General features: G+C 69.3%; 48 protein-coding genes, 1 tRNA gene and 7 pseudogenes. 21 read left to right on the top strand and 35 right to left on the bottom strand.

Annotation, left to right across the window (positions count from 1 at the left end; all coding sequences use genetic code 11):
* Nucleotides 1-142: 142 nt before the first annotated feature.
* The 4 genes and pseudogenes from ACFW3D_RS32020 to ACFW3D_RS32005 all read left to right on the top strand — a co-directional run.
* Nucleotides 143-694, top strand: a pseudogene (locus ACFW3D_RS32020) (transposase); the annotation flags it as partial.
* A 48-nt stretch (nt 695-742) separates the two neighbouring features.
* Complete coding sequence (locus tag ACFW3D_RS32015; protein WP_500510146.1) at nt 743-1,414, top strand: HAD family hydrolase; 672 nt, start codon at nt 743-745, stop codon at nt 1,412-1,414.
* 54 nt (nt 1,415-1,468) lie between these two features.
* Nucleotides 1,469-2,124 (top strand): annotated as a pseudogene (locus ACFW3D_RS32010) (HemK2/MTQ2 family protein methyltransferase).
* A complete protein-coding gene (locus ACFW3D_RS32005) occupies nt 2,105-2,461 on the top strand; it encodes a CDGSH iron-sulfur domain-containing protein (RefSeq protein WP_500510143.1) in 357 nt (118 codons plus the stop codon). Before ACFW3D_RS32010 ends, ACFW3D_RS32005 begins: the two are co-directional and overlap by 20 nt.
* Here the strand turns inward: ACFW3D_RS32005 and ACFW3D_RS32000 are convergent.
* Nucleotides 2,364-3,257: an RNA polymerase sigma factor SigF gene (locus ACFW3D_RS32000; RefSeq protein ID WP_500510141.1), complete on the bottom strand. Its 894-nt coding sequence runs from the start codon at nt 3,255-3,257 to the stop codon at nt 2,364-2,366. The genes ACFW3D_RS32005 and ACFW3D_RS32000 overlap by 98 nt on opposite strands.
* Before the next feature lie 397 nt (nt 3,258-3,654).
* Nucleotides 3,655-4,146, bottom strand: a complete 492-nt coding sequence (locus ACFW3D_RS31995; protein ID WP_500510139.1) for a DUF6328 family protein — start codon at nt 4,144-4,146, stop codon at nt 3,655-3,657.
* Nucleotides 4,147-4,409: 263 nt separating this feature from the next.
* Between ACFW3D_RS31995 and ACFW3D_RS31990 the strand changes: the two genes are divergently transcribed.
* Nucleotides 4,410-5,015 carry a flavodoxin family protein gene (locus ACFW3D_RS31990; protein ID WP_500510136.1) on the top strand — a complete coding sequence of 202 codons (606 nt, stop codon included), beginning with the start codon at nt 4,410-4,412 and terminating at the stop codon, nt 5,013-5,015.
* A gap of 10 nt (nt 5,016-5,025) precedes the next feature.
* Here ACFW3D_RS31990 and ACFW3D_RS31985 read toward each other — a convergent pair whose 3' ends face one another.
* The 3 genes from ACFW3D_RS31985 to ACFW3D_RS31975 form a co-directional block, all read right to left on the bottom strand.
* The gene (locus ACFW3D_RS31985; RefSeq protein WP_500510133.1) at nt 5,026-6,216 is read right to left on the bottom strand and encodes a zinc-dependent alcohol dehydrogenase; all 1,191 of its coding nucleotides are present in this window, start codon (nt 6,214-6,216) and stop codon (nt 5,026-5,028) included.
* A 425-nt stretch (nt 6,217-6,641) separates the two neighbouring features.
* Nucleotides 6,642-6,884 (bottom strand): acyl carrier protein, encoded by a 243-nt coding sequence (locus ACFW3D_RS31980; protein ID WP_089228957.1) that lies wholly within the window; start codon nt 6,882-6,884, stop codon nt 6,642-6,644.
* A 290-nt stretch (nt 6,885-7,174) separates the two neighbouring features.
* Nucleotides 7,175-7,630 carry an HD domain-containing protein gene (locus ACFW3D_RS31975; RefSeq protein WP_500510130.1) on the bottom strand — a complete coding sequence of 152 codons (456 nt, stop codon included), beginning with the start codon at nt 7,628-7,630 and terminating at the stop codon, nt 7,175-7,177.
* 726 nt (nt 7,631-8,356) lie between these two features.
* Here ACFW3D_RS31975 and ACFW3D_RS31970 point away from each other — a divergent pair.
* Nucleotides 8,357-8,608, top strand: a pseudogene (locus ACFW3D_RS31970) (transposase); the annotation flags it as partial.
* Here the strand turns inward: ACFW3D_RS31970 and ACFW3D_RS31965 are convergent.
* The 4 genes from ACFW3D_RS31965 to ACFW3D_RS31950 all read right to left on the bottom strand — a co-directional run bounded on the left by ACFW3D_RS31965 (nt 8,550) and on the right by ACFW3D_RS31950 (nt 12,229).
* Nucleotides 8,550-9,089 (bottom strand): 2'-5' RNA ligase family protein, encoded by a 540-nt coding sequence (locus ACFW3D_RS31965; RefSeq protein ID WP_500510128.1) that lies wholly within the window; start codon nt 9,087-9,089, stop codon nt 8,550-8,552. The pseudogene ACFW3D_RS31970 and the gene ACFW3D_RS31965 sit on opposite strands and share 59 nt — an antisense overlap.
* Before the next feature lie 524 nt (nt 9,090-9,613).
* Nucleotides 9,614-10,507 carry a hypothetical protein gene (locus ACFW3D_RS31960; protein ID WP_500510126.1) on the bottom strand — a complete coding sequence of 298 codons (894 nt, stop codon included), beginning with the start codon at nt 10,505-10,507 and terminating at the stop codon, nt 9,614-9,616.
* 493 nt (nt 10,508-11,000) lie between these two features.
* Complete coding sequence (locus ACFW3D_RS31955; protein WP_500510124.1) at nt 11,001-11,747, bottom strand: hypothetical protein; 747 nt, start codon at nt 11,745-11,747, stop codon at nt 11,001-11,003.
* A gap of 95 nt (nt 11,748-11,842) precedes the next feature.
* The gene (locus ACFW3D_RS31950; protein ID WP_500510121.1) at nt 11,843-12,229 is read right to left on the bottom strand and encodes a hypothetical protein; all 387 of its coding nucleotides are present in this window, start codon (nt 12,227-12,229) and stop codon (nt 11,843-11,845) included.
* A 616-nt stretch (nt 12,230-12,845) separates the two neighbouring features.
* Between ACFW3D_RS31950 and ACFW3D_RS31945 the strand changes: the two genes are divergently transcribed.
* Nucleotides 12,846-13,481, top strand: coding sequence for a hypothetical protein (locus ACFW3D_RS31945; protein WP_500510119.1), 636 nt, complete (start codon nt 12,846-12,848; stop codon nt 13,479-13,481).
* 414 nt (nt 13,482-13,895) lie between these two features.
* On the opposite strand, the gene ACFW3D_RS31940 is transcribed toward ACFW3D_RS31945, so the two are convergent.
* From ACFW3D_RS31940 to ACFW3D_RS31920, 5 genes are all read right to left on the bottom strand, one after another.
* A complete protein-coding gene (locus ACFW3D_RS31940; RefSeq protein ID WP_500510117.1) occupies nt 13,896-14,306 on the bottom strand; it encodes a hypothetical protein in 411 nt (136 codons plus the stop codon).
* Nucleotides 14,307-14,675: 369 nt separating this feature from the next.
* Nucleotides 14,676-14,870 carry a hypothetical protein gene (locus ACFW3D_RS31935; protein ID WP_500510154.1) on the bottom strand — a complete coding sequence of 65 codons (195 nt, stop codon included), beginning with the start codon at nt 14,868-14,870 and terminating at the stop codon, nt 14,676-14,678.
* A 582-nt stretch (nt 14,871-15,452) separates the two neighbouring features.
* On the bottom strand, nt 15,453-16,559 hold the full coding sequence (locus ACFW3D_RS31930; RefSeq protein WP_500510115.1) for a Gfo/Idh/MocA family protein: 1,107 nt from the start codon (nt 16,557-16,559) through the stop codon (nt 15,453-15,455).
* A 146-nt stretch (nt 16,560-16,705) separates the two neighbouring features.
* A complete protein-coding gene (locus tag ACFW3D_RS31925) occupies nt 16,706-17,905 on the bottom strand; it encodes a cysteine desulfurase-like protein (protein ID WP_500510113.1) in 1,200 nt (399 codons plus the stop codon).
* 113 nt (nt 17,906-18,018) lie between these two features.
* On the bottom strand, nt 18,019-18,435 hold the full coding sequence (locus ACFW3D_RS31920; RefSeq protein ID WP_500510110.1) for a hypothetical protein: 417 nt from the start codon (nt 18,433-18,435) through the stop codon (nt 18,019-18,021).
* Between the two features lie 46 nt (nt 18,436-18,481).
* On the opposite strand from ACFW3D_RS31920, the pseudogene ACFW3D_RS31915 reads away from it, so the two are divergent.
* Nucleotides 18,482-18,562, top strand: a pseudogene (locus tag ACFW3D_RS31915) (transposase); the annotation flags it as partial.
* A gap of 12 nt (nt 18,563-18,574) precedes the next feature.
* Here ACFW3D_RS31915 and ACFW3D_RS31910 read toward each other — a convergent pair.
* Nucleotides 18,575-19,726: a hypothetical protein gene (locus ACFW3D_RS31910; protein WP_500510108.1), complete on the bottom strand. Its 1,152-nt coding sequence runs from the start codon at nt 19,724-19,726 to the stop codon at nt 18,575-18,577.
* A gap of 453 nt (nt 19,727-20,179) precedes the next feature.
* Here ACFW3D_RS31910 and ACFW3D_RS31905 point away from each other — a divergent pair, with 453 nt between their 5' ends.
* The 4 genes from ACFW3D_RS31905 to ACFW3D_RS31890 all read left to right on the top strand — a co-directional run bounded on the left by ACFW3D_RS31905 (nt 20,180) and on the right by ACFW3D_RS31890 (nt 23,479).
* Entirely contained in the window at nt 20,180-21,118 is a 939-nt protein-coding gene (locus ACFW3D_RS31905; RefSeq protein WP_500510105.1) for a hypothetical protein, read from the top strand.
* Nucleotides 21,119-21,232: 114 nt separating this feature from the next.
* Nucleotides 21,233-21,679: a peptidase inhibitor family I36 protein gene (locus ACFW3D_RS31900; protein WP_500510102.1), complete on the top strand. Its 447-nt coding sequence runs from the start codon at nt 21,233-21,235 to the stop codon at nt 21,677-21,679.
* Nucleotides 21,680-22,211: 532 nt separating this feature from the next.
* Nucleotides 22,212-22,628, top strand: a complete 417-nt coding sequence (locus ACFW3D_RS31895; RefSeq protein ID WP_500510100.1) for a hypothetical protein — start codon at nt 22,212-22,214, stop codon at nt 22,626-22,628.
* Entirely contained in the window at nt 22,595-23,479 is an 885-nt protein-coding gene (locus ACFW3D_RS31890; RefSeq protein WP_500510098.1) for a C40 family peptidase, read from the top strand. The genes ACFW3D_RS31895 and ACFW3D_RS31890 overlap by 34 nt, the downstream gene beginning before the upstream one ends.
* Before the next feature lie 226 nt (nt 23,480-23,705).
* Here ACFW3D_RS31890 and ACFW3D_RS31885 read toward each other — a convergent pair whose 3' ends face one another.
* Nucleotides 23,706-24,599 carry an NADP-dependent oxidoreductase gene (locus ACFW3D_RS31885; RefSeq protein WP_500510151.1) on the bottom strand — a complete coding sequence of 298 codons (894 nt, stop codon included), beginning with the start codon at nt 24,597-24,599 and terminating at the stop codon, nt 23,706-23,708.
* 348 nt (nt 24,600-24,947) lie between these two features.
* On the opposite strand from ACFW3D_RS31885, the gene ACFW3D_RS31880 reads away from it, so the two are divergent.
* The gene (locus ACFW3D_RS31880; protein WP_500510096.1) at nt 24,948-25,298 is read left to right on the top strand and encodes a winged helix-turn-helix transcriptional regulator; all 351 of its coding nucleotides are present in this window, start codon (nt 24,948-24,950) and stop codon (nt 25,296-25,298) included.
* Nucleotides 25,299-25,678: 380 nt separating this feature from the next.
* Nucleotides 25,679-26,047 (top strand): profilin, encoded by a 369-nt coding sequence (locus tag ACFW3D_RS31875; RefSeq protein ID WP_500510094.1) that lies wholly within the window; start codon nt 25,679-25,681, stop codon nt 26,045-26,047.
* Nucleotides 26,048-26,192: 145 nt separating this feature from the next.
* Here ACFW3D_RS31875 and ACFW3D_RS31870 read toward each other — a convergent pair whose 3' ends face one another.
* The 8 genes from ACFW3D_RS31870 to ACFW3D_RS31835 all read right to left on the bottom strand — a co-directional run bounded on the left by ACFW3D_RS31870 (nt 26,193) and on the right by ACFW3D_RS31835 (nt 36,004).
* Nucleotides 26,193-28,562 carry a discoidin domain-containing protein gene (locus tag ACFW3D_RS31870; protein ID WP_500510091.1) on the bottom strand — a complete coding sequence of 790 codons (2,370 nt, stop codon included), beginning with the start codon at nt 28,560-28,562 and terminating at the stop codon, nt 26,193-26,195.
* Nucleotides 28,559-29,719: a peptidyl-prolyl cis-trans isomerase gene (locus tag ACFW3D_RS31865; protein ID WP_500510089.1), complete on the bottom strand. Its 1,161-nt coding sequence runs from the start codon at nt 29,717-29,719 to the stop codon at nt 28,559-28,561. Before ACFW3D_RS31865 ends, ACFW3D_RS31870 begins: the two co-directional genes overlap by 4 nt.
* Nucleotides 29,716-31,140 carry an alpha-L-fucosidase gene (locus tag ACFW3D_RS31860; protein WP_500510086.1) on the bottom strand — a complete coding sequence of 475 codons (1,425 nt, stop codon included), beginning with the start codon at nt 31,138-31,140 and terminating at the stop codon, nt 29,716-29,718. The genes ACFW3D_RS31865 and ACFW3D_RS31860 overlap by 4 nt, the downstream gene beginning before the upstream one ends.
* Nucleotides 31,137-31,316 (bottom strand): DUF6903 family protein, encoded by a 180-nt coding sequence (locus ACFW3D_RS31855; RefSeq protein ID WP_500510084.1) that lies wholly within the window; start codon nt 31,314-31,316, stop codon nt 31,137-31,139. The genes ACFW3D_RS31860 and ACFW3D_RS31855 overlap by 4 nt, the downstream gene beginning before the upstream one ends.
* Nucleotides 31,317-31,356: 40 nt before the next feature.
* Nucleotides 31,357-32,280, bottom strand: coding sequence for a carbohydrate ABC transporter permease (locus ACFW3D_RS31850; protein ID WP_500510082.1), 924 nt, complete (start codon nt 32,278-32,280; stop codon nt 31,357-31,359).
* Nucleotides 32,281-32,296: 16 nt separating this feature from the next.
* Complete coding sequence (locus ACFW3D_RS31845) at nt 32,297-33,283, bottom strand: carbohydrate ABC transporter permease (RefSeq protein WP_500510079.1); 987 nt, start codon at nt 33,281-33,283, stop codon at nt 32,297-32,299.
* Between the two features lie 107 nt (nt 33,284-33,390).
* Nucleotides 33,391-34,716 (bottom strand): carbohydrate ABC transporter substrate-binding protein, encoded by a 1,326-nt coding sequence (locus ACFW3D_RS31840; RefSeq protein WP_500510076.1) that lies wholly within the window; start codon nt 34,714-34,716, stop codon nt 33,391-33,393.
* Nucleotides 34,717-34,981: 265 nt separating this feature from the next.
* Complete coding sequence (locus ACFW3D_RS31835) at nt 34,982-36,004, bottom strand: LacI family DNA-binding transcriptional regulator (RefSeq protein WP_500510074.1); 1,023 nt, start codon at nt 36,002-36,004, stop codon at nt 34,982-34,984.
* Between the two features lie 50 nt (nt 36,005-36,054).
* Between ACFW3D_RS31835 and ACFW3D_RS31830 the strand changes: the two genes are divergently transcribed.
* Complete coding sequence (locus tag ACFW3D_RS31830; RefSeq protein ID WP_500510071.1) at nt 36,055-38,004, top strand: glycoside hydrolase family 35 protein; 1,950 nt, start codon at nt 36,055-36,057, stop codon at nt 38,002-38,004.
* Between the two features lie 174 nt (nt 38,005-38,178).
* Here the strand turns inward: ACFW3D_RS31830 and ACFW3D_RS31825 are convergent.
* From ACFW3D_RS31825 to ACFW3D_RS31795, 7 genes and pseudogenes are all read right to left on the bottom strand, one after another.
* A pseudogene (locus tag ACFW3D_RS31825) lies at nt 38,179-38,998 on the bottom strand (IS5 family transposase); the annotation flags it as partial.
* Nucleotides 38,999-39,052: 54 nt separating this feature from the next.
* Nucleotides 39,053-39,637 (bottom strand): DinB family protein, encoded by a 585-nt coding sequence (locus tag ACFW3D_RS31820; protein ID WP_500510068.1) that lies wholly within the window; start codon nt 39,635-39,637, stop codon nt 39,053-39,055.
* A gap of 160 nt (nt 39,638-39,797) precedes the next feature.
* Complete coding sequence (locus ACFW3D_RS31815; protein WP_500510066.1) at nt 39,798-40,070, bottom strand: hypothetical protein; 273 nt, start codon at nt 40,068-40,070, stop codon at nt 39,798-39,800.
* Between the two features lie 461 nt (nt 40,071-40,531).
* Complete coding sequence (locus tag ACFW3D_RS31810) at nt 40,532-41,470, bottom strand: PQQ-binding-like beta-propeller repeat protein (RefSeq protein WP_500510149.1); 939 nt, start codon at nt 41,468-41,470, stop codon at nt 40,532-40,534.
* Nucleotides 41,456-41,614 (bottom strand): annotated as a pseudogene (locus ACFW3D_RS31805) (hypothetical protein); the annotation flags it as partial. The pseudogene ACFW3D_RS31805 and the gene ACFW3D_RS31810, both read right to left, overlap by 15 nt.
* A gap of 432 nt (nt 41,615-42,046) precedes the next feature.
* On the bottom strand, nt 42,047-42,709 hold the full coding sequence (locus tag ACFW3D_RS31800) for a Type 1 glutamine amidotransferase-like domain-containing protein (RefSeq protein ID WP_500510063.1): 663 nt from the start codon (nt 42,707-42,709) through the stop codon (nt 42,047-42,049).
* Between the two features lie 85 nt (nt 42,710-42,794).
* On the bottom strand, nt 42,795-43,802 hold the full coding sequence (locus tag ACFW3D_RS31795) for a helix-turn-helix transcriptional regulator (protein ID WP_500510060.1): 1,008 nt from the start codon (nt 43,800-43,802) through the stop codon (nt 42,795-42,797).
* Nucleotides 43,803-43,896: 94 nt separating this feature from the next.
* On the opposite strand from ACFW3D_RS31795, the gene ACFW3D_RS31790 reads away from it, so the two are divergent.
* The gene (locus ACFW3D_RS31790) at nt 43,897-44,295 is read left to right on the top strand and encodes a VOC family protein (protein WP_500510058.1); all 399 of its coding nucleotides are present in this window, start codon (nt 43,897-43,899) and stop codon (nt 44,293-44,295) included.
* 894 nt (nt 44,296-45,189) lie between these two features.
* Here the strand turns inward: ACFW3D_RS31790 and ACFW3D_RS31785 are convergent.
* The 3 genes from ACFW3D_RS31785 to ACFW3D_RS31775 form a co-directional block, all read right to left on the bottom strand.
* Nucleotides 45,190-45,540 (bottom strand): hypothetical protein, encoded by a 351-nt coding sequence (locus tag ACFW3D_RS31785; RefSeq protein ID WP_500510056.1) that lies wholly within the window; start codon nt 45,538-45,540, stop codon nt 45,190-45,192.
* A gap of 196 nt (nt 45,541-45,736) precedes the next feature.
* Nucleotides 45,737-50,383: a family 78 glycoside hydrolase catalytic domain gene (locus ACFW3D_RS31780; protein ID WP_500510054.1), complete on the bottom strand. Its 4,647-nt coding sequence runs from the start codon at nt 50,381-50,383 to the stop codon at nt 45,737-45,739.
* A gap of 373 nt (nt 50,384-50,756) precedes the next feature.
* Nucleotides 50,757-51,335, bottom strand: a complete 579-nt coding sequence (locus ACFW3D_RS31775) for a restriction endonuclease (RefSeq protein WP_500510051.1) — start codon at nt 51,333-51,335, stop codon at nt 50,757-50,759.
* Nucleotides 51,336-51,785: 450 nt separating this feature from the next.
* On the opposite strand from ACFW3D_RS31775, the gene ACFW3D_RS31770 reads away from it, so the two are divergent.
* Nucleotides 51,786-52,154 (top strand): hypothetical protein, encoded by a 369-nt coding sequence (locus ACFW3D_RS31770; protein WP_500510048.1) that lies wholly within the window; start codon nt 51,786-51,788, stop codon nt 52,152-52,154.
* Nucleotides 52,151-52,378 (top strand): annotated as a pseudogene (locus ACFW3D_RS31765) (nucleotidyl transferase AbiEii/AbiGii toxin family protein); the annotation flags it as partial. The gene ACFW3D_RS31770 and the pseudogene ACFW3D_RS31765, both read left to right, overlap by 4 nt.
* 164 nt (nt 52,379-52,542) lie before the next feature.
* On the opposite strand, the gene ACFW3D_RS31760 reads toward ACFW3D_RS31765, so the two are convergent.
* Nucleotides 52,543-53,409, bottom strand: coding sequence for a helix-turn-helix transcriptional regulator (locus ACFW3D_RS31760; RefSeq protein WP_500510045.1), 867 nt, complete (start codon nt 53,407-53,409; stop codon nt 52,543-52,545).
* Nucleotides 53,410-53,835: 426 nt separating this feature from the next.
* Here ACFW3D_RS31760 and ACFW3D_RS31755 point away from each other — a divergent pair, with 426 nt between their 5' ends.
* The 3 genes from ACFW3D_RS31755 (at nt 53,836) to ACFW3D_RS31745 (ending at nt 56,200) form a co-directional block, all read left to right on the top strand.
* Complete coding sequence (locus tag ACFW3D_RS31755) at nt 53,836-54,309, top strand: VOC family protein (RefSeq protein ID WP_500510042.1); 474 nt, start codon at nt 53,836-53,838, stop codon at nt 54,307-54,309.
* A gap of 125 nt (nt 54,310-54,434) precedes the next feature.
* Complete coding sequence (locus ACFW3D_RS31750) at nt 54,435-55,865, top strand: dihydrolipoyl dehydrogenase family protein (RefSeq protein ID WP_500510040.1); 1,431 nt, start codon at nt 54,435-54,437, stop codon at nt 55,863-55,865.
* A gap of 257 nt (nt 55,866-56,122) precedes the next feature.
* Nucleotides 56,123-56,200: transfer RNA gene (locus tag ACFW3D_RS31745), tRNA-Met, on the top strand.
* The last annotated feature ends 27 nt before the right edge of the window (nt 56,201-56,227 follow it).

Here is a 56,227-nt window from a genome sequence, read left to right as displayed (position 1 = left end):
GAACTGCTGCAGCATTACCTCACACGGTCACAGGGTCCCGCTGCCTCGACCAGCGCGTCACCAGCGCAACACAGCACAGACCGTGCACATCCACCCGGTATGACGCCGCGTCATCGCTTCACGAAAATCTTGACTGAGCCTCTCGATGACGCCGCCCACCCGCCGCACCTGGTCCCGCAAAGGCCACACGCCCGTCATCCGCGTCCGCGGACGCTCCCAGCGCCGGTTCTCCGTCGCCGCGCTGGCCTGCTACAAACCAGGAGAACGCTCCCGCCTGATCTACCGGCCCAAACGGCACGAGGACCACAAACGCGGCGGCCGGCGCAGCTTCACCTGGACCGACTACCGCGACCTGCTGATCACAGCACACCAGAAGCTCGGCGGCCCGATCGTCCTCATCTGGGACAACCTCAACGTGCACAAGGACGCCCGGATGCGCGCCTTCATCGACAGCCAGGACTGGCTCACCGCCCACTACCTGCCGCCCTACGCACCCGACCTGAACCCGGTCGAGGGCATCTGGTCACTGCTGCGACGCAGCTGCCGGGCCAACACCGCTTTCGCCGACCCCGAGCACCTCATCCGCGCACTCCGCCGCGGCCTCCGAAAGATCCAGTACCGCAGTGACCTCATCGACGGATGCCTCACCGAAACCGGACTCACCCCAACGACACCACGCCTACAAGCTCAGTAGCCGCCTTGACTGAACCACTCCGGTAGCCGAGCGGAAGGAGCGGCCATCATGAGGGACGAGGTCGAGCGCGCCGCGCTCTTCGACATGGACGGCACCCTCGTCGACACCAACTACCTCCACGCGGTCACGTGGTGGGAGGCGTTCCGGCAGGCCGGACACACAGTGTCGATGGCGGACATCCACCGCTGCATCGGTATGGGTTCCGACCATCTCCTGGAGCGCCTGTTGGGCAAGGAGCGCGATCGCAGCGAGGCTGCACCGATCAGCGATGCCCACAAGGCCCTGTACGGCGCCTACGGTCCCGCTCTCGCCCCTCTGGACGGTGCCGCCGACCTGCTGCGCGCGGTGGCGTCCTGTGGCTTCCGGGTTGTCTTGGCCACCTCGGCCGACGGCAAGGAGCTCGCCGTGATGCGGGCCGCCCTCGACGCCGACGACGTCATCGCGGACGCCACCAGCAAGGACGACGTCTCCGCGAGCAAACCGGCGCCCGACCTGGTCGCTCAGGCGCTGGAACGGGCGGGCGTGCCTGCGGACCGGGCGGTCTTGCTGGGAGACACGGTGTGGGACATCGAGGCCGCCGGGAAGGCGGGGGTGCCCTGCGTGGCGCTTCTCTCCGGTGGTATCAGCCGTAGCGAACTGGAGGAGGCGGGCGCCGCCGCCGTGCACCGCGATCCCCGCGACATGCTGGCTTCCCTCGACAGCAGTCCCATGTGGCGATAGTTCGCTCGCGACGTGCCGCCCGTTTGATCGCGGACACGCGGGTAGCCACACGATATGTGGTTTTTGTGCCCCCCGGGGGTGTACAGCCCGCACGTCGACACCTGCCTGCTCGAGGACGCGATGCAGCGGGAACCTCTCGCCGCCGCCGATGTCCTCGATCTTGGGACGGGAAGCGGCGCGCTGGCGCTCGCCGCCGCCGAACGCGGCGCGGCGCAGGTGACTGCCGTGGACGCTTCCGTGAGCGCGGTGTGCACCACGTGGTTCAACGCCCGCCTCAACGGATTGCGGGTCAGGGTGCTGCGCGGCGATCTCACCGGGCCCGTGGCAGGTCGTCGCTTCGACCTGATCGTGGCCAATCCGCCATACGTGCCGTCTCCGCGAGCAGATCTCCCGGCCGGGGGGCGGGCCCGGGCGTGGGATGCGGGGTCCGACGGCCGCGCTCTGCTCGACCGGGTCTGTGCGGACGCGCCGCCGCTGCTCACCCCGGGAGGAGTCCTGCTCCTGGTCCACTCGGCCATCTGCGGTGTCGAGCGCACCCTGAGCGGGCTCCGTCATGCCGGACTGCGGGCCGCGGTCGTCGAGCGCCGGTACATCCCGTTCGGTCCCCTGTGCTGCGTGACCGGGCGGCGTGGCTGGAGGCACGGGGACTGATTGCTCCGGGGGAGGAGAAGGAGGAACTGGTGGTGATCCGTGCCGAACGTGAACGATGAACTGTCGCCGACGCGCGTGACGCTCACCCGTGACGGTCCCATCCTGATCGACGGCCCCGTCGAGGTGGTCCTGGACGATGGCCGGGTGATGCGTTCGGATCGCGTCGTCGTGGCCGTCTGCGCCTGCCGCCGCAGCCGCACGTACCCGTGGTGCGACACCAGCCATCGTCGGCGCACCCGGACTGCCCCAGGCACCACGGATTGGGTGCCGGAGCGGCGGCCGCCAGGCTCACGGCCGGTCAGGGCCGCACGCCCTCCGCTCGCTCCGCGTCGTCGAGCCGGCTCCGCAGACGGGCCAGGACCCGGGCCAACAGGCGGGACACGTGCATCTGGCTGACCCCGAGAACGGCGCCTATCTGGGCCTGCGTCAGCTCCTGACCGAATCGCATCTCCAGCAGGCGCCGGTCCCGTTCGCTGAGCACGGCGATCAGTGGCCGGAGGGCGACCAGGTTCTCCACCGACTCCAAGGCGGGGTCCACGGCGCCGAAGCAGTCAGCGTAGGTGCCGTTCTCCTCGTCGTCGGGGTCGAGGGCGAGGTCCAGGGATCCCGCCGTGTAGCTGTTGGAGGCGACGATGGCCTGACGGACCTCTCGCGCGTCTACCCCCAGGTGCGCCGCGAGCTCAGCGGCTGTCGGGCCCCGGCCGAGGGACTGCGTCAGCGTATCGACAGCCTTGGCCAGCTCTATCCGCAACTCCTGCAGACGACGCGGCACATGAACGGCCCAGCTCGTATCGCGGAAATACCGCCTGATCTCGCCGAGGATGCAGGGGATGGCGAAGGTGGTGAACTCCACTCCCCGAATGAGATCAAAGCGGTCGATGGCTTTGATCAACCCGATCGTCCCGACCTGGACGATGTCTTCCATCTCCTCCCCGCGGCTGCTGAACCTAGAGGCAACAAAGCGCACCAACGACAGGTTGAGCTCGATCAGTGTGTTTCTGACGTACTGGTACTCGCGAGTCCCTTCCTCCAGCCCGCCCAGCCTGGCGAAGAACTCTTTCGACAACTTCTTGGCGTTTCTTGGAGCCACCCTCGTCGCGTCGTCCAGAGTTGGAAGGCCATCCTCCCAGCGGCGCGGGGCTTGCGCTACGGCTCGCGGGGCCGTTCGGGTCCTCCGGACGAATGTCGCCATGTGCCCCGCCCTCCCTGCCGGTCTGCCCAACGGACGCCTTCCGGCTACCCCGGGGCGCCTGCCCCAAGCCGGCGCCCGCGGTCAACGGCGATTGTCGGCCGCGCTTCGCCTGGGCACATCCGTTGCGGCTGGCTTTGATGGCAGGCCCGCGCCAGGGGGCCCGAAGGTGAGCAGCCCGCGGGTGCCCAGTTCCCGCACGACGAGGAGCAGCACGTTGCTGAAGTCAAGGTCGTGTCCCCATGCCACCTGCGGGACTGGGGCGATTTCTACGGGGGACACGTCCCGTGGTCGCGGGACGCGCGGAGTCGGCCGATCGGATTCCTTATCGCACTCTCGCGATATCGGCACCGAGCAGTTTGTCTTGATACGGCAACCGGGTGGTGCGGCCCGAAACCGATCAGTCCTGGGTGAAGCGGGATCGGGCCCACAGGGGCAGTACGAACCAGCACAGCAGGCACCAGGCGAGGACCAGCGTCACCAGGTAGGGCACGAACGGGTCGTGGCTGGCCACTCGCAGGACCAGCAGCAGGGCGGAGGTCATGGTGGCGAGCAGCAGGACGAGCCCAGCGAAGGTGAGGCGCGAGGCCCAATGCACGGTCTCGGGTTTGATGCGGCGGCCGGCGACGATGCGGTGGAAGGAGACCGGACCGACCAGTGCCCCGGTGGCTGAGGCGCCCAGCACGACCGTGAGGATGTAGATGATCTGGTCGGTCTGCTCGAGTTGCGGGTAGCGCGGGGTGAAGACCACGGTCAGCAGGAAACCGAAGAGGATCTGGACGCCCGTCTGGGCGACCCGCACCTCCTGGAGGAGTTCGCCCCACTGACGGTCGGCGCGCTCTTCCCGGGTCTCGTCACGGCCCTCCCGGCGACCGTCGCCGTCCGCAGGCATGCCGTCCTCCCGTCGATCCGTGGTCCGGTTCCCCCTCGTGTACCCCGACGGAGTGCACGCCTCCCCGCTTGCGGCCGACAGGCGCCGGAACAGCGGTGTGCTTCCACCAGGCCACGGTGGGCAGCCGAACCCTTGCTGGCGAACCGCAGCCGGCCAGCTGGTAGGCCGCGCGGGCGGTTCGGTGCACGGCCGGCACTGACCGGGAGAGTGAGTCGTCCGCCTTCGCGGGGATGCCCAGCCGCATCGGAGGTAGGTAGAGTCGCATGAAAGCGCTCGTCATCAACTGCACGCTCAAGCGGTCTCCGCAGCCGTCCAACGCCTACGCCTTGGCGAAGGTGGTGGCGGACCAGCTCGCGGCGTACGGCGTGGACATCGAGTGCGTGCGTGCGGTGGATCTCGACATCAAGCCCGGCGTGACCAGCGATGAGGGCGCCGGAGACGCGTGGCCCGGGATTCACGAGAAGTTGCTGTCCTCGGAGATCCTCATCGTTGCCTCCCCCACGTGGCTGGGCAGGCCCTCGTCGGTCGCCCAGCGCGTGCTGGAGCGTATGGACGCCCTGATGTCCGAGACGGACGGCAGTGGCCGCCCGGTCGTTTACAACCGGGTGGCCGGGGTGGTGGTGACGGGCAACGAGGACGGCGCACACCACGTCATCAGCGAGCTCTCGGGGGCGTTGGCCGACCTGGGGTACACCATCCCGGGCCAGGCCTGGACGTACTGGCACCTCGACCCGGGGGCCGGCCCCGACTACCTCGACGACGAGCGTGGCCACGACTGGTCCCACAAGACGGGTCGCGCCATGGCCGCGAACCTGTACGGCGTGGCCCGGGCCCTGGCGGCCACACCGCTCGACGCGCCGCCAGGGTGATCGCCGGGCGTCACGGAATCATGAGGACCTTGATGGCGCCGTCGGCCTTCTTCTGGAACATGTCGTAAGCCTGGGGTGCCTGCTCCAGGGGGACGTGGTGCGTGGCGAAGCTGTCCACGCCGAGGGGGTCCTCGTCGGTCAGGAGCGGGAGGATCTCGTCGCTCCAGCGCCGGACGTTCGCCTGGCCCATGCGTAGCTGGATCTGCTTGTCGAACAGGGTCAGCATGGGCATCGGGTCGGTCATGCCGCCGTACACGCCGCTCACCGAGATCGTGCCGCCGCGGCGGACCATCTCGATGGCCAGGTGCAGGGCCCCGAGGCGGTCGACGCCGGCGGTCTGCATGAGCTTGGCGGCCCAGGCGCGGGGGAGCAGGCCGGCGGACTGCTGGACCAGCTTGCCGATGGTGCTGCCGTGGGCCTCGGTCCCCACGGCGTCGATGACGGCGTCCGGGCCGCGGCCGTCGGTGGCGTCCCGGACGGCCTTCACGAGATCGTCCTGGTCCTCGTACTCGTCCAGGCTGAACACGTGGGCGCCGTCACGGCGCGCCCGGGTCAGCCGCTCCGCTACATGGTCGACGCCGATGACCTTGCCCGCGCCCAGGTGGCGGGCGACGCGGCAGCACATGTCGCCGATCGGCCCCAGACCCAGGACGGCCAGGCTGCCGCCCTGCGGGACTTCGGCGTACTTCACCGCCTGCCAGGCCGTGGGCAGGACGTCGGACAGGTAGACGTACCGGTCGTCGGGCGGCCCGTCCGGAACCTTGATCGGGCCGACCTGCGCCTGCGGCACGCGCAGGTACTCGGCCTGCGCGCCGGGGACACGCCCGTAGAGCTTGGTGTAGCCGAAGAGCTCCGCGCCGCTTCGGTACTCGGTGACCTGGGTCGTCTCGCACTGCGTCGGCAGCCCCTCGCGGCACATGTAGCAGGTACCGCAGGCGATCTGGAACGGCACCACGACCCGGTCCCCGGGCGCGAGGTTGTCCACTTCCGCGCCGACCTCCTCAACGATGCCCATGGGCTCGTGGCCGAGGATGTCGCCGGGCGTCATGAACGGAGCGAGGACCTCGTACAGGTGCAGGTCCGAGCCGCACAGGCCGGTGGACGTCATGCGCACCACCGCGTCGGTCGGCTCCTCGATCCGGGGGTCGGGCACGGTGTCGACCCGTACGTCGTGCTTGCCGTGCCACACGGTCGCCCGCATGATCGATCACTTCCTCGCGGTTGTCCTTCGCCGCAGGACCATCGGGTACCCGCGGATATGCCGATGAACCGCTGGTGCGCGTCGCATTCAAATCCATAACCGACCCAAACGGACGCCTCTTGGATGGGGCCAGGACTGCTGGTGGGGCTGGGGGTCGTGAGTGGCTGGCCTGGACGGTCAGCCTCGGCATCTCCACTCTCCGTGGTTACCAACTCGGCGTGCGGTCTCTGCGGCCAGCGGATGTGAAGCCCCGCCGTGGCGGCGAGGACAACCATCTCTTCGAGCGACGCGAGCACCGGGAGGCGCCACAGCTCGAGGGCCGTCGCTGGTGCCGACCGTCGGTTGCTCCTCCCGGGATGTGGCGGAGGGATCGGCCCCCACAACATCGTGGCGGCCGATCCCGGAACCTGTCCTGACCTGTTCGATCAGGAGGCGGCTGGCCCGATGTCGCCCTTCTCTGCCAGTTCCGTGAGGAAATCGTGACAGCGTGCAGCACGCTCGGAGTCCTCGCGCATCACGTCTTGGAAGAAGTCCGCGATCTCGGTCTCTCCGGCGTTCTTGGCGTCCCGGACGTACTGTCCGTAGTCGTGTCCGGCCTTCAGTGAGTGGTACTGGACCGACACCAGGTCGTACGCGACGTCCTTGAATCCTGTCTCACCTGTCGCCATGGTTCTCCTCCGTTGTCGTGAGGACGTCCCACACGCCTGCCCATGCAACAACGGGACAAACAGCCCAGAAGGTCGTCAGCCAGCTGACATGCTGGGCGGCAACCAGAGGCTCGGCGGCCTTGCAGAACTCCGCTTCCAGGGTCTCCAGGGGCCTGCCGCAACTGGGCCTGGACGGCGTCGCTACCGGGTTGCTCGAAGCCCGCCCGAAGGAGCGTGACCACCCACTCAGCTGTACGGCATGATCGAACGGTTCGCGCCGGAGGCGGCGGAGTGAGGCGCCCTCGTTGGAGTTATACGTCGCCCGCTGCCAGGCCGAGCAGCCGCCTCAGTCTCGCGTACTTCTCTTTGAGCTCGCGCCGAGTGGGTTCCTCGAGCAGGGCGAGCCGGTCAGGGTCAGCGTTATGCGCCAGGTCGGCTTCCTTGATGAGGCGAGCGCCCGGCACGGCGAGGATCCGCCGCACATATGACTCGTCGCTTTCCCCCGGTCGCTTGGTCATGGCGTCGACCAAGTCCTTCACATACTGGGGAAGCTCCGCGGAGACAAGCCACTCGCTTGAGAGCTTCTCATCTTCGATCGTGTCATGCAGCCAAGCGGCGGCAATCTGCTCCTCGGAGCCGCCCCGCTCCCTCACTCCATCAACCACGGCATGGACGTGCTCCACATAGGGCCGTCCCGACTTGTCCAGTTGGTGCGCGTGGGCTGCGCGGGCGATCCCCTCGATTTGCGCGAGCGTAAGGTTCGCCATACATACAACTCTACGAGCACCGGGCGAGGGGTGCCCGAAGGAGAACTGCCCCGTCCGATCTCCCGCACAATGAGCGCGTGGACTTGAAACGCGTCGAGGGACCGGGGCGGACTGCACCGCGGCGAGGGGACTGCACCGCTGGCGGCGTAGCGTGGAAGGTGTCCGTCCGGCTGGTTGTGTGAGTGAACCACGAGGCGCGGGGCCCAGCCAAGCCGGGACCGACCGATGTCACGCTCGCCGGCGCCGATTCAGCAACCCATGTCCGGCTGCACTTCGAGGTCACCGGCCAAAACTGACCCGAACCGAGTCGGACTGAGCTGAACCAGTCAAAGCCGCCGGTGGACGGGGCCGTGATCACGGCCCCGCCCACCGGCGCTTTTCCGTACTGCCCCGCGGGCGCGGGCGCGGCGCACGGGCAACGCGGGCACGGGCCGGCGGCCCGGGCCGCGTCCAGCGGCCACAAGGAGGCCCACAGCCCCTTCTCGGCGCCGTCCCGGCAGCGCCGGGCAAGCCCCCCGACTGGACGGCCACGGCCCTGGACGGCCCCAGGACGGCCCACCGTATGACCGCGCCGTCAGGGCATTCCGGGACCTTCCGGGGTCGGCTGGGCGGAGTGGCGGGTACGGGCGGCGGCCCAGGTGGTCCCGCGGGCCACCGTCAGGACTGCGGGTAGGCCGAAGTCGACGACGGCGATGCCGGGCAGGGCCGCGATATGCTCTGCGGTGCCAGATCCGCGCAACCGATCTGCCCCATCTGCACTCCTTCGCCCGGAATCTGGCGCGAGACCGGGACGCGGTGATCACCGCACTCACGCTTCCATACAGCAACAGCCCCACCGAGAGCATCAACACGAAACCCAAGCGGATCGCACGCTCGAAGCGGTGCGCGTTGCAGCGGACCAGACAGGCTCACGGCCCGTTCATTCAAGGAGCGCGAACGACGCTCGCTCCTGCCACCTCGCGCCGTCATGCACGATGAGATCAACGGACGCAACATGCGACGTAAAGGGAAGTCTGCCGAGCAGGTCGGCCTCGATTTCATCCAGAACTGCATCGTCCTGACCGTCAGCAACGGTCAGATGGGGCAGGATCTCGGTGAACTGGCCTCCATAGGGAGGGGTTTCGGGCCAACGGTCAGCGATCGCCTCAGTGAGCCGCCGCAACTGCGTGTCCGGCTCAGGAGCGAGATACAGGACTCCCGGAAACCGCCCACAGCTCCCAAACCACAGGTCAAAGGCATGGTGACTGCCGAACATGTCAGACAGAGCCGAGCAGACACGCGCATCTATCCGGCTCTCGTCGAGGAACGGAAAAAGCACCGTGACGTGCGCCGGCACTCCCGCCCGCGCTGAGGGATCGAACTGCTCACGCCATGCACGTACGGCCCGCTCCGCATCCGGGATCCTGACGATCAGTCCCGTCCGGCCCGCCCGAAACCCGCTCGTGCTGTCATCTGCCACGACACAGCATCCTGCCACCTCACAGGCCAACAGCAGCACCCATCACGCGCCCGTGATCACGACCGATCCACCGCACAGGACCAACGGGTCAAGCCGACGGCGCCGGAGTCCCACCGCCGTCAGTTCCCATGCAGACATCCCGACAACCTCGTACCTGTCTTCGGTACCGCCATACCCAAAGCAGGGAGAGGTCCGTGTCTGGCACGGGGCCACGGTCCGCGTTCTGAGGGGAGCCCGCCGCCTTGCTCCGGCCAGAGACTGGGCCGACGGGCTCCCGCACCACGGACCTGACCTGCCGTGCCGCCGTCGAGGAACGATGGCCCCGTGCCAGCCAGCCGTGGGCTGGTGGCTCGCTGGTGGTCTGGCACAAGGATTTGTTACCGGTGTGGGAGGTTCGCGACCCAGGTGAAGGCGACGTTCCTGGAAGGTGCCGGCTTCCTCGCCGTGACTGCCCCACCGGGGAAACCTGATCCATCGCGCAGCGAGCGGGGGCCGGGGTAGCGGGCCCCCGCTGACAGGTCCGATCAGAACTTGTTGTTGCCCAGGACGTCGCCGCCCGAACTGTAGACGGTTACCAAGCCGTTCTTGCTGGACTTGCCCCGGCTTTCCTGCCAGTCGGCGAAGGCGGAGGCGATGAGCTTGGCCTTCGGCATGTTCGAGAAGTCGCCCGAGAAGTCCGTGTAGACATCGGCGGTGTCAAGGACGTTGTTGATGTCGTCGCCGCCTTGGATCTTCGTAACGTGCTTTGCCATGGCAGCCTCGTTCACGCTGCCGTGCTCGGCGACATAGTCCCTGAAGCGGTCGACCGTGGTCCGGCGCTTGGGCGCGACCGGATTCTTCGGAGCACCCTTGCCGGTCGGACCGCAGAAGGTGGCCTTGACGGCAGAGACGATCTGAGCGACCTGCTTCTTGCTCAGAGTGGAGACAGTGCCACCCTCGAACCGGTCCTCGGCGTTGGAGGCGACTTTGTCGTTGCTCTGGCCGTTGAGGATGTCGAGGCACACGTTCCGCGACCGCGAGACAGCGCGGTCTTCCTTGGCTGCCAGGCCGGGCTCGATGTTGTACAAGGTGGCGATCAGAGCTTTCGCCTGAGCGGTGTTCGGCTTCGGAACCGAGGGGACAGAAGGCGCCTCAGGGGACTTCGGCACGGCGGCCTTGGAGGTCGGCTTCACGGCGGCGGGCTTGTCCGGCTTCGCCGAAGAGGTGTCCTCACTGTTGTTGGACGCAATGGCCCCGAGGATCACGAAGCCGGCGATGCCTCCGGCTATCCACTTACCCTTACCGCCCTTCTTCGGGGCGGGAGGGACCGGGGGCTGCACGCCCCAACCGGGCTGCTGCCCCGGCACCTGCTGCGGACCCCAAGCGGGCTGCTGCCCCGGGACCTGCTGCTGAGGGCCCCAAGCGGGAGTGTTGCTCATTCTGTGTCTCTCTCCTGTGTGTGGTGATAGCGATGGACAGGTCTGGTATTCGCTGCATCGGGGCAACCTGGGCGGCGGGCCCCTGAGCGTTCCGCGAAGGCGCTCCCCCGGCTCGGCCGGGTGAGGGTCGGTCCGTCGGTCCGGCGAGCGGTGTGGCAGCCAAACGCCCTTTGTCCGACGGGTGCAGGGGCGTGGGCGTCGCATGTTCGCGGCTGGTCCCGCTGTGCCGTGACGGTCTCTGTGTCCACCGGCCGGTGGGGAAATCTGCGCCTCCAGGTCTGCAGCTCAGCTCCACCCGCGGCATACCAGCCGCCCGGGGTGAGCGAGCAGATCGAAGCGGCGAGACCGTCCCCTGCGGGGGTGGGAAGCGGGCCGGCGGTAGCAGCCAGTGGCTTAGCTGGTCGGACCGCTCCCTATGGGTGTTCGCGTGGGGCAGCCTTCATTGCCCGTGGGGGGCGGCACTTTTCAAAGACGCGGCAGGACCGTAGCGGCGCTAGCGCAGTGGCACTTCCCATGGACCTGGGTTGCCGGCCTCGTCGCCGTTGATCGGGCACCCGTCGGCCCAGGAGCCGCGGCCAGCGGGATCCTGGCCTTCTGTTGACCATCCCGCGTGGGTGAACTTCGACAGATCGGCGTCCCAGCCGGTCGAGACGCGGACATGCAGGGGAAGCCGGACAGAGACCGTGCGTCCATGAACGGCGAGTCGGGCATGCACGGTTCCGCCGACGACAGTGGCCGGACCGTTCACGAACACCGTCCACTCCCCGTTCAGGTACTCCATGCTCACCGAAGGCTCGTCCACGCTGCCGATACCGTCGCCCAGCCATGTCCAGTAGGTGGCGTTCGGTATCTCCGAATCGCGGTCGGGGGCATCACCGGCGAGTGTGTAGCTGATCGTCACACCTGTGCTGTCCCGCACCACGCTTGCCTTCTTGATCTGCAGATACGCCGGGCGCGGCACTTTCGGCTCCGTGACGGTGCGGCCACCCGAGGCAAGGGTCAGATTCCGGGCTTTGCCCGTGCAAGTGGCGGATTTCGTCCGCGTCTTCGGGAGGGCAGTCGTCGCTGTGGGGCTCGCCGCCAAAGAGGGCGCGGCGTGAGGCGGCGCTGACTCAGCGGTTGCCGGTTCTTCGCTTGCGGCTACACCGATGGCCATCGCACCGGCGCTCACACAGATCGCGGCAAACAATGTGGTCAGGCGACGTAGACGCGGCCTGGACAGGAAGGTCGGGGCGACCACGAGAGCTCCAGAAGAACGAACAGATCAGGGCACCAAGCCGCTGAATCATTGAACGCACGCCGGAGAGGCGTGCGCGTGGGGCCTGTTGAGGAGGTTCACTCAGCCAGGAGCGCACTGTCCGATGAAGACTGTCCGTCCTTCGCGACGAAGGCGGTTGCCTCGCCGTTGCCGCGTTCACCGTTTGGGCGACCGGGCACGAACAAGCCGACGGCACCGGAAGCGAGCGAGAACAGGAGCGCCACCAGGGCCGTTCCCCAGCCCTTCGTCAGGACAACGACGGGCGCCGCAAGGGCCAGCGCCGCGAGAACCGCCGTCGCCCACGTCTCACGCTGCCTCGACGGGGCGAAGGAACGCGCTTCCCCCCATGCCCACACGATCCCGTAGGCCAGAGCGGGAACCACAGCGGCGTATCCGAGGAACCACGTCCATCGCCAGTCGGCGACAGCCCACGTCACTGCAGTCCACAGCAGCCAGCAGACCACAGCCACAGCGCAAAGGCCGGCACAGCCTGCTGCCGCCCCCGCCGTGTCACTGCCCCGGGCGCCAGATCCAGCCATTTTTCCTCTTGTTCAAGACAACGTTGCCACTCCCGGTGGCGATGTGCACGAAGTATATGCATGCGGTGAAGGCCTGTGAAGGGATGGTGATCATGCAGTTGCTGGACGGCGACGATCCGCAAAACGTGACGTCACCACCTGTCTCGGGACGCCGGCCTTCGCCATCGGCAAGGAGGGCATGAGCTTCTGGGACCGCCCATCAGCGGCAGAATCACTTCGCCCCGGCTGGCATCCATGCCTGCCAGGCCGCGTTCGCGACCACCACTCGGTCAGTCATCCGCCTGTCCGCTGGTGACCGACAGCGAAGGGGTGGGCGAAATGCGCGGGCTTCGACGACGGGGTGACGGTTAGGTTGTCGCAGTGCACCCCATCCGGTTCGAGGCCGTCCCGCGCCACAGCATCCACGTCTTCCACTACCTCCCGGGCGACGAGGTGGCTGTGTCCAGGCACTGGCCAGGGCTGTTCGGAGAATGGCCGGAGGGAAAGACACCGTTCTACGAGTGGGCGGTGAACAACAACATGGAAGGAAGTCGCCGTCTACGTGGGTCTGGTCTGGCGCCTCACAGCCGGGCTGGCCCGCCACGCGATTCCGGCGTACTACCGCGACGACGCCGCACGGACGCTGGGACGTGAGCCGATGCTGGTGGACTGGGAGTACGACGTCGACGCCGAACAACTTGCCGCCCAGTCACGGGACAACGGCTTCGTTCCCGGGCGCTCCGCGCTCGCGATCCGCCCCCGGCCCTCCGCGTGGGAGGTGGAGAACGCCCGTCGCGCGGGCCTGTTCCCGCTGGCGACCCCGCGGGACCTGGTGTCCGCGCTGCACGCCGTGATCTTCGACGCCTCCTCGGAGATCAGCGTGTTCGCCGTTCCCCCAGGCGCCGCACGCCTCGAGCGCCTCACCGCGGCGTTGCGGGGCCCGGTACGTCCGGCACTGGGCGACGTCCTCGAAGACGACGGGATCTTCCTCGACCTCGCGATCGGTTCCGATCTGGGCAACTACGACTCGGTGATCGTCGCATCGTGTACGGATCTGCTGAGTTCGCTGGCCGAACTTGCTGCGGACTGCGGGCAGCGTGTCGAGTCATACGAGCAGCGGCTGGATGAACTGCGCGGTGTCTCTGATTTCCTGCGGGCCATGCCCGATCTCGCGGGTGTGGATCTGGACGCTTCCTGAGCACGACGGTCTCGCGGCGGCGGGCGCTGGGCCGTCCGCCCCGCCGCAGGAGCTGACCCTCCCCCGTGCATTGGCCCCGAGTGTTGTCGACGCGGATGGTATATCCGATCGACGAGGCACGGTCAGGGCGGACTCCCTGGCACGAGGCCACCACTCGATCGAGTGGCATCCACGCTCTGCGCGAGCGCGGATGCCGGACCTGCCTGCGCCCCGGCACCGCACGGTGCCGGGGCGCAGGTTCCGCCTTCGCAGGCAGCGGCGAGCCGGTGGGCCGGCTGCCTTGAGGATCAAGGGGTGCTGTCGGCACAAGGACGCGCCCCGTTGGCCATGGGGAAGGTCGGCAGGCCGACTCAGGCGTGGAGGAACCCGCGCCAGGTCGTATGGCAGCAGGCTTCACACGGCGCGCTGCCGGATCTAGGGACAGGACGTGGACGACTGGTACGTGATCTTGGCGTACCCCCAGTTCTCGACCTTGACATACGCCGCCGAGGTACCGCGACGGTCGTACACCACGTCCCACGTCTTGCCCGGCACCAGCAGATGCAGCTTGTAGCACCAGCCCGCATCGATGCGGACCACATCCCAGTCCTGCCCGTCGGGTGTGTGCGTCCCGTAGCCAGACAGGCCGTACGGGTCACCCCCGACACAGCCGGTACTCCACGAGCCGGTCGTCCCCCACTCGCACGTCCAGCTCTTGAACGCGGTCGCATAGGTGGAGGTGTAGTTCCAGGACTGCGAACACCCCACGATGGTGCAGCCCCCCGCGCTCGCTTGCGGTGCCGGTGCCAGCACCACCAGCCCCAAGGTGGCCGCCAGCAACGCCACAACTCGAGCCCACCACTGTCTCTTGCGCATCAAGCCCCCACTCAAGAAGCGTCAACCGGAACCCTCCGGCCGCTGAAGTATCACCACCGCACAACAACCGCACAAGACACCGGACTTGGACAGGCCTACGCAGCATGAACTCCGGCCGGCTCCTGGCCGCCGACGCGCAAGAAGGGAAACGCTCCCAGCGCGCGACACCACCGAGGACTGGCCTGCGGGCCTTCGCTCACCCACAAGTGTTCCGCGGCGTGGACGTGGACGGGCGCCATGTCAGCGCCGAGGCCGGCGTGAACAGTGAACACTGACGCCGATGGTCGTCGACCGCCGGTCATACGCGGGCGACGCGCAATCCGCCGGACAGGACCTGGCCTAATCCCCGTCGTCGCCCGCCCCGCTCATACTCCGGCGCCGGCTCCGCTCCGAATGACGGAGCAACTCACCCGCAGCAAGCGTCACGGTCGCAACCACGCGGACCCAGCGGGGCCCGCCGCGCTCCGCCCACACCACGCATACGCACCCGCCGACGACGAACACCAGCACGCCGAGCAACACCAGAACGAACATGATCTCCATCCCCGCAAACACAGGGCCCCACCGACCCGTCATCTGGCGGACGCACCCAAGGAGCCGTCGGTTCCCGATCGCGCTCCCGGCCCCCAACGTGCCGCCCCGGCAGGGAGCCTGGTCAGGTCACGGACCGCCTGGCGCGACGGCTGCCGCCCGGTGCCAAGGTCCGCCACGGCATGCGGCATGCCTCGACTCCCGCTCGACACAGTCCAGCGATCTCGGCGTGGGACTCCTATCGCATGCTGCTCGGCAAGGGCCCTCACGCGGGAACGCACACGTGCCCTGGACCATCCAGACCACCGGACCAGCTCGTGCCGCATCAGGCAAAGCTCCCCCGGTGCGATACGCGAGACGCCGACATCCACGGGACCCTTATGCGCCGACGCCATCCTGCGTGCTGTGAAGAACGCGTTCCCCGCACACCCGAGCCGTGCGCCCGGCCGAACTACTCGTCCCCCAAGGCATCGAGAGGGCGGCCGGCCAGTGCTTCCGTGACATTGACATGCCGGAGATCGCCGAGGATGAGCCGCTCCCGCTCGCCGCGGGCGGGCACGAAGGGAGCCGGGGCGGCCGGCGGGATCAGCGGGCCGCCCACGCCTCCACGGCGGTCGTCACCGGCACCCCCGTAAGCGCCGACTCGTCGATGGCCAGCGCCAGCAGATGGTCCTGGCAGGCCTCGGCCAGCGGATACGGTTCCGGGCCGGCGTCCCGGACCCATGCGCCCGTACGGCACAGCAGGTCCACCACGGCGAGGTCGTCCTCGGACAGGCTCGCGCCCAGATATTCGTTGCGCCACACAACCCGTCCGTCGAACGAGATGTGGTGCACCTCCGCCCCTTCGAGGTTGAGGTCGGTGCCGGTACGGCGACGCACCAGCGGGGACTCCACCGGCGTGCGCGGATCGGCCATCCGCACCACCGTGTCGTCCACGATCTCGCCGAGCGAGCCGCGCACCACGATCCGGCGGGCGCGCAGCGGATTCCACCACTGGTTGTCCGTGAAGTCGTACAGGCCCGTGCGGGCCCCGCCGAAGTCCAGGAGAGCGAGAGTGGTGACGGCGTCCTTGGGCGTGAGGTCGTCCGACCAGCCGCCGGGTGACAGCGGATCGGCGAGCGGGGCGGTGAAGGCCCGGGCCGTCACCGTCACGGGCCCGCAACCGACGCCCAGCGTGTGCCGGATCAGCGACATCGCGTGATACATGTGGGTCGAGGACACCTGGACGGACGTGACCTCGCCGATCACCCCTTCTCGTACGAGGGCGATACGAGCGGCGTGGCCGGGCATCAGCGTGTACTGCTCCGCGACCTGGACGAGTCGGCCGCCCCCGGCGCGCGTCGCGGCTCCCACGGCATCCCACAACTCCCGAAGGCCGCGCACATCGGGCGCCGGCGGTGTCTCCGCGAGGACGGGCACCTCGTGCTCGACGAGTTCCCGTACGACCTGGGGCGTAACCTCCCACGGTACCGACGGGATCACGAACTCCGGTTCGCTGCGGCATAGTTCACCGACCGTCCGGGAGGCGGGCACCCCCCACTCCGCCTCCACCTGGGCGGCTCGTTCGGCCGAGCGCGTCACCACGCCGGCCACCGCCAGCCGTTCGGGCAGGGCCCTCGCCAGCCGGGCGAAGAACTCGGCCCGCCAGCCACTGCCCACGATGCCGAACCGTATGGGTGCTGCGCCGCTCACGTGTCCGCTCCTTCCCGCGTCCGGGGCGCGAGTCTAACCCGGCGACCTGTACCCCGCGCCGCCGTGACGGCTCACCTGGCCGGCGAAGTTGACGGCGCTCATGGCGCCGTCGCCGGACTGCTCGTGCACGAGTTGCACTCCGCGGTCTACTTGGCCACCTCCGCGACACCGTCGATCAGCCGCTGCACGTCCTCGGCGTCGACGTACGGGGCGAGCCCTGCACGTACAGCGCCGGTGTCGCCGAGGCCCAGCAGCCGCGATGCCTCCAGCGCGTAGAAGTTGCCCGCGGGGGCGTTCACACCGCGCCGCGCCAGCCGCTCATAGACCTCCCGGCCCGGCACTCCCTCCACGGAGAAGAACACCGTCGGCGTACGGCGTGCCGGCGCGCCGTACAGCCGCACCCCGTCGATGCCCGACAGCCCCTCCAGCAGTTGCCCCAGCAGGTTCTGCTCGTATGTCTCGACCGCTCGCATCGACTCCAGCACCCGGCTGCGCCGGTCGCCCGCGGAGGACGCCAGTGAGGCGATGTAGTCCACGGCCGCGGTGGTACCGGCGAGCATCTCGTACGGCAGGGTGCCCAGCTCGAAGCGTTCCGGCACGTCATCGCTGGAGGGCAGCAGCTTGTCCGGTCGCAATTCCTCCCACAGTCCCGGATCGGCCACCACGACACCATGGTGGGGGCCGAAGAACTTGTAGGGCGAACACGAGAAGAAGTCGGCGCCCAGGGTGGCCAGGTCGACCGGCGCGTGCGGCGTCAGGTGCACCCCGTCCACGTACAGCAGGGCTCCGACCTCGTGGACGGCCGCGGCGATCGCCGCCACGTCGGGGCGTGTGCCCAGCACGTTCGACGCCCCGGTGACCGCCACCAGCCGGGTCCGGCCGGACAGCTGTTCCCGCAGGGCGTCGACGCTCAACTCACCGCTCGCGGGATCGAACGCGGCCCACCGCACCGTCGCACCGGCGGATTCCGCGGCCTGGATCCACGGCCGGATGTTGGCATCGTGGTCCAGACGGGTGACGACCACCTCGTCACTGGCTGTCCACTGCCGTGCCAGGGCACGGGAGACGTCGTACGCCGCCTGCGTCGCCGACCGGGAGAAGACGACACCGCGCGGCTCGCAGCCAAGAAGGTCCGTCATGGCCCGCCGCGCCTCCTTGACGACGTGCTCGGCACGGCGCTCGGCAGCTGTCACCGTGCCCCGGTTGGAGATGCCCGAGCACATCACCTCAGCCATCGCCTCGGCGACCTGGCGGGGCACCTGTGAGCCACCCGGCCCGTCGAAGTGGGCCACCCTTTCCCTCAGCGCGGGGAAGTCGTCACGGATTCGCAGGACATCAAGATGCATGCACCTATCCTGCCGGAGCGCGGATTCCGCGCCGAGCCGGTCACACAGAACGGATTTTGCCCCTGCGGCAACCAGTTGCGCCTACGCCTGGCGCGTACGCGCCTGGGACTCCCTCAGCGCAGGCGCGCAAGTCGCAACAGTGCTTCGCGGCGGACCTCGGGCTCCCCGTCCGATGCCAGCAGGCGAAGTTGTGCGATCAGCTCGTCTGCGTCCCGTCCGGTCGCCCAGCGTGGGTCGCAGTCGAGTTCAGCAGCGAGCTGATCAGTGGTCCCGTCGTCAGACGCGACGGCGAGGGCCGCGAGCACGGCGCGTAGTCCGGCCAGATCCCGCCGAGCCAACAGTGCCGCCGCGGTATCCGAGGTCACTCCGGTGTCCCGATCGTCCAGTAGCAGTTGGTGCAGGAAGCCGGCGACGCTCTCGATCCGAGACGCTGCCGCCAGTCGCCGTCCTGCAGCGGCTCTCACCGCCCAGGCCGGAGATTCTGCTGCAGCGAACGAATCGCGCGGCTCTTGATCTACGAAGTCTTCCACGGCACCAGGCTGCCAGCGAATTGCCTCGATCAAGCTCCATTGAGACAACAACAAGATCCGGCGCCGATCCGACGTCGTCGGGATCTTCCGCGACCGCACGGCCGTGATCCGCCTGGTCGGTGCCGTTTCTTGAGGCCCCTCACCCGTCGTAGCGGAGCCAGTCGATGTCCATGCGGGCCAAGGGGGCCAGAGCGCTACGGTGCATAGCCCCGGCCCAGGCGGTGAACTGGTTGTCCTTCCACCCGTTCGCGACGTGCATGACGAGCCCCGGGGCCACGTAGAAGCGTGTGGATGTCTCCGGCCAGAAAGGGCGCAGAGGAACCAGGCGCAGTCCTTCGGTGAGCTGTTGAACCTGTTCTCCGCTGATTTCGCGCGACAGTGCCTTGTAGTCGGCGCCCATTGAGGCTTCGAAGAGTGAGAACTGAATGAGGAAGCCGCTGAGCGGTTCAAGTTCGGCGATTGGCGGTTCGTCGTCCTCCCGGTACCAAACCGTGGGATCGTCCTCGGGCTCGCCGAGCGACCACAAGAGGGACCAGGAGAAACATCCTTGGTTCTCCACACCGAAGACAAGCATGTCTCCACAGCTATCGGTTTTCCTGGCAGGGTCCTGAACGATGTAGTTCTGGACTCCGAGAACACTAGGCCGGTGCTCCGCCAGTCGATAGAGCTGCCTGAGCCCGTCGGGTATGGCTGCGGAGAGCGCGCCTTCGCGCGCTGGATCCGTGGTCCCGGCGGTGGCTGGGTACCAGCCCGTGACGAACTGCTCCAGTGCAGTGGCGCGGTCGTCGTTCACGTGCCGCAGCCACCCCAGTCCCGGAAGCTCCACGGGAGGACGCGGCCGACGGACCCGTTCGAGCAGGGCCTTGCTCAGTGGCGGGTCGAGTCGCAATGTGCATCTGACGAGTTCGTCCGCGCCGCAACCGGGACGACGCACCGTCTCAGCCTTCCCTACGCGGCCGGCGCGCAGATACAGCAGGCCCTCTACGACGCGAACCATCACATGGATGGGCAACGGAGTGTCACCCGAGCTCCATGTGTCGGTCTGCCCCAAGAGTCGCTTCATGACCGGCGCCGGAGCAGGACCGAGCAGACGGACCTCCTTGGCGTTCCACACCCCGCTCCTATCGGGATCATCCGCCGCATCCGTGATGATCAAAGTTCCTGCTGGGCCTATGACCACTGCCGCGCCACCCACGGTGAAGCGCTCGATAGCCGATGCACCGATCAACGCCAGTGCTTCCGCTTCATCCATCACGACTGCCGGGGCGACCACCGAGTTCTGACCAACCATGCCTCTATCTTCCTCGGCCGCCGTAGGGACCAACGACGGGTACGGCGGCGACCTTGGCGGTGTCCTCCAGGACGACGTGCACGATCTGACTCACCAGGCGGCCGTGGCCCGGTTCACGCGGCGGCGAGTTCGGCGGCCAGGTCCTCCTGCTCGGCGCGCTCGGCTCGCTCCGCGGGGGTTCGGACGTCGGCATTCCGTCCGCCGGGCTGCTCAGTAGACGTTGCCTCCCCCGCCCCGTTCGCCCACCTCGCCCCCGGTTTCCCCGTCCGGCAGCCGGTGGGCAACGGGAAACCCGTCGACCCCACCGGAGCGGCGCCACGAGTCTGTGTCCCGTCGGCGCACGGCACGACCGTGGCCGACGGCAACCGAGGGGGCGCCCTCTGCGGTGCCGTACGGGTGACCGGGCGGCACCGGGGATCAGGGGCCATGAGGCGGCAGGGGGAGTCGGGGTCCATGAGACGTGCGCTCATGTCGTTGTGTGCGGTGATCGCGCTCGCCACCGCCGTGGTGACCGGTTGCGGTAACGGCGGTGACGGTGCCGGCGACGCCCCCGGAGGGACCCGCCAGGACACCGGCGTGCGCACACCCGCGCTGACCTGGCGGCAGGAGGTCCGCGTCAACGACGCCCTTCAGCGGCTGACCGGCCGGTGCATGGCGCGCCAGGGCTTCACCTACCAGGAGGAACGCGAGTTGACGCTCCAGGAGAGCCGGCCCGTGCGCTTCGTCCAAGACGACCTGGCGTGGGCGCGGACCTACGGCTACGGCAGCCGCATCGAGGCGAAGAGCGCGCGGCTGCGCGAGCTCAACGTCAACGGGGCCTACCGCCAGGAGCTGACCGCCACGCGCCGCACCTTGTTCGACGAGGCCCTGGACGGCGGCGACGGCGCCCGCATGCTCACCGCCCCGATGCCGAACGGCGGCGAGATCCGCAAGCGCATCGGCGGCTGCACCGAGGAGGCCGAGCGCACGCTCTACGGCGATCCCGCCGAGTGGTTCCGTACCAGCAAGATCGCGATGAGCGCCAACTCCCTTTACGCCGGTCGGCTGATGAAGGACGGGCAGCTCACCGCCGCCGTCCAGGCGTGGTCCGCGTGCATGCGCGAGGCCGGCGAACCCTACTCCGACCCCCAGGCCGCCCAGGACGGCGTGCGGGCCGCGGCCGTACGGCTGGGCGCGGCCCGCGCCGACGAGGCCTTCGCCACCGAGCGCAGGACCGCCGTCGCGGACGCCGGCTGCGCGCGCCGTACCTCCCTGCGGGCCGTGGCCACGGCCCGGGAGCAGCACTACCTGGACCGCCTGCCCGACCGGTACGTCAAGGACATCGACACCTACCGCCGTCTCGGCCGGCAGGCCTACGACCGGGCGGTGCGCATCGTTCCGGAGCGTGACTGACCATCTCGCGCACGGAAGCGCCCCGTCCACCGGCGAGGGCACCCCACGGGCACCGACGCCCCGCCCCGCCGGCGCACCACCAACGGGCACCATCGAGAAACGAGGGAAACCATCATGCGCAAGTTCACCGTCTCCGCAGCGCTCATCGGGCTCACCGCCCTGGGCGTGGCCGTCCCGGCCACTACGTCGCAGGCCGCCGAGAGCGGAGCCGCCGGCGCCGTGTGCGACAGCAAGTGGGGGGCGCGCAACGGCAACATGTACGCCTGGGACGGCTACGACTGCAACGGCAGCCCGATCATCGTCGCCGCCGGCAACAGCTCCAACTGGGGCGGCGCGAACGACCGGGCGTCCTCGGTGATGAACCGGGGCTACACGGGCAACCTGTCCATCGTGAAGTTCTTCTACCTGGAGAACTACCAGGGCGGTCACACCTGCCTGTACCCGGGCGAGCTCTACGCCGACAACCTGTCCGACAACTACTTCACCGACGGCAACGTCGTGAACGACAACATCCGGTCGCACCAGTGGGTCAACGGCGGCTGTGGGGCGACCCTGACCTGATCCGCCCGGGCGCCGTGGAGACGCACGTCCGGAGCCGTCGACTCGGCTTCGGACGTGCGTCTTTGCGTCACAACGAAACAACACCGGGATGCCCCAGATGTCCCCCAGCGGCCTTCACGTACGGCCGTTCTACGGCCGTACTGCCCTGGGGGACATCGTGGTCGACCCCCACGACGCGGGGAACCCGGATGCGCCGACCACGCACTCGTTCCCCGCGCAACTGCGACGACTCCGATGTCGGCGAGCGACAGGCCGCATTCACCCCCTCGCACCCCTGGACCCGCGCTGCGGCGCGGTGACTTCCCAGTGTCGGGGGCCGACCGGTGGCCGCTGGTGACCCTCACCCCGATCGCGCGGTCGCTCGGTGAGGAGCTGCTGGAGCGGACCGCGAAGGCCCTGGGCGAGGACCTCGGTGTCACCGCCGAGCGGCTCCGGCGCGAGCCCGCCGCGCTACTGGAGGGCATCATGGCCCGCTCGGGCGGATCACCGGGCGACCCGCGGGTAGCGGCGCCCGCCGCCGTCACGTCCGGTGGTGATCGTCGACCGGTTCGAGGAACCCGGCGCGGTGCGCAGCGTCAGCTTCACGCCGGACGGCCGCACCCTGGCCGGCAGCGGCAACGACGGCACCGTCCGGCTGTGGGAACTCGACCCGCAGACCCGGCTGTGCTCGGGCCTGGACGCCCGCGGGCTCGCCGCCCTGCTGCCCGGTGTCCCCGCGTCCGGGCTGCCGCGGACAGCCATCTGGCGCCCGCCGGGGGGTGACCGCCCGCACTCCCAGGTGGGCGCGGGTTTCCCGAGGGTTTCCCGTTGCCCACCGCAGCGGGGCGACGCCCCGCACCTCGACGGGCCGGGGGCGCGGCCCCCAGGCTGCTGTCCGACCAGTTCCGCACACCACCAGAAAACGGGGGTCCTGGCATGGCCTGCCGGACCAGAGTCGTCCACACACTGATCGCCCTGCTCGCCCTTCTCCTCGCCGCGCCGGCCGCGGCCGCCGCCGCGGGCCCGCCGCGCGCTCCGCAACGGGACGCCGCCGCGTGCGGCGCTCTCGCCCCGGGGGCCTCCGCGGCCGCCGAAGCCGCCATCGCCGCCGCCTGCGCCGAGGTGGCGGCCGGCACCTGGTACACCTGGGGCGGCGGCCACGGCGCCCAACCCGGCGCCACCTACGGCCAGATCGACCCGACCGACCCCGACAGCGTGCACGACCCCGAGCGGCTCGGCTTCGACTGCTCCGGCCTCGTCCGCCACGCCTACGCACGTGCCGCCGGCTCCGACATCCTCAACGGCACCGCCAGCACGCAGTACTACACCCACCGGGCGGCGAACCGCTTCACCGCCGCCCAGGGCCTGGCGCCGCTGCTCCCCGGCGACCTGCTGGCCTGGGGCCGCTCCGACGACCTGCACCACATCGCCATCTACCTCGGCGCGGGCAAGATGGTGGAGGCCAAGGAGTCCGGTACCCGCCTCATGGTCAGCGACGTCCGCCTGGGCGGCGACTACTACGGCGCCGTGCGCGTCAACACCGGTGCGGTGACCGGCCACATCCACCGCACCTGGGGCAGCGGCGTGTGGACCAAGCAGGCGCCCTCGCTCGGCGCCGGCCGCGTCTACGCCTTCCCCGGCCCGACCACCATCCGCGTGCAGTGCCAGAAGCACGCCGAACTCGTGGAGGCCGAGGGCTACTCCAACGACGTCTGGGCGTACCTGCCCGACTACAAGGCCTGGATGACCAACATCTACATCCAGGGACCCGCCTGGCTCGACGGGGTCCCCGACTGCAACACCGTGCCGCCCAAGCCGTGACGCGCCGGGGCGCCGGTCGCCGCCGCCCGCGGCCACCGGCGCCCGCACCGTCGTGCGTGCAGCCGTACGCCCGTTCGTGGTCTCAGCGACCGAGCGCCAAGGTCCGCTCTCTCACGCCGGGCGCCTTGAGTCGCGGAAAAAGCCGTACTGAACCCCGGGCGCGGAAGCCTGAGGCACCGCGCGGCGGGTGGGGTGCATCCCTGGCGCCGCACTCATCGCCCCGGCCTCAGGGAATGAGCACGATCCGTCCGGGCAGGTTGCCTTCGGCGAGCCGTGCGTGAGCGTCAGCTGCGGCGTGCAGGGGGTAGGTCTGTGCGACACGGGTCTGCAGCACTCCCTGATCAGCAAGGTGGGACAACTCGCGGAGCAGGGCCCCATCGGCTCGCACGCCCATGGCGTCGACACGGATGCCGCGTTCGGGACAGGGTTCCTGGCCGGGCCAAAGACCGACGTAGACGCCGCCGTCACGGACAGCAGCGAGAACACCCCCTGCCAGCCGCGCAGCGTCGAGCACACCATCGAAACCTGCTGCCCCGGGGATCTCTCCGCGAGCCAGAAAGCGGTCCGCACCGCGCGAGACGAGGAATTCCTCGTGCACGGCGGAGTCGAGCCCGGTGACCTTCAGTCCCTGCCGGTGAGCGAGTTCCACCGTGTGGGCGCCGACGCCTCCTGCGGCCCCGGTGACCAGCAGACTCTGCCCTGGGGCCAGCGCGAGCAAGCTCAGCGCCTGGGCCGCGGTCGTCGTGTTCAGAGGGAGCGTCGCCGCGTGGACGTCATCGAGGGTCGTGGGTGCCGGTGCGAGGGCGTCGGCGCGCAGAACGACGTAGTCGGCGTGGGTACCGAGCGGCTTGTGGTGCCCGGTGGCCAAGGCGATGACACGATCGCCGGTCGACCAGGAAGTCCCGGGGCCGACAGCGTCAACGGTGCCGGCGACATCGAAGCCCAGGCCGATGCGCTCCTTGCCGCCGAAGACGCCGGACCGCATGGCCGCATCCACGGGATTGAGCGCCGCCGCCCTCACATTGATCCGCACCTCGCCCGGTCCCGGCACGGGCGCCGGGTGTTCGGTGATCTCCACCGCATCGGGGCCTCCGAAGCGGGTGACGGTCGCGGCACGCATGAGCATGGTGTTCTCCTCATCGGGGGGTGGTGGCGTGTCGAGCGCCGACGGTCGTGGGCAGCGGGCAGGTCTCTGCTCGCGGGAGACGGCGTCGGACTCCAGGCGTAGCCAGAGCCTTCTGGCAGACGCGCAGCACGGGTCAGATAGGGGGACTGTTGTTCGGCAGGTCCCACCGCACGCCTGTGACGTGGTCTCTTACGTTTGGTGCGTAACCCCATGATGAGTGACCATGAGAGGGGTTACAAAAGGCACACGCGTGTGCGCAACCGGAAGGACTGGTGTGTCATGCACGACGGCGCAAGGGATGGGCGGGGTGCCGTGCTGGGGGGTCCCTGCGCTCGCTGGCCCATGGACAAGGGCGAGGGCATCCGGCACATCGTGGACCGGGCCGGCGACAAGTGGACCGTGCTCGTGATCGGCACGCTGGAGCACGGGCCGATGCGCTACACCGACCTGCAGCATTCCGTACCGGGGATCTCCCAGCGCATGCTCACGCACACCCTGCGCCAGCTGCAGCGCGATGGTCTCGTCACCCGGACCGCCTACCCCGAGGTGCCGCCACGGGTGGAGTACGCACTGACCGATCTGGGCACCACCCTGCTCGACGCCGTCACCGTGCTCATCGACTGGGCAGGCACCCACCACGACGAGATCCGCTCGAACCGCGCCCGCTTCGACGAGGCAGCACCCACGTCCTGACGTACCACCGGCGCGACAGGGCACCGATCCCATCTGGACCGGGACGACTACGACCTTGTTCACGACTGCAGGAGGCGCCTGCCGCACCGGGATGTCGATGCCGACGAGCACGGGAGGCAGTGGGCCACCGCGGCCCGCATGCCGGCGTCGATGCCGGGCCGTGGATCTCGCGCCTCTCCAGTGAATGTCCACGAGGCGCACAGCAGGGCCCTGGGCAGACACTGACGGCGGTATCGGTGCTTCCCCTGCGTGTGCGCTGGTCACCAACCCGGAGCAGCACCCCGCGCGGGGAACCTCCCCGGGCTGCACGCTGGCGGTATGCGCGCCGTCGTGGACCCGAGTCCGGCCGCCGTCGGCTCTCCACTGGAAAGGAGCGGTTCATGAGCTGGGAACCGTCCTGCGAAGGCATCGTCCGAAGCACTCCGGGCGTCGATGCGGTGTTCCTCGCTCATCCCAGCGGGAGCCTCTACGGCACCAGCGACGCCGAGCACTGGCGCCCCTCGCCCCAGGAGACCAAGGAGATCGTGCAGACGGTCCGCGATCCCGAAGCCGCTCCGCGCCTGACGGTTCAGGGCGAGAATTACGTGCTTACCGACCGACAGGACGACACCGTCATCGGCAAGAAGGCCGACAAGGCGATCGTCGCGGTCGCCACCGGCAAACTCGTCATCGTCGCGCGCGCCGACGAGAGCGCCGCGCCGCAGGCCCTGCGCAAGCTCCAGACCTACGCCGCCGAGAACGCCGGCTGACGATCAGCGGGCAAGGAACAGCCCGCCGCGCGATCCGGACCGGCTGCGTCAGATTCGGCCTGGAGCTCTGGCCCGCGGCCTGACCGCAGACCGGGTGTCCGCCCGGCGCCGGTCCCGCGGGATGCCCGCGGGACCGGACGGGGGATCAGGACGCCGAGTTGTAGACCGAGATCTCGGTCAGTGTCGGTGTGTACTGCTCCGTGGCGATCTGGCCGGTGAGGGCCACCCGCAGTTTGGAGGTGGTGACCGGGCCGAAGCCGGTGACGGTCAGGTCGTGACCGATGCCGGTGTCGCGGCTCGCGAAGGTGACCCAGGTGCCGGTGGTGTCGTCCCAGCGCTGCAGGTCGAAGGACTGGACGCGGGGGTTGGTGCCCGAGTCGGTGTACTCGTCCAGGTAGACCTGGTCGAACGTGGTCGCCGCGCCGAAGTCGACGTCGAGGGTGATCGGGTAGGCGGCGGCGTCGGCGGCGGCCCAGCGGGTGCTGAGGTTGCCGTCGGTCAGCTTCTCCGCGCCGAGGGTGCCGTTCGCCCCCGGGTGGGTGGAGCTGGCGGTGACCGTCTTGCCGAGGGCGAGGTCGACGCGGTTGTCGGCCTCCTCCTCGATCGGGTCGTCGTCGACCGGGTGGGCGACCCGCTTGCCCTTGCGGGACTCGGCGATGCCGATGTCGGGCGCGTCACCGTAGTAGAGCTTGGTGCCGAGGAAATCGGCGGTGCCCAGGTGGGTGTTGTAGCGGCCCGCGTCGATCAGCGGGGAGTTCTTGCTCAGCGAGAAATGCGCCGCCGCGGTACGGATCTTCGCGACGCCGGCACCGGTGACGTAGGTGTCCACGCTGCCCTTGAACCGCGGGTCCACGCGCAGGCCGTCGGGGTCGGCCGGCTCCTGGGTGGAGTGCTTTCCGCCCGCCTCGTAGTAGTCGTTGTTCGAGAACACGGCCTGGCGCAGCGCGCCGGTGCGGCGGTACCAGGTCGTCTCGTCGGTCTTCGAGGTGTTGTAGAAGATGTTGTTGAGGAAGTAGACGCGGCTCAGGAACGTCTCGTCGTGTACGTAGTCGAGCTTGGAACCGTCGTACACGAAGGTGTTGTTGACGAAGTACGAGGGCTCGTAGTTCGACGACAGCATGTTCTTCACCAGGACGCCGTTGTCGTTGACGCTCAGGTTGTAACGCGCCACCGAGTGCGAGCTGTTGCCCATGTAGGCCATCCAGCCCGCCGCGTTGTCGTGCGAGTAGTTGTACTGGTACGTGACGTTGAAGTTGGTGTACTCCATGTCCCAGGGCGTGCCGTCGTACTCGTTGTCCGGGCCGCCATACACCTCGTTGTACTGCATGGTCGAGTCGGCGCCCGCCCACAGGTACAGGCCGCAGGAGACCGCGTCGTAGCGCGCCAGGAAGCCGTTGACCTCGTTGTACTCGACCGTCATCCGCTCGGTGTCGGCGAGCTGGATGGCACCCTGGCCGATGCTCTCGGCGTAGTTGTGGCCGATGTAGACGTCACGGCTGTACAGGTCGCGGGTACGCACCCACAGCTGCTCCCAGCCCTCGTGGAACTTCCCGCTGTCGTCGTACTGACCCGCGGCGGTGCCGTCCGCGTTGAACCAGTTGAATCCGAACTGCACCGCGTGCAGCTCCACGTTGACGAACGTGTTGTTCTCGATCCGGACGTCCTTGAAGTAATTGCCGCCGGTCGCGTAGTCCTTGTAGCTCTTGTTGCCGAAGACCTGGAAGTCCACCGCACCGTAGTGGATCTTCTGCCAGCGACTCGGACCGTCGAGGTCGTGGACGAAGATGTCCGAGATCCGGAAGTGGTCCATGACGTTGTCATCGCCGGCCCTCAGCAGGTCGGCGTTGATCGACACCATGATTCCGTCGCGGACGTACGTGCCCGTGGTGATGTCGGTCGCGAAGTCGTCGTCGTTGGACAGCTCGACGTTGTTGATGTCCCAGTACTGCTGGTTGCGCAGCACGATGGAACCGGTGAGGCCCACGGTGTCGGGGTTCTTGGTGCCGTCGGCGTTGAACGGGCTGGGGACGTTGCCGTTGGTCGCGATGTACGGGCGGCCGTCGTTCCTGTCGCCGTAGGCCGAGATGGTGATCGGCTTGCCCGCGCTGCCGGAGCCCTTCGGCCACAGCTGCTCGTCCTGCCACTGCTCGCCGGCCTTGAGCAGGATGCGGTCGCCCGGCTTGAAGGTGGTCGCGTTCGCCTTGGCCAGGGTCTGCCAGGCGTGCCGCGCCGAGGTGCCGGACGCGGTGTCGTGACCGTGCGTGGCGTCGAGGTAGTAGTCGGTGCCGCCCGTCTTGTTGGGGGTGTTTCCCGGCCAGGACTTCGCGGTGGCCGCGGCCTTCGCCGCGGACTTCGCCGCGGCGGCCGGCTCCGCGGCGGCGTACGCGGACGGCGCGAGCGAGCCCACGAGCAGTGCCGCGAGCAAGGAGGTGAGGCCCGCGCGGAGGGTCCGCCCGGTGATTCTCGGGCGCCGCGCGTTCCTGTCCTCGGGTGGGCCGACGTCGGCAGGACTCATTGCTGCACATCCTTCGCGTTGATGGCGGCCATCGCCGAGTGGTCGACGCGCATCGAGGCGTCGTTGGCCCGGCGCTGGAGGTATCTGTCGTACTTCTTCTCGACCAGCGACTGGCGGATCCGCGACCTGTAGTCGCTGAACGCCTTGTCGTCGTCGGTCTTCTTGCTGTCGAGCTGGTAGTAGGTGATCTGTCCGCCGCCCTTGTCGGGCTCGGAGATCCCGCCCGGCTTCAGGTCGCCGAGCACGGACATCAGGTCCTGGTCGTGGGTGTTCACGCTGGTGGCGCCGTCGCCGCCGTAGGTGCCGGTGGTGACCTCGGCGTCCGCCACCCCGCTCACGTCCGAGAGGTCGCCCGCGGCCTCCACCCGCCGCGCGAGCTTCGCGTCGAAGTCCGCGCCCGCCTTCCCCGGCACCTGCACCACGAGCCGCGTGTACGTGTAGGTGGTGGCGTTGGCGTTCCAGGCGTCCGGGTCGTCGTCGTACGCCTTCCGCACCTCTTCGTCGGTGACGTGCAGCGGGTCGCCCGAGCTCTTGCTCAGCCTGTCCTTGAGGCCGGTGGCGAGCTCGGTCAGCCGGTGGCCGTAGTACTCGTCCAGGGAGTAGTCCGTGACGCCGTACACGGTCCGGCCTGCGGCGACGGCCTCGGCCCGGGAGGCGTTCTCGGCGGTGCGCTCGGCTTGAAGGTCCGCGAAGTCGACGGAGCCGACGAGGCCCTGCTGCTGCGCGAGCAGCAACGTGGTCCTGTCCTCGCGGATCTCGGCGAGCGCCCGCGTCTCCAGACGCTGCAGTGCGGTGCGGTTCCCGGCCTTTGTGTTCCAGGAGAACGTGGTCTTCAGGGCGGGGTACGTGTTGCGCAGCTCGTTCTGCACGGTCGGCGCGAGGCGGTCCATGTGGAAGAGGAGCTCTTCCCGGGTGACGGGGTGGCCGTCCAGGGAGGCGACTTCGTCGCCGTGGTCCTGCCCGCCGAACGCGGTGACCGCGCCGGCGACCAGCGCGGCGACCGCCAGGCAGGCGGCGCCGGACACGGCGGCCACCCGCCGCGACAACCGCCCGCGGCCCGCCGCCTTGGGCGGGTGCGCGACCGGCCGCCGGGCGGCGGCGGCCTTGCGCGCGCCGGGCTTGCGCGAACCGCCCGGCCGGCGGCCGCCCGCGCTCACGAGGACGCCCCGATCGCCGCCACGCGGGCGAGGACCGGGGTGTCCCGGGTCGCGGTGATCTGGAAGGCGATGGTGTCCACCTCGGTGGGCGGGAAGGTGAGGATGCGCTGGTAGCCGACGGCGCCGGTCTCGGCGAGCGTCGTCCAGACGCCGTCCAGGGCGCCCCGGACGACGACGTGTTCGACGCGCTGGCCCTGGGTGATGTCCTCGCCGACGACGACCGCCTCGACCGGGTGGGGGCCGCCGAGGGCGAGCGTCACGGAGGGGTGTGCGTCGTCCTCGCCGGCGCGCCAGGAGGACTGGGCCCGGCCGGGCCAGACGGTGGCGATGTCGCCCGGGGTGCCGGAGCTGACCGTGGCGGTGGCGTCGATCCGGCGGGCTCGGAAGTCCGTGATCCGCCGGCCCAGTTCCTCCAGGGCGTCCACGTCCGCCTGGTGGAGCCGGCCGTCGGCGGCCGGGGGCACGTTGAGCAGGAAGCAGGAGTTGCCGCCGACCGAGCGGAGGTAGAGGGTGAACAGTTCGTCCACCGACCGGACCTGGGAGTCCTCGGCCTCGTGGTGGAACCAGCCGGGCCGGATCGAGGTGTTGACCTCGGCCGGGAACCAGACCAGGTCGTCCTCGTGTCCGGCGAGCGCCGCCCGGCTGCCGAGGTCCTGGTCGTCGCTGCGCACCAGCCGGGCGAAGGTTCCGTCGTCGGCCTGCTGCGAGCGGGACGCGGTCCGCTCGGCGTCCTGCAGGGCGCGCGGTACGACGCTCCACTCGTCGGGGCGGGTCTCGCCGGCCTCGTTGCCGCACCAGCGGACGTCGGGGCCGCAGACGTTGATGACCGCGTCCGGCTGGAGCTCGCGGACCACCGCGTAGTACCGCTCCCAGTCGTAGGTCTGGCGCTTGCCGTTGGGGCCCTCGCCGTTGGCGCCGTCGAGCCACACCGAGAACACCGGGCCGTAGCGGGTGAGGAGTTCGGTGAGCTGGGCGACGTAGAAGTCGTCGTAGCCGGTGCCGGAGCCGTAGGAGGCCTCGGTGCGGTCCCAGGGAGAGAGGTAGACGCCGAGCTTCAGGCCGTGCCGGCGGGCGGCGTCGGCCACCTCGGCGACCACGTCGCCCTTGCCGTCCTTCCACGGGGACGCCGCCACCGAGTACGCGGTGGCGTCGCTCGGCCACATGCAGAAGCCGTCGTGGTGCTTGCAGGTGAGGATGACACCGGTCATGCCGGCCGCCTTCAGCGCCCGCACCCACTGGTCGGCGTCCAGGTCGGACGGGTCGAACAGGGCCGGATCGTCGCCTCCCTCGCCCCATTCGCGGCCGGTCATGGTGTTCATGCCGAAGTGGATGAAGCCGTAGAACTCCATTTCCTGCCAGGCGAGTTGCCGCTCGCTCGGCCGCACCGCGGCCAGCGTCCGTGCGGACGCCGCGGCGGTCACCGGAACCTCCGGTTGTACGAGGCGAGCAGGGCGAGCAGTCCGCCCAGCGCGACGAGCATCCCCGCGAGGTGGCCCCAGCCGACCGTCGTCCGCTCCACGACCACGAGCGCCACCAGGGCCGCCGCGATCAGGGTGCGCACGACGACGAGCAGGCCGGCACGCGTCGAGTCCTTCATCTCGGTTCGTTTCCTTCCGACTTGGGTCCGCGCGGCGGGGTCAGCCCTTGACTCCACCGGACGCCATCCCCTCGATGAGCCGCTTCTGGATGAGCGCGTAGACGAGCAGCACGGGCACGATGACGATCACCATGCCTGCGTACAGACGGCCGTAGTCGGCCGCCGCCTTCTGTGCGGTGAACAGGTTGAGCAGGCCGACCTGGACGGTCTTGCCCTCGCCGGGCAGCAGGGTCAGCGAGATGATGAAGTCGTTCCAGTAGGCGAGGAAGTTGAAGAGGATCACGGTGGTCACCGCCGGGCGGGCCATCGGCAGCATGATGGTGGTCATGATCCGGAAGCGGGACGCCCCGTCCAGACCCGCCGCCTCCTCGTATTCCACCGGGATGGACCGGAAGTAGGCGGTCAGCAGGTAGACGGTGAACGGGATCGAGGTGGCCGCGTACACCAGCGACAGCACGGTGGGGTTGTCGAGGAAGAAGCCGTCCGGGAAGACGTCGACCAGCGCCTTGTCCCAGTCGACCAGCATCAGGAAGATCGGCACGACGATGTAGTTGACGTTCACGAACAGGCCTGCGAGCAGGGCCGTCTCGACGGCGCCCTTGCCGGGGAAGTCGTAGCGGGCGATGACGTAGGCGGCCGGCACCGACACCGCGAGCACGAGGACCAGGCCGAGCATGGTGACGAAGACCGAGGTCAGGAAGTACGAGCCGAGGTGGGCGTCGGTGAACGCGTCGGCGTAGTTCTGCCAGCGCAGGCCCTCCGGGAGGGTCCAGGGGCTGCCGAAGAATTCGCTCTTCGCCTTGAGCGAGGCCGTCAGCACCCAGGCGACCGGTACCGCGATCGCCAGCGCGAGGGCGATGACCAGGGTGTAGGTGAGCGCGCGGCCGGTGCGGGCGCGACCGGCGCCGGGACGGGCGGAGCCGGCGGAGGGCGTGTCGGGGCTCGGGGAGTCGATCATGGTCATGGTGTGGGGTCCGTCCTCAGAACTGGAGGGGCTCGCGCCGCGTCGCGCGGCTCACCAGCAGCGACACGAGGAACGAGAACGCGAAGACGACGACACCGATGGCCATGCCGTAGCCGTAGGACGAGTTGGTGTACGCCTGCTTGTACATGTAGCTGAGCAGCACCTCGGAGGAGCCGTCCGGACCGCCGCCGGTCATCGCGCGGACCAGCACGAAGCTGAGGTTGACGGCGCTCATCACGAAGAAGGTCAGCGAGGTCCGCAGGTTCTGCCAGATCAGCGGCAGGGTGAGGGAGAAGAACTGCCGTACGGCGGAGGCCCCGTCGATGGAGCTCGCCTCGTACAGCTCCTCGGGGATGCTCGCCATGGACGACATGTAGAGGACCATGTAGTAGCCCAGCGACTGCCAGACCATGGCCATCCCGACCGAGTAGAGCACCAGCTTCTGGTCGCCCAGCCAGACCTGCTGCCAGGTGTCCAGGGACACCGCCCGCAGGGTGCCGTTCAGCAGGCCGTTGTTCTGGTCGTAGACGGCGGAGAAGATCGCCGCGATCACGACCACGGAAAGGATGTTGGGGACGTAGAGGACGAACCGGAGGAGGTTGCTGCCACGCAGCTTCTGCCGGGTCATGATCGCGGCGAGGAACAGGGCCATGCCCATGGTCACCAGGGTCACCACGACCAGCAGGGTGACGGTGTTCTGGAAGGCCCGTACGAACTGCCGGTCGTCCAGCAGATGGCGGAAGTTGTCCAGCCCCACGAACTTCATGTCCGGGGAGAAGCCGCTCCAGGTGTAGAGCGACATCCGGAACACGTTCACGGTCGGGTAGACCATGAAGACCGCGAACAGGACCAGCGCGGGAAGCAGGCAGGCCAGCACGAAGCGGGTGTCGCCCCGCTTTCGGGGCCGGGCGGGGGCACCCGGCCGGGTGCGGCGGAAGGTCGTCCCGGTCTTCCGCACGGGGCGTGCCGCCGGTTCTTGGGGTTGGGTGGAGAGGGTCGTCACCGTGCCGGTCCTCCGGTCGTACGAAGTGGTGCTGGCGAACCCGGAGGTTCACCGGATGGGGAAGGCTCCGGCGGCGGCCCGGCCGGACCACGCCGCCGCCGGGCCGGTCAGTTGCCCGCCTGGCGCAGCTTCTCGCTGGCCTCGTCCAGCGCCGCCTGCCACTTGGCCTCGGTGGTGTCGCCGCTGATGATGCTGTTGGCGGTGTCGAACAGGGTCGACTTGATGTCGACACCCTCGACCGGGTTCGTCGAGGCGAAGCCGCCGACCAGCGCGGAGACCGACTTGTCGTCGTAGAGCGAGTAGAACTCGGTGCTCTCACCGGTCAGGCTGTCCGAGAGCCCCTTGACGGGCTGGATCGCGTTCGACTTGGCGAAGATCTTCGCGGCCTCGTCCGAGTACAGGAAGGCGATGAACTCCTGCGCCCCGTCCTTGTTCTTGGCGGCACTGGGCACCCAGACCGACTCGACCGAGGTGGTCAGGTAGCGGGTGTCGCCCTCGTTCACCGAGGGCAGCGGGGTCAGGCCCCACTCGAAGCCGTCCGAGCGGGGCGCGTCGGCCATCTCGCCGGTGATCCAGGTGCCGTTCGGCATGAACAGCGCCTTGTTGTCGAGGATCGACTGCTGGTTCTTGGTGAAGTCCTGCTCGTTGGCGTAGCCGACGGTGGACTTCCCGGCGTAGCCGAGCAGCCTGGTGGTGATGTCGAGGACCTTCTTGGCCTCCGCCGTCTTCCAGATGCCCTGCTTGTACGTCATGACGTCCTGGTAGAACCGCTCCCCGCCGACGTCGGCGAGCAGGGCGTAGAAGTACGAGTCGAGGTAGCCGGCGGTCGGATAGGTGAAGAGGGCGATGCCCTCCTTCTTCGCCTTGTCGCCGAGCTCGAACATCTCGTCCCAGGTGGCCGGGACGTCCCAGCCCTTCTCCTTGAACAGGCCCTTGTCGTAGAAGAGGCCGGTCGGGGAGTAGTACATCGGCATCAGGTACGTCTCGTCCGTGCCGTACGGGTTGGTGTTGAGGTTGCCGACGATGCCGTCGGTCAGCTTCTCGCCCACCGTCTGCTCCCCGCCGGGGACCTTGGTGTGCAGGACCGGGGTGAGGTCCTCGAGCGCCTTGTCCTTGATCAGGGTCTCGGTGAGACCGGCCTTGCGGCCCTGGCCGAGCACGACGACGTCCGGGTACTTGCCGGCCTTCATGTTCGGCGTGATCTCGTCCTCGATGCTCTTCGAGATCTGGAGCTGGACGTCGACGTCCGGGTGCGAGGACTCGTAGGCCTCGATGACCTGGTTGTACATGTCCTTGCCGTAGCCGCCCTCGAGAGCGGCGACCTTGAGGGTCGTCCTGCCCGAGCCGGAGTCCGGGTCACCGGCGGACGAGCAGCCGACGAGCAGCGAGAGCGCCATGACCGTGGTGCCGGCGAAGGCGAACGATCTCCTCATTTGGGGGTCCTTCCCATGGACGTACGCCCACCTGACTTGAGCGGCAGTGCGGGCCCGTCACGGACCCCGTCCGGGGCCCCTCCGTGTCGCGGGCACCACGCCACCGCACCCCGGATCCGGTGGACGTACGACCCGGCGTTGTTACGGTGGCACCGATAACATGCTGGGTACCATGGCATCGATCACATGACGGGCGCAAGGGGTTGGATGCCGTCGGATCAGCTCACGGCAAAAACATGGCTCTTGAGCGCCCCGCGGGCGCCCCTCACACGGCGCGAGGCGGCGCCGTGGAGGCCCGTACGGAGAGCGTGGGGGTACCCACGGTCTCCTCCGGACCCGTGTCCGCCTCCGCGTCCAGCAACAGCCGTACGGCCGCGGCGCCGTAGCCGAAGAAGTCCTGCCGTACGGCGGTCAGCGGCGGCGCGCAGAACGCGGCCAGGGCGATGTCGTCGACGCTCACGATGGACACGTCCTCCGGCACCGAACGGCCCCGCTCGCGCAGCGCCTTGATCACCCCGAAGGCCATCTCGTCGCTGGCCACGAAGACCGCCGTGACCTCCGGGATCATGGCGATGATCTGCCCCTGCCGGTAACCGGAGACGGGCGACCAGTCACCCTCCAGCGGCGGCGGAGCCTCGATCCCGGCCTGCTCCAGGCACTCCCGCCAGCCCTCCCGGCGCTGCCGGGCCTCGATCCACTCGTCCGGCCCGGAGACGTGCCAGACCTGACGGTGTCCCAGGTCGAGGAGGTGCCGGGTGGCGATCCGGCCGGCCTCGCGCTGGTCGATGCCGAGCACCCGGGCGCCCGCGGTCCGCGACCCGTCCAGGGTGACGGTCGGGATGTCCCGGGTGATCTCCTCCATCTTGCGGGTCACCGAGATCAGCGGCACCGCGATCACGAAGCCGTCGACGTTCTGGTCGGCGAGCTTGGCCAGGGAGCGCTCCATCAGGCCCACGTCCAGAGCGGAGATCGTCGCGATGCTCACCGCGTACCCGGCCTCGCCGGCCGCCGACTCCACACCGGCGGTCACCGCCGAGCGCGAGTAGTACCCGCCGGAGGCCAGCAGGACCAGGCCGATGGTGTGGCTGCGGCCCGAGGACAGGGTCCGCGCGGCGCTGTTGAAGCGGTAGCCGATCTGCTCCACGGCGGCCAGGACCCGCCGGGACGTCTCAGGGTTGACGTTCGGTGAGCCGCGCAGGACGCGGGAGACGGTCTGGGCCGAGACTCCGGCGACCCTGGCCACGTCGGCCATGCTCGGCTGCCGCGGCCGCGAGGCGTCCTCGTTCATGGTGTTCCCTCCCCCGATCGGTTCGGAGGACCTTAGCAGGCTTGTTACTGATGTCATCGATAACATACGCTCCCCTGGTGAACGAGTCGCCCACGACGAACATCGGCCCGCCGCGGCGCCCGGCCGAAGCCGCCGAGACCGCCCTCCCCGCGCCTTCGGGCGCGGCGGCGACGGCCGCCTCCCCCGCACTGCTCTCCTGGCGAGACGGGCGCCTGTACCGCGGCGGAATCCCCCACCGCATCCTGTCCGGGGCACTGCACTACTTCCGGGTCCACCCCGATCTCTGGCGCGACCGCGTCCGCCGGATCGCCGACCTCGGGCTGAACACCGTCGACACCTATGTCGCCTGGAACTTCCACCAGCCCCGGGAGGACCGCGCGCCGCGCTTCGACGGCTGGCGGGACCTGGAGCGGTTCATCCGCACGGTGGGAGAGGAAGGCCTGGACGTCGTGGTCCGGCCCGGTCCCTACATCTGCGCCGAGTGGTCCAACGGCGGCCTGCCCAGCTGGCTGACCGGACGGGACCTCGCGATCCGCAGCTCCGACCCGGAGTTCACCTCCGCCGTCGCCGACTGGTTCGGCGAACTGATCCCCCGCCTGGCCGCGTTGCAGGCGTCCCAGGGCGGACCGGTCGTCGCCGTCCAGGTGGAGAACGAGTTCGGCTCCTACGGCGACGACCACGCCTACCTGCGCTGGAACCGCCAGGCCCTCGCCGAACGGGGCATCACGGAACTGCTGTTCACCGCCGACGGCCCCACCGAACTGATGCTGGACGGCGGCACGCTGCCCGGCACCCTCACCGCCGCCACCCTGGGCTCCAAGCCGAAGGCGGCCCGCGAGCTGCTGGCCGGTCGCCGGCCACAGGAGCCCTTCGTCGTCGCGGAGTTCTGGAACGGCTGGTTCGACCACTGGGGCAAACGGCACCACGTCCGCAGTGTCGACAGCGCCGTCCACACCCTGAGCGGCATCCTCGACGACCACGGCAGCGTCAGCATCTACATGGCGCACGGCGGCACCAACTTCGGTCTGTGGGCCGGCGCCAACGAGACCGAGGGCCGCCTGGAGCCCATCGTCACCAGTTACGACTCCGACGCGCCGATCGCCGAGGACGGCCGCTTCACACCGAAGTTCCACGCGATGCGCGAGGTGCTGGGCGCGACGGGGCCGCTGCGCTCCCCCGAGCGGCTTCCCGTCCTCCCGCCGTCCCGGGTCGCGCTGGTCCGCCGGGCCGGCCTGCTCGACGGCCTCGACGCCGCGCTCCGAGCCGTACCGGTGGAGACCTCGGCCGCGCCGCGGCCCGCCACCTTCGAACGACTCGGCCTGGACGCGGGCCTGGTGCGCTGCACCGCCCGCCCGCGCATCCCCACCGGCGAACACCGGCTGGTCTTCACCGACGTCCGCGACCGCGCCCTGGTCTTCGCCGACGGCGTCTACCTCGGCATTGCCGACGCGGACTCCTCCGGGCTGAGGATCACCGGCACCGGGGAGACCGTCCGACTGGACGTCCTGGTCGAGAGCCTCGGCAGAGTCAACTACGGTCCGGGCGTGGGCCGTCCGAAGGGCCTGCTCGGTCCCGTCCTGGTCGACCGGCGCATGGTCCAGGGCTGGGAGAGCACGCCGGTGGCACTGCCCGAGTGGTCCGAGCGGGAGCTGTCGGCGGCGCTGGACGCGGGCGCCGGCCCGGTCACCCGTACGGATGCCGGCCCGGTCACCGGTACAAATTCCGGGTTCGCCGTCGCCGAGTTCCACGCCGACGCTCCCGCCGACACGTTCCTGGCGCTGCCGGGGTCGGTGCACGGACTGGTGTGGGTGAACGGCTTCCTGCTCGGCCGCCACTGGGACATCGGCCCACAGGTCACCCTGTACTGCCCGGCGCCGCTGCTGCACGCGGGCGTCAACACCGTCACCGTCCTCGAACTCGAGGGCCTCGGGGACACCCTGGAACTCCGGGACGAGCCCGAACTGGGCCCGGCGGAGGAGTACGTCGAAGAGTTCGACTGATCGGGCCGGGGCGCCTCCTCCGCTCCTCGTCCGCTCACCGGTGCCGGGTCTCCCACAAGAACCCGTCCCGGGCGGTGAACGTGCCGGCAGGAGAAGGGAGCTGCGCCAGACAGTGGCAGCCGGTGACGGCGGTGACGACGGCCTGCGCGGTGCAGGGTCTAAGAGGACGTCGCACGTGGCAGGTTTCGCGAGCTTCTTGTAGCAGGTCAGGGCAGGGGCAGCGGCCAGGCCGAGGAAGGCGAGGAAGTGCGAGCCCTATCGCTCGTATCGGACGGTCAGGCGGCGGTAGCCGAAGGGCCAAGCGATCGACCGCTCGATCTTCCAGCGGTGCCGACCGAGGCGTTCGCCGGACTCGATGCCCGGCCGCGCGATGCGCGCGACGAGCCCACGCTCGTGCAGCCAGATGAGGTGTTCGGCGGAGAAGTACGCCTTGTCCGCGCGCAGTTTGACGGGCTGGCGCCGCCGTGGTCCCCGGCGGGCCCGGACTGCGGGGATACCGAGGATGAGCGGCTTGAGGGCGAGACTTCGTGCATGTTCGCACCTGACACGGCGACGGCGACCGGGATGCCCTGAGCATCGGACAGCACGTGCAGCTTGCTGCCCTTCTTGCCGCGATCGACCGGGTTCGGCCCTGTCAGCGATCCCCCCTTTTGGCGCGATCGGAGGCAGCGTCGACGATCGCCGAGATCCAGTCCACTTCGCCCGGGACCCCAAGTTCGTCCAGCACCGCCCCATGCAGCCGACGCCACAGGCCGACCTCGGTCCGTGCCATGAAGCGGCGATGCGCGGTGGCGGAGGACGTGCCGAACGTCGGCGGCAGATGCCGCCAGGCACAGCCGCTGGTCAGCACGTACACCACTGCGGTGAACACGGCCCGCTGGTCGCGCGGAGCGGTCCCGCCACCGTGCGGTCGAGCCGCGAGCGACGGCAGTAACGGGGCGACGAGCCTCCAGAGCTCATCAGGAACCAGACGCTTCGACAGATCAGCACTCACGGCCGGCATCATGCCGCTCGAACATCAAGCGACAAGTCACGCGGGGGCAGCCTTCTATGCCTCGACTGATGCGGCCGATCTGGCGGCCTGCTCGATCTTCGCGCAGTAGGCGGTGCGGGCGTCCTCATCGATCTGCATCTCGTGTTCGGGCCGCATCCCGGTTCGGCCGTCCACGCCTTCGCGCAGGATGTCGGCGTGCCCGGCATGCCGGTTGGTCTCGCCAAGGACGTGGACCAGGATGGCGAACAGGTTCGTGTTGCGAAAAGGCTCCGGCCACCACGGCACGTGGCCCGGGGCATCGAGGGCAAGCTCGTCGATCGTCGCATCCGAGTGTTCCCACGTGCGCCGGTAGGACTCGATGATCTGATCGCGCGTCTCGTCCTCAGCCGCCCACAGATCGCTGCCGTCGTGGTCCTGCCACCGGGACAGCGGTTCTGGGGACGGCCTGTCGAAGACCTCGCCCAAGTACCTGGCCTCGACGCTGGCCACGTGTTTGACCAGGCCGAGGAGGTTGGTCCCGGTCACTGTCAAAGGTCGGCGGGCATCGTATTCGGACAGGCCGTCGAGCTTCCAGAGCAGCGCCTCGCGGTCCCGCCGCAGCCGCCCGTGCAGGGTGGCCTTCGCGAATTCATCGATCATGCGGCAAGAGCCTGCCATGGGCTACTCGTGGCCTCAAGATCCCGTACGTGGACAGCAACGACCGGCAGTGCTGAAGCCCGGCCATGGCCACTGTCCCGAGCCACTGAAGAAGCTCGCGGAACTTGCCACGTGACACAGCCTCCAAGACGCCGATCAGGTGTCACTCGTAGCCGAGAAATTCCTCGGAGTGGAGGCGCCAGCCGTCGTGCTGCTTGATCAGGACGAATGCGGTGCGCTCAAAAACGTCGTAGTACCCGGATTCCGGTTCGTGGCCATATGAGAACCACAGTGCCTCGATCCGCGCCGCCTGCGGGGTCTCGCTGACGACGGTCACCCGTTCCAGTCTGGTCACGCCGCCGGACCCATCGGTTTTGTCGCGGTTGTGCGCTCCCGCGTACTCGGCGCAGAAGTCGGCAGGGCTCTGATAGAGCATCTGAACCTCTCCAGTACATGTTGCGGCCGGTTTGTATGAGCAGACGGTAATGGGAAAGGCTCCGCCTGATTCTGACTCGGCTGCGGGTGCCGAGGCAGTTCGGCCGGCCGACGGCGGTGGCCGACCGCGGCCATGGACGGGCCGCCCGCAGGGACCCCAGTGCTGTCGACCGTGCACGGCCCGGGCGGCAAGCACCATGTCGGTCTGGCCGTCGGGCTGCCCAAGACGCAACACGCGTTGCGTCGACGGAGGTTACGACACGTACCTGGTTGGGAAATCCGGCATCCGGCCGGTGATCGCGCCTCGTGGTGTCGCACATGGCTCCGGCCTCGATGTGCATCGCCGGATGCCGGGCCAGGCCGCACGGTTTCGCGGGCCCAACCAGGGCGGGCAGGTCTGTGACCAGGTGGATGATCACGGGCCTGGACACACCGACCGGCGCAGTAGCTGTGGGCGCGCTGTCAGGTGTTCTCGCGCTGCAGCGCATACAGCGTGGCGCCGTTCTGGTCCTCCAGTGTCTGGCCGCCGGGGCCAGGTAACGGCCGGGCCAGGATGTAGAGCGTGCGGCCGACCGGGCAGGCCACGGCTTCGCCGTTGGCGGTGAGCAGGTGGCGCCAGCGAATGGTGCCGGAGGCGGGGTCGAGGAAGGTGAGCGTGCCCCGGTCGGTGTACTTCGTGGCGCGGGTGGCCACGCAGATCGTGCCGCCGGTCAGAACGGGGCCCTGTGAACTGACCTGGTTTCCCATGTCACGGGTCCAGCGGCGACGGCCGGTGGCGGCGTCGAAGACCTGGACGAGGTAGGAGCCGGTCACTTCGGGGAACTTCTTTCCCCCGGCCAGGACGCTGTCGCCGAAGACGAGGAGGGGGGTCCTCACCATGTCGATGTCGGTGTCCGCCTGCCAGCGCGCACGGCCGGTCGAGGCGTCGACGGCGACGAGGGTGCTGCGGTACTGGTCCCCGTACCGGCGGACCGCCGTGTACAACGTTCCACCTACCCGGCGCATGCTCAACTCGGTTCCGACCGGCAGATTTCCCACCCGCCGCACGGCCTTCCCCGAAACGGCGTCGAGCGTGATGAGCGCGTTGTGCCCCTGGTCGGCGCTACCGCTGCTCGGGCCGGCGGTGACGTGCAGCACGCGTCCGGCCAGAACCGGGGTTCCCAGGAAGCCTTCGGAAGGGAACCTCCAGCGCAGTACGCCGGTCGCCAGATCCAGCGCCCACGCCATCGACCCCTCACTGAACACCCCGGTGGTCAGGTACACCAGGCCGTTTCCCGTCACCAGCACCGACGGTCCCAACGTCATCCCGGGCAGCCCGGTACGCCACCTGGTCCTGCCCGACCCGGCGTCCAGCGCGTGCACGACGGTCTCCGAGGCCACGGAACGCTTTCCGGTCACCATGATCATGACGTCCCCGGCCGGCGCCGGGGCGTACAGGGTCAGACCGTCGAGTTCACGTTCCCACAGCACGCGTCCCGAGGACGTCTCCAGGCCGTTGACCACCGTCCGCCCGCCCGTGCGGACCCCGGTGCTACAGACGACGCCGGCGCCGAACGCCGGGACGGACTGGCTGTGTCAAGCCCCGACAGCGCCTGCCACCGCCCGCCGCCGCGGGACTGCTCGACCGCGGCCACCCCGCCGAAACCCGACACGTACAGGACCCCGGCGTGCGCGTTCAGCGCCGACGGATACAACCCGTCCAGCGGCTTGGACCACCCATGCTTCCACGGCCACTGCCTCCCGCCGCTGTCCAAGAGCCGCCAGATGCCCACCCCACCGGCCGCGGCAGCCAGGCCACCCGCGCCCACGACCATGAACCGCCGCCGCCCGGCGAACGGGCCCGACACCGGCCCGTCCGACCAACCATTTTCGCTCAACTGGTGTCATGACCACATGGGTTCGCGGGGGCCAGGCTTGCGCTCCGGCGGCCGTGCATCACGTCTTGGCGTCCTCCGCTACCGGCAGCTCGCCGGGTGGCTACGCCCCGAACTTCTTCCATTGCCCTTCGGAGACCACCTCGACGGAGCCGTCGACGACCTTGATGGCCGTCTGCTCGTCGATGGCGTAGGCCGGGCCGCCGATGTCGGCGGCCCACCGCTCCGCGTCGGCAAGGGTGTTGTGCGGGAAGGCATCCAGGTGCGGAAAGATCGAGAAGTCGACGACCCCCAGCGTGCGGTCGTCCGGCGCGGACGGCCACTCGACGAAGTACGATCCGATCCGGGGCGTCATCACCATGCTTCCGGCACTCACTCCCACCCAGACCGTGTCGGGCAGCGAAGGCAGCAGATCGGCCAGCCCGGACTCCCGCATCCAGTGGTACAGGTACGTCGCGTCGCCGCCGTCCACCAGGAGCACGTCGGCCTCCCGGATCCAGGGGACGTAGCGCTCCGCTCCGATGGTGGGCAGTGCGCTGAGCTCCAGGACACCGAGCGACGCCCAGCCCAGGCCTGACAGGTGCTGCCACCTGGGCTCGGCGGCCACGAAGCCCCGCACCGATGCCGGACCGCACATCGGGTGACCCCACTGGGCCGTCGGGACGCAGAGGGCGTGGCACTCGGCGATCGGCTTGCCGAGCAGCTGCACGAGCGCCGAGTGGATGCTCGGGTTCGTGACGCCGCCTGACGTGAGCAAGAGCTTCAAGGTGCCTCCAGATTCGGGCGGGCAAGGTGGTTGTCTCTGAAGACCCTCGATCGTGCCGGAACTCATCGCAGTTCGGGCAACCTCCTCAGAGGTTCCTCGGGTCGCCGGCTTGGTGGGCGTAGGACGCAAGGCGATCGGCAAGCGCGATGACGAGGTCGCGCAGTTCATCGGGGCGCTCGATGACGAACGGGCGGTCGAGTGAGGCGAGTACGGGAGGCAGCCAATCGAGCCGCTCCGCCCGCAGTTCCACGCGCAGCCAGCGCTCGGCTGTCTCGTCCTGGCCTGCCGCGGGCGCATGCTCCTCCACACTCGCGACGCCGGCGGGAAGGTGGGCGCGGATCTGCTCGACTGTCCCGTGGACCCGCAAGGTCACCTCATGCCGGTACTCGGCCGTGGCGAACCCCGACAACACGCGCTGTGCCGGTTCGGGACCCGCAGGCACATCGAAAGAGCCGGGCAGGGTCCTCGCGTCCGCGATGCGGTCGAGCCGGAAGGTCCGGTCCTCGCCGATCCGGGCGTCCAGGCCCGTGACGTACCACCGGCCCGAATGGGCGACGATCCCGTACGCGTGCAGCGTGCGTTCGCTGCGCCGGCCGTCGCGGTCGGTGTAGCGGATCGACAGCGGTCGGCGGTGGCGCACGGCATCGGCGATGGCGAGCAGGACCTCGGCGTCCGGAGTGGCGAACTCGCCGGGCTGATCCGTGAAGGCGAGGGCGTCCAGGAGGAGGTCGAGCCGACGGGCGACGTGTCCGGGGAGCACCCGCCGGATCTTCGCCGCGGCCGTCTCGTTCGCCGTGCGCTCCGTCGTCGTCAACCCTGTTCGGCGGCCCGCGACCAGGCCGAGCAGCACGGCCAGCGCCTCGTCGTCGCTGAGCATGAGCGGTGGCAGGCGGTACCCGGGGGCCAGTCGGTACCCGCCGTAACGGCCGCGCACCGATTCCACCGGCACGTCCAGGTCGATCAGCTGCTCGACATACCGCCGCACGGTGCGCCCTTCGACGCCGAGCCGGTCGGCGAGTTCGGCCGCCGTCCGGGTGCCGCCCGACTGCAGCAGCTCCAGGAGTGTCAGCACGCGAGCGGTGGGGCGAGGCATGCTGACAGCCTAACGCGAATACAGGACCGAATCTGTCCACTATTTCTCCTAGCCTGCGCAGTGCACGCCCTTCAGCACAGCCAAGGAGATCCCCATGGAGTTCGTCTCCATCCGCATCATCACCAGCGACGTCACGCGCCTCGTCGAGTTCTACGAGCAAGCCACAGGGGCACGGGCGACGTGGGCCACCGAGGACTTCGCCGAACTCAAGACCGCGGGCGCCACCCTCGCGATCGCCGGCACCCGCACCGTCCCGCTGTTCGCCGCGGGCTCTGCCCGCCCGGCGGACAACCACAGCGTGATCACCGAGTTCCTCGTCGACGACGTGGACCGCGTTCACCGGAACCTGAGCGACTTCGTGGACGACTTCGTCAACGAGCCGACCACGATGCCCTGGGGCAACCGGTCGCTCCTGTTCCGCGACCCCGACGGCAACCTCGTCAACTTCTTCACCCCCGTCACCCCGGCGGCCATCGAGAAGTTCGCACGCTGACGCCACGCACAACCGCTCACGCGGGAGCCCTGGGCTCCCAGGGCTCCCGGTGAACGCGGCTGCCAGTCCCGGAAGGCCGCCAGGCAGGGCGGTTGGTTCCCCGGGCGTTGTCACCGGCCTTGACGGGGGTGTCGAGGGCGTTGGCAGAGCAGTCCTGCAGGCGGCTGGATCGGGCTCGGAGCCGTCGCAGCCGTGAGGGCCCGGATGGCCGTGATGATGGCTGCGAGGGCCAGAGTGGTCGTTCGGGTACGCATGGTCCCGCCACCCCCATGAGCTTCGTGGTGACAGGCCGGAGGCCCCGGCCTGTTCACCGCGCTTTGGGACCTGTTCCGTCAGGTGGACCGCCGGTCGGCATCGGCCTGGGGAGTTGTCGCGTTGGCGCGCGCAGAGCGCCGGGCGGTCATGATCGCTGCTACGCCGCCACACATGCCGCCCAGTGCGGAGATCGCCCCTGTCACCGCCGTGAAGACCTCCGCGGTTGTGCTCTGATCGCTCGCGTTCGGCGGTGGAGTGCTGGCGGCAATCGTGCGCGGCGGCGAGGCCCCGGACGGCAGGGGCAGAGGAGGAGCGCCTTCGGAAGCGCTGGCGGAGGGCGGCGCCGACTGAGCGAACGACGGCGACGATGTGGGGGGAGCGCCGCCGCCACCACCGGGAGCGCCGGCGGAGGGTGGACGCGTCTGATCGGGCGACGAAGGCTGGGATGTACGGGGAGTGCTTCCGGGAGCACTGGGTGAGTCTGATCGTTGAGTGTGCAGCGTCAGCCCGAGCAGTACTCCTCCGAGAGCGAGGGCGCACACCGAGACGATCGCCAGGAGCAAGGAGCGCCGCTTGTCGGATCGTGGTGCGGCCATGCCCAGCCCCTAGCTAGGTGATCACTGCTCGGTGGTGATGATCTCAGTGTCCGAGGTCTCGCCGCAGGCCGCTCGTCGAGGTGGGCCCGCGGGGAGGGGCAACGGGCCCGAAACCCGAAACCGTGCAGGTGAAGGCCGGTGTCGAGGACGGTACTGGTTTCGGGTCGGGGTAAAACATCAGGCCCTTCCCGGAACCGGTTCGCGGGCCTCCGTCGCCGCCTTCGGAGATCGGCAGGGAGCGGATGAACTCGGTGCGCCGCCTGCACTCCGTGATCCCGGAGCGCAGGCCGTGCAGAACGGCCTCGAGGTCCTCGTCGTCGCGGGAGACGTGCCGGCTGCAGATGGGCTCGACCGAGTCGAGGTCGCGGGAGCCCTTCAGGTCGTACATCCTCATTTCCGCGCAGTCCCCTTCCTGAGCCCCTCTCGTGTGTCTCGTGACTGCGCCGCTCGGCAGCGGTCCGCCACGGCCCGGCCAACTCCTCAGGCAGCCCTTTCGACGGGGCCGAGAAAATCGCCCCCCCCGCCGGGAGGCGTGTGCCTGAGAACCCCGTCACAGGGGTCCTCAGGCACACGACGTGCTGCCCGCGGGATCAGTCGACCGGCACCACCCACACATCGGCGATCGAGGGGTCGTAGTCGGCGCCGGTGTCCTGGAAGCGGAGCCGCACCGTGCCGTCCGACGTGCCGGCGGACGGGTCGACCACGAACTGGTGGGTGATGGTGCCCTGGCCGCCCTCGCTTCGCCTCAGGTCGACGCTGTGCACCACCTTGCCGTCGACCTGGACGTCATAGGTCTTGCGCCGCGCACCGTCGAAGGTCTCGACGACGCGGACCACGAAACGGCCGCTGGAGGGTACGGCGGCATCGAACTCGAACCAGCCGCCCGGGTAGGAGGAGTGGGTGTAGCGCCGGGTCAGCCCAGCCTCGGTGTTCGTCCCCGAGTGCTCCGACGCCGTCAGGCGGTGGGCGGACTCCGACGGACCGTCACCGAGGTCGACGTGGTCGCTCGACTTCGCGGGCGGGGTGGGCAGCGAGACCGCGATCGCGCCGGTCGCCTGCTCCGCGGTCGTCGATCCGGTCGCCACGGTGACCGTGGCCTTCTGCTGGACGACGGTGAGCGGCACCGTGACGACGGCTTCGACCGTCGTCTCCTCCCCCGGGTCCAGCCGGTAGTCGACCGGGTTCGGTGTCGGCCAGCCGTCGGGGAGGGCCAGCGTGAGCTTGCCGGACTGCACCACGTCGGTGCGGTTGGTCAGCACGGCGGCGACGGTGGCCTCCTCCCCCGGACCTGCCGGGTCGGGCGTGGTGGACACCCCCTTGATGGCGACGCCCGGGGCGACGGGCAGGCCCGCCGACACCGGTAGCGTCGCCGTTCCTCCCGCGTACTGGTAGGACACCGAGCCGGTGAGGTCGGCCAAGGACGCCTGCGCGTCGGTCGCGACCGTGACGTCGTAGGCGTGCTCGAGCGTACTGCCCGCGCCCGCGGTGGACGCGTGCCGGCCCACGGACTTCACAGTCCAGCCGCTGGGTGCCCGCAGAGACGAATCGACGCCGGTCAGCGGCCGCCTGCCGGTGTTCTTCAACGCAACCTTCACGCGGACGACATCGCCCGGGAGCATCTCGCCGGACGGCACGTCCAGCGTGGCCACCGCGCCGACCAGGCGCGACGATGCCCGCGAGAGGGTCCGCTCGATGCCGCTCAGCGCATCACGCAGCGCCGCGGCGGCCGTCTTGTCGATCGCGCCCTGTTCGGCGTACGTCTGCGTCCATCGGTCGAGGTCCGCCGCGCCGGCGAGCGCACGGTGCACCGCGGCGGCGGTCAGCCGCTCGTCCGCGCCCTGGCTCTGCAGGCGCCACGCAGCCGCGAGCTCCGTCCGCATCAGCCCCGTGCGCACCTGCAGGTGACCCTTGGCGATCTTGCCGGGACCGCGCACCTGCAGCGCGTCGACATCGTCGGAGAACGACGCCGCCTGCGCCCGGGCCGCCCCGAGATCCCCGAGCACCGGGTCGACCGCGAACGCATAGTGCCCCGAGCCGACCTCCAGCACCACGTCCCCGTCGGCCTCCTTGACGAACGTCACGTCGTCGACCTCGCTGACCGGCGTACCGCCCTCGGTGACCGCCCAGCGGTTCGCCGCCGGGATGCGCACTTCGGCGGTGGTGTTCGCCGGCACGGTGACGTCGAGCTTCATCGACCCGGAGGTCGTGTCCCACGCGCTGCGCACCGTGCCGTACGGCGTCCGGTGGCTGAAGTCGACGTGGTCGATGCCCTCACCGGGCTCCGGGGCGATGAGCACCTTGTGGTAGCCCGGCTCGGCCGCCGAGACGCCTGCCATGGTGCGGTACATCCACTCGCCGACCGCGCCGTACGCGTAGTGGTTGAACGAGTTCATCCCCACGTCGTTGAAGGTGCCGTCGGGGTTGATGGAGTTCCACCGCTCCCAGACCGTGGTCGCGCCCTTCCCGATCTCGTAGCCCCAGGACGGGTAGTCCGTGTGCTGCAGCAGCCGGTAGGCGATGTCGGAGCGGCCGGCCTGCGTGAGGGCCGGCAGCAGTCCGTCGACGCCGAGGAAGCCGGTCGACAGGTGGTAGTCGCGGCGCTCGAGGGTCTTGACGAAGTTGGCGACGACCTTGTCGCGCCGGTCGGCGGGGGCGAGGTCGTTGGTCAGCGTCAGGATGTACGAGGTCTGGCTGTCGCCCTTCACCGTGCCGTCGGCGCCGATGAACGCCGCCTGGTACGCCGACCTGATCGCCTCGTATCGCTGCTGGTACGCCGTCGCGTCGCCGTCCCGGCCGACGGCGGCCGCCATCTGCGCGAACTCACGGGTGCTCTTGGCGACGAACGCGGTGTCGAGGACGTCGGCCGGGGTCGCGTCGTCGAGGTTGAGCCAGTCGAGATAGCCGCCGGCGGAGCGGATGTGGCCGGTGGAATCGGCGTCGAGGAAGTCGACGTACTTCTTCATCATGTCGTAGTTCTCGCGGATGACGTCGGTGTCTCCGTACGCCTGCCACACCGTCCACGGCACGTGCACGCCGGCATCCATCCAGCCGGCCGACTCGTAGCCGCCGTCGAAGCGGCCGGGGACGACGGGGGCGACGCCGGGCAGCGAGCCGTTGGGCCGCTGGGTGTCCCTCAGGTCCTGCAGCCACTTGGTCAGGAAGGACTGCGCGTCCATGTTGTAGACGGCGGTGCGGGCGAAGACGTCGATGTCGCCGGTCCAGCCCATCCGCTCGTCGCGCGCCGGGGTGTCCGTGGGGATCGACAGGAAGTTGCCGCGCATGCCCCAGACGATGTTGCTGTGCAGCTGGTCGACCAGGGCGGAGTTGGTGTCGAGGCTGCTGGTGAGGTCGCCGTCGGTGCCGACGACGACACCGACCAGGTCCTTGGCCGCGGGGGCCTCGTCGACGCCGGATATCTCGACGTATCGGAAGCCGTGGAAGGTGAACGACGGCTCGAAGGTCTCCGGCTGGTCGCCGGCGAAGGTGTAGTGGTCGGTCGCTTTCGCGGTGCGCAGGTTCGCGGTGTAGAGCGTGCCGTCGGGGTTGAGGACCTCGCCGTGCCGGATCGTCACCGTCCGGCCCGGCTGGCCCTTGAGGGTGAGGCGTACGTGGCCGACCATGTTCTGGCCGAGGTCGTAGAGGTAGGTGCCGGCGGTCGGCGAGGCGATCCGCTTCGCGGTCCTGAGCTCCTGGGTGACCCGTACGTCGACGGCGGTCTGCGGCTCGAGTACGTTCACCGGCTCGTCGCGGACGTCCGCCGCGGCCCAGTTCGCGTCGTCGAAGCCGGGCTTGTCCCAGCCGGCGACCTGCTTCGCCACCCGTGCGTCGAAGGACTCGCCGTCGAGCAGGTCGGCCTCGCGGGTCGGACCGGAGGCGGTGGTCCAGGTGCCGTCGGTACGGACGGTGGTACTGGTGCCGTCGGTGAAATCGACAAGCATCTCGGCGATCACCGAGTTGTCCTTGCCGTAGACGTCGGTGCCGAACATGGCGACCTTGCCGCTGTACCAGCCCGGTGCGACCTCGGCGCCCAGTACGTTGGCACCGGCGCGGACCTGCCGGGTGACGTCGTAGGTCTGGTAGTCGATGCGCTTGTCGTACGCCGTCCAGCCGGGAGCGAGTTCGGCGTTGCCCACCCGCGCACCATTGAGGCGCAGTTCGTACACGCCGCGTGCCGAGGCGTAGACGCGCGCCCGGGCTACCTTCTTGCCGCCGAGGTCGAACTCCTTGCGCAGCAGCGGGACGGGTTCGTCGCGGCGCAGCCATGCCTCGCCGCCCGCGCTGTCGACGCGCAGGCCGTCGGCGGTCACCGTGCCGGACGCGAAGGTGCGGTCGCCCGCCGGGAAGTCGGTGTCGACCAGGACGGTGCCGTCGGCGCCGGTGACCGTGACGTCGCGGACCAGACCGCGCTCCGCGCCGCTGGTGCGGAAGCCCATCGAGCCGGGGCCCGCGAACGTCGCATCGGTGCGCCGGTCCAGCTCCTTGCCGTCCACGGTGGTGGTGATCGTGTCGCCGTCGACGGCGATCGCGTAGTCGTGCGCGGTGGCGAAGTCGAACCCGGCCGGGAAGGGTGTCGCCTTGAGGACCGCGTAGTTGCTGTTGCGTTTGACGTGCGGGCGGAGCGCGTCCTCGGCGTCGCTGATCTGCCACATGTAGGCGTTCTCGGTGTCCTGGCCGCGGAAGTAGACGCCGAGCGCCCCGTTGATGTCGGAGGCCGTGAACTTGATCGTGTAGTCGGTCCACTTGGCACCCAGCGCCGGTGTGTCCGCACCTATCCACGAGGAGGTCCACGGCCGGTCGCCGAGAGCGGTGCCGAACGTGGCGGGCGCGCTCCACTTGGAGGCGACGCCCCGGTCGTCCCACACGCGGACGGACCAGACGTAGTCGGTCTGCGGCCGCAGCGCGGGGCCGCCGTAGCGGACGCCCACCGACTGACCGGAGGAGACCTTGCCGCTGTCCCAGACGTCGGGGTCGTCGAGGCGGTCGCTCGAAGAGGCGACGTGTATCTCGTACGCCCGCTGCGTGACACCACGGCGCTCGGAGGCGAGCTGCCAGCCGAGGGTGGGCGCCGTGGGCGGGATACCGGGCGGGTCGTCAAGGGCGTTGACCGTCAGATGGCTGACGCTCGTTGCGGCGGGTGCGGGGGCTGGGGCGGCGGGTGGACTCGCTGCCGTCGTCGTCGCGGTTGCCACCACGACGAAGACGGATGCAGCGAGCGCGGCGGCGAACTGCTGACGCACAGGCGCTCCTCACGAGGGGGACTGAAACGCTTCAATCACACTCTGGAGGCCATCGCACCACTCTGGCAACGAGCCGGACAGAACTGATGGAACAGATTCGAGAGATCAATGAAACGGTTTAAGTCGAGGCGGCATCGGACGCGGTTGGAGGTGGGTTGGCCCGAAGGCCCGGGCCACGAGCTCATCACCCACGCTGAGGCCGGTCCGCGAAGTCCTGCTGCCGGGAAGGCAGCCCGCCCCGTACGGCCTCGCCCGCGGGCGTCGAGGTGATCCTCGACGTGTCCGTTGTGCGGTGAGGTCGCGTCTCTCCTGAACTCGGCGCGCAGCAGCCGGCGTGCGGGCCGGCGCGCAGGCATCGACCGGCGGGCGATGATCAGTCAGGATCGGCGGACAGCCTGCGGTTGGTGCCGGAGCGGCTGATGTCCAGATCCAGTAGCGCCGTCAGCGGGGTTCCGTTGTTCCAGAACCCGAGCAGGTCGATGTCGATCAGGTGCAGCCGGTGCCGGCCGGCGAACTCGCGGGCAGGCTTGGTGAACACGCACGAGGCGACGAAGACCGGCACGTCGGCGCCGTGCTCGGCGCGAGCCGTGCCGTTGAACGTCTGGATATCGCGGCTGCCCACCGTGCGCGACCTGGCGTACCGCTTGCACTGGACGACGAACCGACGCCCGTCCGGCAGCAGCCCTGTGACGTCAGCACCCAGATCACCCGCACCACCGACCCGCTTCACCTCGGTGCACCCGTCCCGGCGACACAGCTCAGCGACGTACTCCTCGAACTCGCGGTCGCCCATCTTCCAGACCGCGTCCAACGTCCGGCGCGCCTGCCGCTTGGCGTCCTCGACCAGCCGGGCCCGCTCCGCCCCCGCCTCGCGCCTCCCGGCACGAACCAGGCCCACCGCCAGCAGCCCGACGCCGGCCACGGCCGGCACGATGAACAGCGCCATCCCCATGCCCCGGCTCCTCCCCAAAGCCCTGTCGATCCGGAAGCTCGGAGCTCAGCGGCGTTGCCTCTCGCCCCACCACGGCAGAATCGGGGGCGCTACAACCACGTACGCGCCATGCCGCCGTACCCCCTCGTACCCCGCAGCCCCACGATCCATCCCGCATCAGGCTACAGAAAGTAACCAACACTTGTGGCTGGACCCGGGAGAGGACCACGTTGCTGGCCAAAACCGCGTGCCGCCCCGCCGCCTCCCCCCTTCGGACGCAGAGCGCGCGCCCCCGCCCACCCAGCGGCCCCGCCACGTGGGTGAAGGGCCTGATCTGCCGGTGCTCGGTGCGGACACAAGCCTCGCGCGGCACGTGCCGGAGGACCTGCCCCGGATGCCCACGGCTGTGACGGCGAGAACGCAGTTCGGGCCTTCTCGCCGTTGTGTGGTCTCTGCGCTTCCGGAGGAAGGATGCTGAGAATCATGTCCGCGTCCTTCACGCCGAGCCCATTCGAGATGTTGCGCGAGCAGTACGCACAGCGGCTTCCCACGTCATTGGATGAGCTCGCCGGTCCGACGGCCGGCACAGTGGATCTGCCCTTGCACGTCGTCTGGTCCGGTCGGCGTTCGTACGGGCTCGGCCAGCCCCGCTCCAGAATGAGCCTGTACCGCACCGTACTCACGGAGGGGCAGCGACAGGACCTGATCATGTTCCTCGACCGCGGCCTGCTCATCGCCCAGTGGCCGGTGTTGCGGACGCTGATCAGCCGTCCCCTGCGCGACGCCTGGGAGAACCGCTTCCTCGAACTTCCCACGGGCAAGGCCACCGCCGCCGCGTGAACCTCTCCGAACCACATCGGCGCCTCCTGGCCGACGTCCTGGACATCGGAACGCCCTACCCCTTGGTGATCACCGGCGGGTACGCTGTCCAAGCCCACGGCCTGGTCGACCGTCTCTCCCAGGACCTCGACGTAGCCACCGAAAACCCGGCACCCATAGAAGAGATCGTCCGCGCCGTGAGCGACGGACTCACGGAGCGTGGCTGGCACGTCGAACAGATCGACATCCTCAGGACGTGGGCGCTGCAATGGGCCACCGACATCGGCACACGCCTACAAAGCGAAGAAGACCCCGACGACCTCTGAACAAACCCGCGGCCCGGCCCCGTAGCGGGTAGGGAGCTGAGCATGCGCCGCACCCTGCGACCTCAGGATCCGTCGGGCGGAACCTAGGTGTCCGGGTTGTCGATCCGGCCGGCGAGGGCGCGCAAGGCGGCGAAGGAGGGTGAGCCGGGTTCGGCGGTGCTCACGAACAGCCACTGGTCCGGGTCGCCCGGAAATATGAGCGTCTCGTAGTTCAGGGTGAATTCGCCGACAACGGGATGCCGGTAGTGCCTTGTGCCGTGGGAAAACGCCTCGACATCGTGCGCGGCCCACCATCGGCGAAAGTCCGCGTCCGCCACCGACAGTCCGTCGACCAGCTCGGTCAGTTGCGGATCGTTCGGGCGCCGGCCGGCATACAGGTGCAAACCTGTGACGACCATGCGGGCGGCCATGTCCCACTCGACAAATAGCTCACGCGCCACGGGGTCGAGAAACATAAAACGCGCCAAATTGCGCTCACAGATCGGCATGCTCTCGAAATCGGCGAATATCGCGCGCGCCATCGCATTGAGGGCGAGGACGTCCATCCGGCCGTCCAGGATCATGGCGGGAGTGTCCCGAAGAACCTCAAGCAGCGCGTACGCACCCGGACGCACCCGTCGCGGATGGAGGGGCCGGCTCACCGAGGCCACGGACTGTGGTCTGGCCAGCGCGAAGAGATGCGCACGCTCGACATCGTCCAGCCGCAGAGCGCGCGCCACGGCCTCCAGGACCGCTTCTGAGGCATTGGCCACCCGCCCGCGTTCCAGGCGGATGTAGTAGTCCGCGCTCAGTCCGGCCGAGAGGGCGACCTCCTCGCGGCGCAGTCCCGGAACACGGCGACTTGTTCCCGGTGTGACCCCGGCCTGTTCGGGAGTCACCCGGGCGCGGCGCGAACGCAGAAAGTCGCTCAGCTCCTTGTTGTCACCCGAAGCGGACGACGCCTTGGCCATAAGTTGAGGTTAGCCCGCGACGCGTCATTTCGGCAAGGCGGGCATCGGAATTACACGGCCCGTCGACCTGATAACGCGGATCAGAGCCATCGCGTTTCCTGCCGGTGATCCAGCGAATGACGTCCAAGGGCCGCATATTTTCGATATCCACGGCGACGCAAATGGCGTGCGCGCCCGGAATATCCGGAAAGTGGGCCGAGTCCGGGCCGCAGCACGACCAGACCCCGTCCGGCAGTCAGCGCCGCAAGGTGCCCGCGACGGTACTGCCGTCGCCCGGGCACCTCCCGGAGCTACGGCGCTGAGGGGGTCTGCCAGTACCTGGACCAGCGGGCCACGTCCAAAGCGGGCCTGCTGCACCGCTCCCGGACGCCTTTCCGGCTGCTTCTCTGGATTGCACGCCAGCGTCAAAGAAGCAAGGAAACCCCCATGAATCTGAAGCTCGAAATGATCGTGCTGCCCGTTTCCGACATCGACCGGGCCAAGGACTTCTACGAGAAGGCCGGATTCCGCCTGGACGTCGACTACACGGCCAGCGAGGACTTCCGGATCGTCCACCTCACACCGCCCGGCTCCGAGTGCTCGATCATCTTCGGCGAGGGGATGACCCCCATCGCACCCGGCTCGCTCCAGGGCCTGTATCTCATCGTCTCCGACATCGAGGAGGCCCACGCGGAGCTCACCGGACGCGGCATCGAAGTCAGCGAGATCTTCCACGACGCAGGCGGCCTCCTCTTCCACAGCCACGAGGACGGCGACGCCACCCACAGCAGCCCTGGTCAGGAGCGGCTGGCCGGCCTGCATCCCGAGCGGGCCTCCTACGGCTCCTTCCTCACCTTCAGCGACCCGGACGGCAACGGCTGGGTGCTCCAGGAGGTCTCGCAGCGCCTCCCCGGCCGCTGACAACCCCTCCCAGCCACCAGGGCGGCGGGTCACGGCAATCGCAGTCGGCAAAGGGCACCCCCGCTGAAATCTCCGACCATGTCACGCAAGCAATGAGGAACCGAACAGTGAGGAACACAGCAGCGATGAACGAGACCACCCGCACCTACGACGTGATCGTCATCGGCGGGGGGCCGGTCGGCGAGAACGTGGCCGAACGGGCCCGCGCCGCAGGGCTCACCACCGTGATCGTGGAGCGCGAACTCCTGGGCGGGGAGTGCTCGTTCTGGGCCTGCGACCCCAGCAAGGCCCTGCTGCGACCCGTGGTGGCACGTGCCGACGCGAGCCGGATACCCGGACTCGACCCGGCGGTCGCCGGCCCGCTGGACGTCGAGGCGGTCCTCGCACACCGCGACAAGATGTCCTCGTACTGGAAGGACGAGGACCAGGTCGACTGGCTGAACTCGGTCTCCGTCGACCTCGTACGCGGCCACGGCCGCCTCACCGGCCCCAAGCAGGTCGCCGTGCGGACCCCTGACGGCGGCACCGTCGCCCTGACCGCGCGGCACGCCGTCGCCGTCTCCACCGGCACCCGCGCCGCCCTGCCCCCCATCCCCGGACTCGACACCGTCCGCCCCTGGACCAGCCGCGAGGCCACCAGCGCCGACAAGGTGCCCGGCCGCCTCGCCGTCGTCGGAGGCGGTGTGGTCGCCGTCGAGATGGCCACCGCCTGGCAGGCCCTCGGCTCCCAGGTCACCATGCTCGTCCTCGAGAACGGACTCCTGCAGCGCATGGAGCCTTTCGCCGGCGAACTGGTCACCGACGGACTGCGCGAAGCGGGCGTCGACATCCGCTTCGACACCACCGTCACCTCCCTTGCCCGCGAAGGCGGCGAGGTGCGGATGACGCTCTCCGACGGCGGGCAGCTCGCCGCGGACGAGATCCTGCTGGCGACCGGCCGCGCCCCGCAGACCCGCGACGTCGGCCTGGAGACCGTCGGTCTCACCGCCGGCGACTGGCTGACCGTCGACGACACCTTCCGTGTCACCGGCGTCGACGGCGGCTGGCTGTACGCCGTGGGCGACGTCAACCGCCGCGCTCTGATGACGCATCAGGGCAAGTACCAGGCGCGGATCGCCGGCAGCGTCATCGGCGCGCGCGCCAAGCAAGAACCCGTCGACGACGCCCCCTGGGGCACGCATGTCGCCACCGCCGACCACGCGGCCGTCCCCCAGGTCGTCTTCACCACCCCCGAGGTCGCCTCCGTCGGTCTGACCAGCCGCGAGGCCGAGGGCAGCGGGCGCCGCATCGAGGTCGTCGACTACGACCTCGCGCACGTCGCCGGTGCCCACCAGTACGGCGAGGACTACCGCGGCCACGCCCGTATGCTCGTCGACACCGACCGCAACACGGTGGTGGGCGTCACCTTCGCCGGCCCCGGCGTCGGGGAACTGGTGCACTCGGCCACCATCGCGGTCGCCGGCGAGGTGCCCCTCGACCGGCTCTGGCACGCGGTCCCCGCCTTCCCCACCCTCGGCGAAGTCTGGCTGCGGCTGCTGGAAACCCATCGCGGCTGACCACGCCGGGCGTGACCCGGTCGTCCGCAGGTGAGACGCGATCCCCTGTCGCGAACGGCGTCGTAAGCGCCTTCGACGAGCGCCGCGTCATCTCCGGTGCGGCGACGAGTGGTTCGTCCCAACCGGCAACCGGCAACCGGCGCCCCGGCTCGGTGACGGACAGTGGCCCGCTTCAGATGACCGGATGCTGTCACCGGCGCGCCTTCGCGATAAATCCCTGCACGGTCGGCCCGAGGAACGTATGGTGGACGGACCGACGCGGGGTGGAGCAGCTCGGTAGCTCGCTGGGCTCATAACCCAGAGGTCGCGTGGTTCAAATCCCGCCCCCGCTACCAACATCCGGCCCCTGCCCGACGTCCCGT

The organism is Streptomyces sp. NPDC058864 (genome assembly GCF_042742985.1).
Classification (GTDB): domain Bacteria; phylum Actinomycetota; class Actinomycetes; order Streptomycetales; family Streptomycetaceae; genus Actinacidiphila.
This window is presented reverse-complemented; position numbering and strand designations above follow the sequence as displayed.

Excerpts from the sequence above, each read along its gene's own strand:
- ACFW3D_RS32015 (WP_500510146.1), top strand. The coding sequence starts at position 743 with ATGAGGGACGAGGTCGAGCGCGCCGCGCTCTTCGACATGGACGGCACC.
- ACFW3D_RS32000 (WP_500510141.1), bottom strand. The coding sequence starts at position 3,257 with ATGGCGACATTCGTCCGGAGGACCCGAACGGCCCCGCGAGCCGTAGCG.
- ACFW3D_RS31995 (WP_500510139.1), bottom strand. The coding sequence starts at position 4,146 with ATGCCTGCGGACGGCGACGGTCGCCGGGAGGGCCGTGACGAGACCCGG.
- ACFW3D_RS31990 (WP_500510136.1), top strand. The coding sequence starts at position 4,410 with ATGAAAGCGCTCGTCATCAACTGCACGCTCAAGCGGTCTCCGCAGCCG.
- ACFW3D_RS31985 (WP_500510133.1), bottom strand. The coding sequence starts at position 6,216 with ATGCGGGCGACCGTGTGGCACGGCAAGCACGACGTACGGGTCGACACC.
- ACFW3D_RS31980 (WP_089228957.1), bottom strand. The coding sequence starts at position 6,884 with ATGGCGACAGGTGAGACAGGATTCAAGGACGTCGCGTACGACCTGGTG.
- ACFW3D_RS31975 (WP_500510130.1), bottom strand. The coding sequence starts at position 7,630 with ATGGCGAACCTTACGCTCGCGCAAATCGAGGGGATCGCCCGCGCAGCC.
- ACFW3D_RS31960 (WP_500510126.1), bottom strand. The coding sequence starts at position 10,507 with ATGAGCAACACTCCCGCTTGGGGCCCTCAGCAGCAGGTCCCGGGGCAG.
- ACFW3D_RS31935 (WP_500510154.1), bottom strand. The coding sequence starts at position 14,870 with ATGTTCGTTCTGGTGTTGCTCGGCGTGCTGGTGTTCGTCGTCGGCGGG.
- ACFW3D_RS31925 (WP_500510113.1), bottom strand. The coding sequence starts at position 17,905 with ATGCATCTTGATGTCCTGCGAATCCGTGACGACTTCCCCGCGCTGAGG.
- ACFW3D_RS31910 (WP_500510108.1), bottom strand. The coding sequence starts at position 19,726 with ATGGTTGGTCAGAACTCGGTGGTCGCCCCGGCAGTCGTGATGGATGAA.
- ACFW3D_RS31905 (WP_500510105.1), top strand. The coding sequence starts at position 20,180 with ATGAGACGTGCGCTCATGTCGTTGTGTGCGGTGATCGCGCTCGCCACC.
- ACFW3D_RS31900 (WP_500510102.1), top strand. The coding sequence starts at position 21,233 with ATGCGCAAGTTCACCGTCTCCGCAGCGCTCATCGGGCTCACCGCCCTG.
- ACFW3D_RS31890 (WP_500510098.1), top strand. The coding sequence starts at position 22,595 with ATGGCCTGCCGGACCAGAGTCGTCCACACACTGATCGCCCTGCTCGCC.
- ACFW3D_RS31885 (WP_500510151.1), bottom strand. The coding sequence starts at position 24,599 with ATGCGTGCCGCGACCGTCACCCGCTTCGGAGGCCCCGATGCGGTGGAG.
- ACFW3D_RS31880 (WP_500510096.1), top strand. The coding sequence starts at position 24,948 with ATGGACAAGGGCGAGGGCATCCGGCACATCGTGGACCGGGCCGGCGAC.
- ACFW3D_RS31875 (WP_500510094.1), top strand. The coding sequence starts at position 25,679 with ATGAGCTGGGAACCGTCCTGCGAAGGCATCGTCCGAAGCACTCCGGGC.
- ACFW3D_RS31870 (WP_500510091.1), bottom strand. The coding sequence starts at position 28,562 with ATGAGTCCTGCCGACGTCGGCCCACCCGAGGACAGGAACGCGCGGCGC.
- ACFW3D_RS31855 (WP_500510084.1), bottom strand. The coding sequence starts at position 31,316 with ATGAAGGACTCGACGCGTGCCGGCCTGCTCGTCGTCGTGCGCACCCTG.
- ACFW3D_RS31850 (WP_500510082.1), bottom strand. The coding sequence starts at position 32,280 with ATGACCATGATCGACTCCCCGAGCCCCGACACGCCCTCCGCCGGCTCC.
- ACFW3D_RS31840 (WP_500510076.1), bottom strand. The coding sequence starts at position 34,716 with ATGAGGAGATCGTTCGCCTTCGCCGGCACCACGGTCATGGCGCTCTCG.
- ACFW3D_RS31835 (WP_500510074.1), bottom strand. The coding sequence starts at position 36,004 with ATGAACGAGGACGCCTCGCGGCCGCGGCAGCCGAGCATGGCCGACGTG.
- ACFW3D_RS31830 (WP_500510071.1), top strand. The coding sequence starts at position 36,055 with ATGTCATCGATAACATACGCTCCCCTGGTGAACGAGTCGCCCACGACG.
- ACFW3D_RS31820 (WP_500510068.1), bottom strand. The coding sequence starts at position 39,637 with ATGATCGATGAATTCGCGAAGGCCACCCTGCACGGGCGGCTGCGGCGG.
- ACFW3D_RS31815 (WP_500510066.1), bottom strand. The coding sequence starts at position 40,070 with ATGCTCTATCAGAGCCCTGCCGACTTCTGCGCCGAGTACGCGGGAGCG.
- ACFW3D_RS31810 (WP_500510149.1), bottom strand. The coding sequence starts at position 41,470 with ATGGTGACCGGAAAGCGTTCCGTGGCCTCGGAGACCGTCGTGCACGCG.
- ACFW3D_RS31795 (WP_500510060.1), bottom strand. The coding sequence starts at position 43,802 with ATGCCTCGCCCCACCGCTCGCGTGCTGACACTCCTGGAGCTGCTGCAG.
- ACFW3D_RS31790 (WP_500510058.1), top strand. The coding sequence starts at position 43,897 with ATGGAGTTCGTCTCCATCCGCATCATCACCAGCGACGTCACGCGCCTC.
- ACFW3D_RS31785 (WP_500510056.1), bottom strand. The coding sequence starts at position 45,540 with ATGAGGATGTACGACCTGAAGGGCTCCCGCGACCTCGACTCGGTCGAG.
- ACFW3D_RS31775 (WP_500510051.1), bottom strand. The coding sequence starts at position 51,335 with ATGGGGATGGCGCTGTTCATCGTGCCGGCCGTGGCCGGCGTCGGGCTG.
- ACFW3D_RS31770 (WP_500510048.1), top strand. The coding sequence starts at position 51,786 with ATGCTGAGAATCATGTCCGCGTCCTTCACGCCGAGCCCATTCGAGATG.
- ACFW3D_RS31760 (WP_500510045.1), bottom strand. The coding sequence starts at position 53,409 with ATGGCCAAGGCGTCGTCCGCTTCGGGTGACAACAAGGAGCTGAGCGAC.
- ACFW3D_RS31755 (WP_500510042.1), top strand. The coding sequence starts at position 53,836 with ATGAATCTGAAGCTCGAAATGATCGTGCTGCCCGTTTCCGACATCGAC.
- ACFW3D_RS31750 (WP_500510040.1), top strand. The coding sequence starts at position 54,435 with ATGAACGAGACCACCCGCACCTACGACGTGATCGTCATCGGCGGGGGG.